This window comes from Paracoccus marinus, assembly GCF_007018965.1.
In the GTDB taxonomy this organism is placed as follows: Bacteria; Pseudomonadota; Alphaproteobacteria; order Rhodobacterales; family Rhodobacteraceae; genus Paracoccus; species Paracoccus marinus.
On sequence record NZ_VJYZ01000033.1, the window covers coordinates 330,962 to 388,632 of the forward strand.

The following is a 57,671-nucleotide window of genomic DNA, read 5'->3' on the forward strand; positions in this document are numbered from 1 at the left end:
CCGAACAGAAGCTGCGACAGCACTTCTTCCTCGGGCAGTTCGGGGTTCGATTCAAAGGTGATCTCGGGGTCGCGGATCTCGCCGTCGATGATGATGCGGGTGGTGATGCTGTCGCGCTGCGTCTCGGCCACCAGGCGGATCACCGGCATCAGGCTGCCCTGCAGCTCGATCAGCCCCTCGGTCATCGTGAAGCGGCGGCCGAGCAGGTCCACCCGGCCACGGATCAGCTCGAGCTGGCCGATCGGGATGATGTTGCGCGCGGTCCCGGTCAGGCGGATCTGGCCGCCCAGCTCGGCGTCGATGCCGCGGCCGCGGACGAACACGCGGGCGGGCGCGTCGATGGTCAGGTCAAGCCGGGCGGCGACTGCGGGCGGCGTGGCCGGGGGGCCGGCAAGCCCCGCGATCCTGCTGTCGGCGCTGGGAAACGGCAGCAGCCCCGCCCGCGCGCGGGTGCCGCGCACCGCCGGCGGCTCGCCCAGGTGGGTGATGCCGGGGATCGCCCCCGCGCCGCCAAGCCCTGAAGTCGGGATGCGGAACTCGGTTTCTTCAAGCCGGATGCGGCCCGCGATCAGCGGCCCTTGCGACGCCAGCCCGGTGATGGTGACGGTGCCGTCGGCGACCGTCTCGTAAAGGTCGGGGTTGCGCAGGGTGACGCTGTTCAGCTCTGCCGTCAGGTTCAGGGACGGCGATCCGCCGCGCAGGTCGACGGGGCCGGTGACGCGCAGCGTGCCGCCCGCGTCCACGGTCCCGCGCACGTCAAGGTTGATGAGCCCGTTCTGCAGGTTCGCGGTCGCCTGCAGCGGGTCGATCGACAGGCCGAGGTTGGGATCGGACAGGCGCGCGCCGTTCAGGTTGACGGTGCCCGTCAGCGCGTCCAGCGACGGCGGACCGGCCAGCCGCAGGTCAAAGGCGACCGGCCCCTGGACCGAGCGGGTGCGCAGGAACGGGTTTGCGATCGCCGCGTCGCTGACGCCGCTGACGCGCACGTCGCTGTCGCCGCCGTCGGTGGCAAGGCGGCCTGCGACCTGCGCCCGCGTCCCGCCCGGCGCGGTCGCCGCGATGTCGAGGATCAGGCCCCCCGGTTCCTGCCGCACCGTGCCCGTGGCGGTGGCGGGGCCCGGGACGCCCGGCACCAGCAGCGCGAGGTTGGAAAGGTTCGCGTCCACGTCGAGCCCGTCGGCCGGGTTGCCGCTGGTCGTCACCTGCACCTGGCCGTTGCGCGCGACCAGCCGCTCGATCGCGATGCCCGCGGGCGACTGGGTGGCGGCAAGGTCGAAGGTGGTCTGACCGGCAAGCAGCGAATCGACCTTGGGGTTGCCGATCGACAGCCCCGATGCGGTGCCCTGCGCCGCCACCCGGCGGCTGCCCTGCCCGTAGTCGGTCAGCTGGGCGGTGGCGTCCAGCGCCCCGCCGATGCCGCGGCCGAGAAAGCGCAGGTCGCCCGCGTCCAGATCCACGGTCACGTCGGTCGCGCCGCCGCCCACGGTGCCGCGCGCGTCCGCCGTCAGGCGCGCGTTGCGGATCGCCGCGTCCTCGATGGTGAAGACGCCCGCGCGTTCCAGCGCGCGCACCGTCAGCCGGGTCTCGCCGGCAAGCGCCGCGTCCACCTCGGTCTGGCCCAAGGACAGGTCGGTGCCGGTCCCGTCCACCGTCAGGCGGCGCGCGCCGGTGCCGTCATCGACGAAGCTCGCATCGGCATTCAGCGCGCCCTTCCAGCCCATGCCGAACGCGCCAAGGTCGGCCACGCCGATCTGCGCCGTCAGGTTCGTATCCTGCGGCGCGTAGCGGCCCTGCGCGCGGACGCTCGCCTGCGGGTTGACCAGTTCGCCCTGTTCGATGGTGAAGGTGCTGCCCTGCTGCGTCCCGCGCAGCGCAAGCGTGGTAGTGCCGGTCAGCGCCCCGTCCACCTGCTGGCCAAGGGCAAGGTCCTGGGCCGTGCCGGTCAGGTCGAAGCGGCGCAGGCCGCTGCCGTCGTCGGTGACCGAGCCGTCAAGCGACAGCGCACCCTTCCAGCCGCGCCCGAACGAGGCCAGCGACTTGATGTCCACGTGCCCGTCGATGTCGGTGGCGGTGCCGCCGATCACGCCTTTTGCGGTCGCGGTCAGCTGGTCGTTGCCAAGGTCGAGCGACTGCACGGTGACGATCCCGTCGCGGCGGGTGGCTTGCAGGTCAAACCGGGTGGTTCCGGTCAGCGCGCCGTCCACGTCCTCGCGGCCCAGCCGCAGCTCGGTCCCGGTGCCGGTCACGTTGAACGCCTGCGTGCCGTCGGCCTCGGTCGCGGTCGCCTGCGCCTCAAGCGCGCCGGACAGGCCGCGCCCCAGCACCGTCAGGTCCGGCACCGTCAGGTCGAACTTTGCGTCGAGCTGGCCGGGGATGAAGTTGCCCTGCCCGTCCACCGTCAGCTGCGGGTTCGCGACCCGAAGCTGCTCGACCTTGAACGATCCGCCTTCCTGCTGGGCAATGACGTTGATGTTGGTGCGGCCCTTCAGCGTCCCGTCCAGTTCGGGAACGCCCACGATCAGGTCCGTCGCCTCGCCGTTCAGGGCAAGCCGGCGCATGCCCTGGGCGCCGCTGATCATCGCCTCGGCCGTCAGGCTGCCGGCGAGTTCCGGGTCGGCGTCGGTCAGGCTCGCCAGTCTCAGGTTCGCGCGAAGGTTGCTGGCGTCGCTGGACAGGGTGCCCTGCGCGGTCGCGGTCAGGCGCTGGGCGTTCACGGCGAGGTTGCGGATCTCGATCCCCTCGGTGCCGCGCCGGGCGCTGAGGTCGATGGTGGACTTGCCGCCCATCAGCCGGTCAAGCTGGTCCTGGTCGATCGAGATGTCGGTGCCTTCGACCCGCGCGTCGATGTCGAAGCCGCGCGTCAGCACGGTGTAAAGCCCCGTCACCTTCGCGTCGGCCCGCCCGGTCAGCGGCCGGCCGGCCAGCCTGGACAGGCGCGAAAGATCCTCGTAGGCCGCGTTCAGGTCGCCGGTCACGGTGATGCCGCTGTCCAAGCCGTTCACGTCCAGCCCGCCCGACAGGCCGTAATCCTGCCCGTCGAGCTTCAGGTCCGTCAGCCTGAGCGCGTCGCCGGGGGTCAGGGTGAACGTCGTCTCGACCTTCGCCTCCGTCCCGATCGCCGCCTGCAGGCCCGCGTCCTTCAGCGCGACGCCGGTCGCGGCAAGCGACAGGCGCCCCAGCACCTGCTGCACCTTGCCGCCGCTTTGCGGGACGCTGCCACCCCCGTCCAGCTGCACGGCGCCCAGCCGGTTGCCGTTCCAGACCAGATCGCCCAGCCGTCCGGCGGCGGTCCACGCCTCGCCGGTCGCGGCGTCGTAGGAAATCTGCAGGTTGCCCGACTGCACGGTCGTCTCGGCGCCCGCGACGGGCAGGCGCACCGGCAGCTGCGTGGCGCCCGCGTCCTCGCCCAGGGACAGCAGCACGACCACGGACTGCGGCGCGCCGGTCTCGTTCGTCGTCAGCGATCCGGTCAGGCTGAGCGCGTCGGTCTTGACCAGCAGCACCGGCAGCGAGATGCGGCCGCTTTCGCCGCGCCAGCCCTCGGCCAGCAGTTGCGACTGGCTGCCGAAGAAGGCGCGGTTCTCGGGCGGCAGAAGGCTGGCCACGTCGCCGGTCAGTTCAAGCCGGAACCCGGTTCCCGGCGCGTTGTCGGGACCGGGCTTCGAGGCGGCAGAAACGCGGCCCGTGACGCGCGGCTGGCCCGCGGTCGCCAGCCTGATATCGGCGGCAAAGTCCGACAGCGGGCCGTTGCCCTTGATCTCGGCCTGGACGGCGGGGCGGTCCTGCAGCTTGACGAGGTTGGCGAACAGCCCGCCCTCGGCCTCGTCCAGCGTCAGGTCCAGCTTGAGATTCCGGGTCTCGTTGGAAAAGGCGGCGTCGAGCGCGAAGCTGCCGCGCTTGCCGTCCACCCGCGCGATCGCGAGCTTCGCCGTTCCTTCGCCGCCGCCCAGCTGCATCGCGCCGTTCAGCGACACGACCGCCGCCTCGCCGATCACCGGCTGGCCGATGTCCACGCGGGCGGCGGCGATGTTGGCGATGTCGACCGAAACCGGCAGGGTGGGCAGCTGAAAGTCCTTGATCTCGGGCGTGGCCTTCTCGCCCTCGCTTCTGGGCAGGCGGGGCAGACTGATTTCCTCGGCCGACAGCTCGGCGATCTCGATCCGGCGCGCGAACAGGGCCGAGCGGTCCCACTGGATGCCGCCGTTGCGGATTTCCAGCCAGACCCCGTCGGCGTCCGAAATCGCGAGGCGGGTAAATGTCGCGCGGGACGACAGCGCGCCCTGGAATCCCTCGATCACGACGCTGCGCCCGGCGCTCGACAGGTTGCGTTCGAGAAAGCGGGTGATGAAGCCCTTGTCGTCCTCGACCTCGGCCGAGATGTCGGCGGCCTCGCTCGCCACGTCGGCATCCGCCTGCGCCGCGGCGTCCCCGGGCGGGCCGGCAGGGGCGCCCGCGTCCTGCGCGAACGCGAATGCGGGCAAGAGGATCAGCCACAGCACGAGGAAGATGCGTTTCATCGGAATGCCCGTTCTCGGATGCCCGTTTCGGGGATCGGCGGGCAAGGGGCGCCCGGTCCCGATCCGCGTGTTCTCAGAATGCCTGACCCAGCCCCAGATAGACCTGCACGCCCTCGCCGGTGTCGCCGCCGACCGGCCCCGCCACGTCGAAGCGCAGCGGCCCGATGGGCGTGTTGTAGCGCACGCCGACGCCCGCGCCGGCGTGCCAGTCGCTGTCGCCGCCGAACGCGCCGTCGGTCCAGACCTTGCCCGCGTCGGCGAAACCGACCAGCCCGATCTTTTCGCGCAGCTGATAGCGGACCTCGGCGGTGGCGTTCGCGACGCTCATCCCGCCGGTTTCGATCGTGGTGCCGTCGGGGCCGGGAATGACCTCGGCGCCGAGCGACTGGTAGGGCTGGCCGCGCACCGATGCGCCGCCGCCGGAATAGAACAGGTATTCGCGCGGCGTCTCGTCGATCTCGGGGCCGAAGATCGACCCGGCGCGGGCGCGGCCCGCCAGCGTAAAGCGGTCGGTCGCGCCGAAGCTGCGATAGGCCCGCGCCTCGCCCGCCGCGCGCACGCCCGAACCCGTGTCCTGAAAGCCCGCGAACGGCGTCAGCTCGCCCTGCAGCCAGAAGCCGCGCTTGGCGTCGGTCATCAGCGGCTCGCGCCGGTCCCAGGTCACCGCGACGGGCAGGGCCAGCACCTCGAAGTCCGAAACGCCGTCCGAATCGTCGTCGACCTTGGAACGCCGGTATTGCAGCGCGATGTCGCCCGTCAGCCGCTCGCTTGGCTGGTAGGTGAAGCCGATGCCCAGGACGCCAAGGTCCTGGCTGTAGTCTTCTTCCTGCATCTGCTCGGCCCGAGCCTCGACATAGGCAGTCGTGTCGGGGTTCAGCGTGGCGGGCCGGTCCAGCCGCACGCCCAGCAGCAGGTCGCGCCCCGACGTGCCCGAGCCGATGTCGCGCACCTCGCCGTCCACCCGCAGCCGCTCGCCCCCGCCAAGAAGGTTGCGGTGCATCCAGTAGCCCGAAATCGCCGCGCCGTCCTGCGAGCTGATCTCGAACCCCGCGCCGATCCGGCGCAGCTTCTGCTCGACGACGGTCAGCGTCACGTCGAGCGTGTCGCCGGGGCCCAGGAACTCGGCCTCTTCCAGCGTGATCGCGGAAAAGACGCCGGTGCGGCGCAGGCGGCGGCGCACGGTTTCAAGATCTTCGGGATCGAACGGCTCGCCCTCGGGGAAACCCGCGATCTTGCGAAGGCGGCGCGGGTCCATCCGTTCCTGGCCTTTGATCGTCAGCTGGCCGAAGCGCACGCGGGGACCGGGGTCCAGCGCGATGCGGCTGTCGATGGTGGCGGTCGGGTGGCTCGCCACGATCTCGGTCGCGGCCACGTCGGCCTTGGCGTGGCTCTGGTCGCGCCATGCCTCGACGCCCGCGCGGGCGGCCTGGCGGATGGTCGATGTGCGCGCGACCTCGCCCTTGAGGTAGCCGGCGGGCAGGTCGGTATCGGGGGCGAGCGGCGCGATCTGCGCCCGGCTGTAGCGGAAAAGGGGGCCGGGCTGCACGTCCACGACCACCTGCCGGACCACGTCCGGCGCATCGAGCGGCGCGATCGACGATGCCTCGACCCCGTCCAGCTGGATCGCGATGACGACGCTGTAATAGCCGTTGTCGTAAAGCGCGGCGATCAGGCGGGCATAGTCGGCGCGCGCGGCCGCCAGCACGTCCTGCCCGGTCAGCCGCCCCTCGGCCAGCGTGTCGGTGAGGACGGAGGCGTTGCGAAGCGTCCGTTCCAGCCCGGCGTCGCCGCCCTGCACCCGGAACACCAGATCGACGGGGGAGTTCGTGCCGGGCTTGCCCCCGAACAGCCGCGCAAACGGTGATGACGCCGACGAGGCGGAGCCCGACCCCGACGATCCCGAAGACCCCGATCCCGACGACCCCGAGCCCGCCGATCCCGAACCCGCCGATTGCGCCAGCGCCATCCTCGGCCCGGACGCGGCCGTGGCGGCGATCCCAGCCACGCACAGGGCGACGACGGACGCCGCGGTCAGGTGCCGTCTGCCGGCCGCGCGCCGGTCGTTGCGATCACTGGTCTGCACGTCGCCTGTCCGCCCGCTTTGGTCTTGTTCTTTGCGGCCAGTCTTGCAGCAGTCGGCGCGCATTGCCAGCCGAACGGCGCATGCCGGGTCAGATTTCGCGCAACTGTGCCACACAGCCCCTGAGCGGCGCGAGGTCGTCGGCGATTTCGACCACCGGCATGTCGCGCAGGTGGTCGATGACGGCGGGCGGCATCCCCTTGGCAGCGAAGGCCGCTTCCAGACCCGACAGGAACGCGGCGCCCTCGCGCGCCATTGCCCGCGCCGCGCTGCCCGCAAGCCACAGCCCCTGGTCCGGCCAGTGGCGCAGGGCGAGATCGCCGCAGGTCATGCCGAACAGTTCGGCGGCGAGCGCCATGGGTTCGGCGTGACCCGCCGCCGTGGCGGCCGCCGTCAGGCGGGGCAGGGCGGGACCTGCCAGCAGCAGCTCGATCGACGGAAAGTCGTCGGCGGTCGTGCCGAGCGCCTGGCGCAGCCGGTCGGCGACCATCGCCGGCAGCAGCGCGTGTCCGGTTTCGGATTCCAGCGTGATCGTGTGGCCGTCCAGGTGGCGGACGGGGCAGACGTTGAAGCCGGTGCCCGCATTCACCACCAGCGCCTGCGCGTTGCCGCCCCAGCCGGCCCGCCCCGGTCGCACGGTCACGACCTGATCGCCGGTCAGATGCGGCAGCGAAAACCCGGTCGCCGCCATGTCGTTGATGATTCGCGCCTCGCAGTTCAGGTCGGACCCCAGCTGACCTGCGGGCAGCGCCCAGTCGCGGTTGGTCAGATACCCCACGCCGTCGATCACCGGGCCCGCCACCGACACCACGATCCGCCCCGGATCGCCCGCGCCCGCACCCAGCAGGCGGCGCACCAGCGGAACGAATTCCGACTGCGGCAGCGGGCCGCGCACCACCTCGGTCCGCAAAATCTGGGCGTTTTCCACCAGTCCGACGCGAAGGTTGGTACCCCCGATATCTGCCACGACGTCAGTCACTTGCCACCTCTTGCCGCCTTTTCTTCACGCCTGGTTGATCGGATGTGGGGTCGGTCTGCCACAATCGCCCGGAACCGCGCAATGAGCCGCGCGTTCCCCCTTGACAAAGCAAGACACGTACATCGCACCGCACGCCGCCGAAGGGTTTGTCCCCATGTTCTCCGTTCGCACCGCCGCCCTGGTCCTTGCCGCCGCAACCGCCGTTGCTCCGATCACCGCCGCCTATTCGGCGGTCGAGGCGCGGGGCGAGCTGCCGTCGGTCAAGGCATGGTCCGCGGTCGCCGGCATGAGCGCGCGTCAAGTGGTGGACCTTGCCGGATCGCTGCCCGCCGGCGTCAGCGACGCGGGCACCCCGTGGTGCGATGCCAATGCCGAGATTCACGGCGCGCTGGATGCCGAATACGGCGAAACGCTGGTCGTTAGCAAGCGCGACGGCCTGCGGCTGTGGGGTTCGGACGAGATGGGAACGTGGACGATGGTGCTGGAACGCGCCGACGGCAGCAGCTGCGTCGTGGCGTCGGGCATCGGCTACCATGATGGGACCGACCCCTCGGCGATCTTCCGCTCCGCCGGGCTGAGCAGCTGATCCTGTAAGCCGTCCGTCTCACTTCTCTGTTCATTGCGTTGGTGCGCCGGCTGTGACATTGCCGGCGCACATCCATTTTGCGTCAGGCCCTTCCCATGCAGACCGAAAACGGTTCGATCATCCGCGACATCTCTCTGGCCGACTATGGCCGCAAGGAACTGGATATCGCGGAAACCGAAATGCCCGGCCTGATGGCGCTGCGGCAGGAATACGGCGGGGCGAAACCGCTGGCCGGGGCGCGGATCGCCGGATCGCTGCACATGACGATCCAGACCGCCGTCCTGATCGAGACGCTCGTCGCCCTGGGCGCGGACGTCCGCTGGGCGTCGTGCAATATCTATTCGACGCAGGACCACGCCGCCGCCGCGATCGCCGCGACCGGCGTTCCGGTGTTCGCGATCAAGGGCGAGACGCTGCCGGAATACTGGTCCTACACCGACAAGATCTTCCAGTTCGCCGACGGCACCGCCAACATGATCCTGGACGACGGCGGCGATGCCACGCTGTATATCCTGATGGGCGCGCGGGTCGAGGCGGGCGAAACCGACCTGATCGCCGCCCCGCAGTCCGAAGAGGAAGAGGCGCTCTTCGCCCAGATCCGCGAGCGTCTTGCCGCAAGCCCCGGCTGGTTCACCGCGCAGCGCGACGCGATCCGCGGCGTGTCCGAGGAAACCACCACCGGCGTCCATCGCCTGTACGACCTGCACAAGAAGGGCCTGCTGCCGTTCCCGGCGATCAACGTCAACGACAGCGTCACCAAGTCCAAGTTCGACAACAAGTACGGCTGCAAGGAGTCGCTCGTGGACGGCATCCGCCGCGCGACCGATACGATGATGGCGGGCAAGGTCGCGGTCGTCTGCGGCTACGGCGATGTGGGCAAGGGCTCGGCCGCCAGCCTTCAGGGCGCGGGCGCGCGGGTGAAGGTGACCGAGGTCGATCCGATCTGCGCGCTGCAGGCCGCGATGGACGGGTTCGAGGTCGTGACGCTGGAAGACGTGGCCGCCACCGCCGACATCTTCGTCACCACCACCGGCAACAAGGACGTGATCCGGCTCGAGCACATGCGCGAGATGAAGGACATGGCGATCGTCGGCAACATCGGCCACTTCGACAACGAGATCCAGGTCGCTGCCCTTCGCAACCACAAGTGGACGAACATCAAGGACCAGGTGGACATGATCGAGATGCCTTCGGGCAGCCGCATCATCCTGCTGAGCCAGGGCCGTCTTCTGAACCTCGGGAACGCAACCGGGCACCCGTCCTTCGTCATGTCGGCCAGCTTCACCAACCAGGTGCTGGCGCAGATCGAGCTGTGGACCAAGGGCGACGACTACCGTCCCGGCGTCTACATCCTGCCCAAGCACCTCGACGAGAAGGTCGCGCGGCTGCATCTGGACCGGATCGGCGTCCGCCTGACCCAGCTGCGCCCCGATCAGGCCGACTACATCGGCGTGAGCGTCGACGGTCCGTTCAAGGCCGAGCATTACCGCTACTGACATGCGCTATTTCTGGGGTGCCGTCGGGTTTCTGGGCGTCGCGCTGGCCGTCATCGGAACCGTGACGCCGGTGGTGCCGACCGTCCCGTTCCTCATCATGGCGGCCTATGGCTTTGCGCGGTCGTCCCCGCGCTTTCACGCGCGGCTGATGAACCATCGCCTGTTCGGGCCGCAGATCAGGCAATGGCAGGACCACCAGGCGATCGACCGCAGGGTCAAGATCTTCTCGATCGCCAGCATGGCGGGCGGGCTGTGCGTCAGCTATTTCCTGCTGGCGCCGAAATACTGGCTGATCCAGGTCGCGGTGCTGACGCTGGTGTCGATCTTCATCGTCACCCGCCCCGCACCGCCCGCGAATATCTAGCGGGTCGCGTCTAGCGGCGCGCCGGCCGCGCGGACCATCCGGGTGATCGCCGCGACATGGTCGGGGGCCGCCGCCCTTGCGCCTGCGCAAAGCGACAGCGCCGCGTCCATCAGCGCCTCGGGCGCCACCACGCGGTCGAACAGCCCCCAGGCCAGCGCCTCGTCCGTGCCGATCCGCTGGCCCGCCGACAGGATCATCGCGGCCCGCGACCGCCCGGCCAGGTCCACCAGACGCACCACGTCCGAGGGCTGGGGCAGGAAGCCCAGCTTCATTACCGGATAGAAGATCTGCGCGCCCGCGGCCGCGATGCGGATGTCGCAGGCCAGCGCCATGCCGCAGCCGCCGCCCGCGACGGTGCCGTTGAGCGCGGCGACCGTCAGGCACGGCAGCGCCGCGACCGCGCCCGAAAGCCGTTCCCACAGCGGCGACACGGCAAGGCCGCCCGCGGCGTGGGCCAGGTCCGCGCCCGCCGAGAACACCTTGCCCGTGCCGGTCAGGATCATCGCCCGCGCACCCGCTTGCGCGACCTCGTCCATGGCGGCGATCAGCGCCTCCAGCATCGTGGCGGACAGCGCGTTGGCCTTTTCCGGCCGATCGAGAACAACTTTCACGACACCGTCAGAATAATGATGGATCCAAACCGGGCCGCGGGTCATTGGCCTGTGATTCCCGTCATGCCATCATGTGGCATCACATTTCCTGCGCCAAACCTGAAAGGATGAGGCATGCATCTTCGTGCAACGAGTTCCATTATCGCCCTTCTGGCCACCGCGACGCCCGTGCTTGCGGATGTGACGCCCGCCGAAGTCTGGCAGAGCTGGAGCGAGTATTACAAGGCGTCCGGCTATACCGTGACGGAGGGTTCGCGCCAGGAAACCGGCGACAACTTGGTCCTGAACGACGTGGTCCTGACCATGGACACGCCCGAACTGGACCTGGACGTGTCGTTCCCTCAGATCACGCTGGCGGCGATGGGCGATGGCCGCGTGCGTACGACCACGGGCGACGAATCCAAGGTCAAGGCGATCGCGCATGACGAAGGCACCGGCGACGTCACCATCGACATGACGATCGCCCATCCGGGGACCGAGGTCATCTCGTCGGGGACCGCCGCTGACCTGACCAGCGCCACCAAGGCGCCGACGCTGAAGATCAACCTCGACAACGTCGTGACCCAGGACGAGACATTCGCCAATCTCGGCGCGCTGACGCTGACCGACATGACGCTGACCGAGCATGTGGTGCAGGGCGATCCGCTCAAGGTCGATGTCGAAGGGGCGACGGCGCGGGCCGAGCTGGTCTTGAACGCCGAAGGCAAGGAAGAAGCCGGCGGCGATTACAAGGTTGCCGGCAACCTGGTGATCGACTCGATCAAGACGAATGGGTCGTTCGCGCTGCCCGCCAACGCGATGGCCGACGAGGACATGGCCAAGGCGCTGCGCGCGGGGATGAAGCTTGCGGGCAACATCCAGATCGGCCCCATGACCGGCGGCTTCGACGGCTCGGGCACCGATGCCGAAGGCGAGGCGTCCACCGGCGCGATGAAGGCCGATGCCAAGGGCATCACCCTCGACTTCGACATGTCGCAGGCGGGGCTCAACTACCAGGTCGACAGCGACGCCTCGAACTTCGAGATCACCAGCTCGGACATGCCGATGCCGATCTCGTACGGCGTGGAAAGCAGCAGCGCGAGCTTGCAGATGCCGGTGTCGGCGCAGGAAGAACCGCAGCCGTTCAAGGTGAACTACTCGATCGCGGGGCTGACGCTGGGCGACGCGATCTGGGACATGTTCGACAAGGAAAAGGTCCTGTCGCGCGATCCCGCGTCGCTCGACATCGACCTGACCGGCAATCTGCGCGTCAAGCAGGACCTGTTCGATCCGGCGCTGATGGAAACGGCCGAGAACGCGGCCGAAGCGCCGGCCGAGACCCCGGCCGACGGCGCTGCGCCCACCGACGGCACTGCTCCCGCCGATGGGACTGCGCCCGCCGACGGCACCGCGCCCACCGACGGGACTACGCCCGCCGACGGGGCCGAGGCCACTGAAACCGCGGCCGAGGAAATGCCCTCGCCGTTCGAGCCGATCGACTTCACCATCAACCAGTTCGCGCTGTCGGGCGCGGGCGCGAACATCACCGCGTCGGGCACCCTTGCCGCGTCGGGTGAGGCCGGGATGGAAACCCCGGTCGGCCAGATCAACGCCCGCGGTGAAGGCGTGAACGGCCTGCTCGACAACCTGGTCAAGATCGGCGTCGTGCCGGCCGAGCAGATCCAGGGTGTCCGGATGATGATGGCGATGTTCACCAAGGCCGGCGACACGCCGGACTCGCTGACCATGGATATCGAGTTCCGTGAAGGCGGCTCGATCTTTGCCAACGGCCAGCAGGTGAAGTAACCATCGCCCTCAGGACGCTTGCGGGGGACCGGGCCGACGCCCGGTCCCCTTTTTCGATCAAGGCGGTCCGTGATTTTTCAGGAAGGCTGCCCGACATGCGCGACGATCCCGACCTTCAGGCCCTGACGGCCGCCCTGCTGGATGCCGCGCGCAGCGCCGGTGCCGAGCAGGCGGACGCGCTGGCGGTCGGCGGCGCGTCCCTGTCGGTCGAGGTGCGGGGCGGCAGGCTGGAACACGCCGAGCGCGCCGACGGCACCGAAATCGGCCTTCGCGTGCTGATCGGCGGGCGGCAGGCCTGCGTCGCGGCCAGCGAACTGTCGCCCCAGACCATGCGCGAGATGGCCGAGCGCGCGGTCGCCATGGCCCGCGAGGCGCCCGTGGACGACGCGCTGGCGCTGGCCGATCCGTCCCAGCTCGCGCCCGCTTATGACGGCGCGCTGGAACTGTGCGAACTGGCCGACGGTCCCAGCCCCGAAACGCTTCTGGACGCGGCGCTGCGGGCCGAGGCGGCGGCGCTGGAGGTGGACGGGGTCCGGGTCATCGACAGCGCGAACGCCGCCTATGCCCGGCGCGACCTGTTCCTTGCGACCTCGAACGGGTTCGGGGCGGGGTTCGCGCGCAGCTCTCATTCCATCTCGGCCGTCGCGATCACCGGCGAGGGGACGGGGATGGACCGGGACTGGGCGGCGGAATCGCGCGTCTGGGCCCAAGACATGCCCGCGCCGGAATCCATCGGCCGCCTGGCCGGCGAACGCACCGCCGCCCGCGCCGGCGCGCGCAGGCCGCCCACCGGCGCGGTTCCCGTCATCTTCGACCAGCGCGTCGCGCCCGGGCTGATCGGGCACCTGCTGTCGGCCGTCAACGGATCGGCGGTCGCCCGCGGCGCGACGTGGTTGCGCGACGCCATGGGCGAACGGGTGCTGCCCCCGGGCTTCGACCTGATCGAGGATCCGCGCCTGCCTCGCTTCGGCGCGAGCCGCCCCTTCGACGCCGAGGGGCTGCCCACCGCCGCCCGCGCCATCGTCCGTGACGGCGTCCTGCAGGGATGGACGCTGGACATCGCCACCGCCAACAAGCTGGGCCTGCAATCGACCGCAAGCGCGATGCGCGGCGCGTCCAGCCCGCCGTCGCCCGGCGTGTCGAACATCCGCCTGTCGCCCGGCGCGGTCACGCCCGAACAGATGGTCCGCGACCTGGGGCGGGGGCTGATCGTGACCTCGTTCCTCGGCTCGTCGATCAACCCCACCACCGGCGACTATTCGCGCGGCGCCGCCGGCTTCTGGGTCGAGGGCGGAGAGATCGCCTATCCCGTCAACGAATGCACGATCGCGGGCAACCTGCGCGACATGCTGATGCGTATGACCGCCGCCTGCGACCTGCCCGATTGGCGCAGCCATGCGGTGCCCACGCTTCTGGTCGAGGGAATGACCCTTGCCGGCGGCTGACCTGCCCTTGCTGGTGCGCGCGGCGCTGGACGCGGGGCCGATCGCCCTGCGCTTCTGGAAGCGCCAGCCCCGGGCCTGGGACAAGGGCGGCACCGCCGGTCCGGTGACCGAGGCCGATCTTGCGGTCAACGACCACCTCGAATCCGTGCTGCGGGCCGCGCGCCCCGGCTATGGCTGGCTCAGCGAGGAAAGCGCCGACGACCCCGTCCGTCGCAAGGCCGCGCGCTGCTTCATCGTCGATCCGATCGACGGCACCCGCGCCTTCATCGACGGGCAGGACGGCTTTTCCCACGCGATCGCGGTTGCGGAACACGGCCGCGTCACGGCGGCGGCGGTCTATCTGCCCGCGCGTGACGTGATCTACGCGGCCAGCGTGGACGCCCCCGCGACCCGGAACGGCGAACCCGTCGCGCCCTCGGACATGGACATCGACGGCGCGCGCGTGCTGACCAGCCGCGCCGCGCTCGACCCCGCGATGTGGCGCGCCGATGCGCCGCCGCCGTTCCGGCGCGAGTTCCGCCCGTCGATCGCATGGCGGCTGTGCCTCGCGGCCGAGGGGCGGTTCGACGCGGCCCTGTCGCTGCGCCCCTGCTGGGAATGGGACGTCGCGGCGGCCAGCCTGATCGCCGCGCGCGCGGGCTGCACCGTGACCGACATGAACGGCGGCGACCTGCGCTTCAATTCGGCCGGCGCGCAGGTGGCGGGGGTGGTCGTCGCGGGCCCGCGCCTTCACCGTGCGATCATGGCCGCGCGCCGCCTTGCCGACCCCGTAGCCCCGCCCGAAGGAGAAGAGGTCGCATGACCCGCCTGCCCGCAGAATCGCTCGACCGGATCGCGGACGCGATCACCTTCCACCCCGAAACGGCGGCCGCGCGCGAATTGCGCCAGGCGCTGGGGCGGTTCGCCACCGGGGTCACGGTGGTGACGGCGCTGGGTCCGTCGGGGCCGATGGGGATGACGGTGAACAGCTTTTCCAGCGTCTCGCTTGATCCGCCGCTGGTGCTGTGGTGCCCGGCGCGCAGCTCGTCCCGGCACGACGCCTTCGTCGCGGCGCAGGCGTTCGCGGTGCATGTGTTGGGGGCCGAGCAGCTGGACCTGTGCCTGCGCTTCACCCGCAATGGCGAGGGGTTCGAGGGGCTGGACGCGCAACGCAACGCCGAAGGGGTGCCGGTCATCGCCGGGGTCGCCGCCCGCTTCGATTGCGTGCGCCACGCGGCCCACGAGGGCGGCGACCATACCGTGGTGATCGGGCAGGTCGCGCGCGTGACGGTCGGCGGGCCCGACGATCACCCGCTGGTCTTTGCCGCGGGCCGGTTCGGCGCGTTCCAGGCCGAGGGACGCTGAGGCGCCGAAACTGGAAGCGCCGACGGGGCGCGCCGGCTCAACTGGTGGCGCTGCCGTCCGCCTCGGTTGTGTCGCCCGGCAGAGGCTCCAGCTCGGGCAGGGGCTCGAGCGGCGGCAAGGGGCCAAGGTCAAAGGTCGAGAAATCCTCTTCGCGCGGGGCCGAGGTGGCGATGGTGTCGCCCTGACCGCCGAGGACCGCGATCTGCGCCGCGAGCCGGGCGATCGCCGCGTTCTGCGCCGCCGCGATTTCGGCGGGCGTGGCCGGGCTGCGCCGCGCGGCCCCGCCACCCAGCGCGCCAAGTCCGCTCGAGGATGATTTCTGCGCCACCGGCAGCGGCACCTGGATGTCGAACATGCGCGCGTGGTTCGCGCCGCCCGCGCTGTCGTTCGCCACGTAGTAGCTGCCCTTTAGGCGGTAGATGCCGTTCAACTGCGCCAGCGCCGTTTCCACCCGCACCTCGACCCGGCGCCTGGGCGGTTCGGCCAGCGGCCAGGGTTCGGCGATGACGGTCGCGCCCGACATCTCGGTGATCGACCGCGCGAGGGTCAGGGTAAAGGCGCGCTCGGGCTCGTCGGCCCAAAGCTGCTTGGTGTTCGACCGCACGGCGCCGTCCGCCGTCTGCCACGCCACCTCGCCCGACGAGGCATAGGACGGCAGCGACACGTCACGCAGCTCCGCCGTGCCGAGGTTGTTGCCGACGCGCGCCTGGCTCGCGGGCGGGTCGATCAGGTAGCGTTCGGTCTTTTCCGGGTTCGAGCAGCCCGCAAGAGCCGCCGCCGCAACCAGGATGAGGGTCAGGCCATGACGCATGTCTATCGTCCCAGGATGAAGGCGCGGGGGTTGCGCTCGATGGTGTCGGACAGGCTGCCGAACGATTCGGCGGCGCGGCGCAGGCTGCGGAGCGTGTTGATGATCTCGGTCTGGAAGGCGCCGCGGTCGCCGAAGGTCGCGATCACCCCTTCGCCGCGCGTCGCCAGCGCCTGATAACGCTGCGACAGCGCGGGCAGGGTGTTGGCCGCCACCGCGACCTGGTCCATGGCGCGCCGGGCCGATGCGAGCGCGGCGTTCAGGCTGCCCGCCGCGTTGCCGTCGCGCAGGTCGTTGAGCAGGCCCGACGCGGCCTTCAGCGTGTCCGACAGGTTGCGCGGCAGCTGCGCCGCGTCCTCGGTTCCCAGCATCGCCCGCAGGTCGCCGATCAGGCCCTTCGCCTCGTCGCCGATGCCGGCAAAGTCGAACTCGTCGATCGATGTCGCGGCGGAATCGAGGCTGTCCACCATCTCGGGGATTTCCAGCGCGGCTTCGTTCACCGCCACAAACGCGGCCGAGGCGTCGTCCAGCGCCTGCGCCAGTTTCGGCCCGGCCTGGCTTGCCTGCAGGTCCTGCGCGACCTCGCCGAACCCCTGCGCGGCGTTGCCGACATTGGCGAGGGCGGTCGAAATCTCGCCCGGCAGGGACAGGGCGGCGTCGCTGCCGACGACCGCGCGCACGTCGCCAAGGGCGGCCTGCATTTCCGTCGAAAGCGCGGCGAAATCGACCTCGCTGATCGACGCGGACGCCTTGTCGAGCTGCTCGACGATGGTGGGCACGCGCTCGGCCGCGGCATTGAGGCGCGTCATCAGCTCGTCCGCCTGCGCGGTCGCGCGGCTCACGTTGCCGACCGCGCCGGACTGGCGCAGTTCCTCGACCGCGGTCCTGAGCTCGGTCATCGTCACCTGCGCCTCGTCGATGGTGCGGCGCAGCGATTCCGGGATCGCGCGGGTGTCTTGCGAGCTTGCGACGGCGGTGACCGAGTTCATCATGTCGGTCGCGGACTTCACCAGCTCTTCCAGCTTCAGCCCGCCGACGCGGTTGAGGAACCCCTGCGCCGAGGTCGAGATATCGGACAGGTCGGCAGGCGCCGTGGGCAGGACCGGATAGGGCGCGGCGCTTGCCTGCAGCACGGCCGCGGGCTGGTCGGGCAGTTCGACCAGTTCGACCATCAGCGAGGTGCCGAAGAACCCGGCGCCCGTGATCCGGGCGCGCAGCCCCTCGGCCACGCGGTCGGTCAGGAACGCCAGCGCCGCGTCGGGGCCCGCGTCGTCGGGCAGGCCGAACCGCTGCGGCGAGACCGCGATCGTGATGTCCTGCGCGGTGGTGGGCGCGGCGCCGTTTTCGCCCGGAACCTGCCGCACGGCAAGGTTCGTGACCCGGCCGACGCTCAGCCCCTGGTACTGGACGTCCGCCCCTTCGGCGAGGCCCCGCACGGCCTCGGGCAGCAGCAGCGTCAGGCGCAGCGCGTCCTGGGGCGAGCCCGCGAAAAGCTGGCTCTGCGCCGTGTCGCGGTCGGGATACAGCTGGAAGACGTGGCCCGGCTTGACCGGCTCGCCGCCCGAATTGAGCGTCGCGAACTCTGCCCCGCCCTGCAGCAGCGACGTGACCGAGGTGACGTTCAGCTGGACGCCCTGCGGCCCCAGGCCGACGCTGAAGCCCGACACGTCCCAGAACACGGTCGCGGTGGTCAGGCGCTCGTCGTGCGGCGCCTCGATGAACATGTCGGCCAGCACCGTTTCGTCGCGGTCGGCCAGGCGCAGGTTCTGCATCCGCCCGACCGGCAGCCCGCGATAATAGATCGGCGCGCCCTCGGTCATGCCGTTGGCGCTGTCGCCCGCGATCACGACCCAGGTTCCGCGTTCGTTGCTGCGGGTCAGGGGCGGCCGTTCCAGGCCCACGTGAATCTCTTCGGACACGGCGCCGGGCTGGTCGTCCCAGAACCCTTCGATGAAGGCGCCGGTCAGCACCGTGTCGAGGCGCGAGATGCCCTGGGTGGACACCTGCGGCCGCACGATCCAGAACTCGGCGTCGTCGTCGATGTACTGCGCGACTTCCTTTGCGACGTTGATGTCCACGATGACCTTCTGCAGGTCCGAGGTGAAGCGCACCGCCTTGACCTGGCCCACCGGGATCTCGCGGAAGCGCAGCTGCGTCTCGCCCGGCGTGATGCCGGTCGCGTCGGTAAAGGCGACCGAGATCGTGGTGCCGCGGCCGTTATAGGCGTTCCACGCCAGCGCCAGCGTCGCCACCAGCGCGACCAGCGGCACCAGCCAGATCAGCGAGATGCCGGCCCGCGCGGCGCGCGCCGCCGTTCGCCGCACCGGGCTTGCGGGGCGAAGGGGCGCGGGGGCCGCCGGGGTGGTCGAGGGCGGGACGTCGGGGGCAGACGGCGTGGCAGCGCGATCCGGCGGTGTGTCGGTCATCCGGTGGTCCTGTCCTTGCGGTCGCGCAACGGCAAGCCGCGCCAGATCAATCGCGGGTCGAAGCTTTGAGCCGAAAGCATGGTGAACGCAACCGACAGGGCAAAGCAGACCGCCGCCGGGCCGGGGTGGATCGAGGCCACGAAGCCCAACTGGACGAGCGCCGACAGAATCGCCACCACGAACACGTCGATCATCGACCAGCGGCCGACGAACTCGATCACCTCGAACACGCGCAGGCGGGTGTGGGCGGCCTGATGCGTCGCCGGCCGGCCCGCGACGATGGCGAGCCAGCCGATGCAGATGAACTTGACGAACGGCACGATGATCGAGGCCACGAACACGATCGCGGCGACCCCGTAGTTGCCGTAATGGATCAGGTCGACGACCCCGCCGAGGATCGTCGCCTCGGCGGACGCGCCCAGTCCCGCCAGCGTCTCGGTCCGCAGCATCGGCAGCAGGTTTGCCGGGATGTAGAAGATCAGCCCGGCCGCAAGCCACGCCCACACGGCCTGCAACCCCTTGCGGTCCGGGGTGTGCAGCGTCGCCCCGCAGCGCGCGCAGATGTCGGTGCCTGCGGGCCATGCGCGGCCGCAGCTGCGGCACCCGACCAGCCCGGCGCGATGCGCGGTCAGCAGCGGCGCAACCTCGTCCGCGGCGGCGGGGGCGGAAGGGGTTGTCACCGCCGCCCTCATCTGGACGCTTGCGCCTTGAGGACGCCTTGCGCGCGAGTGGTCACGGGGGCGCCGGCCGTGACCGGGGCGCCTGCCGGCTGCATCTCGCGCCCGTCCGTCGGCGCGCCCATATCCTCGAGCGCGTCCCAGATCGAGGTCGAGCAGGTATAGGCGCGGCTGGCCGCCCCGACCAGGATCAGCCCGCAGAAGGCCCAGAACGCGGGCCCCATGTGGATCGTGGCGATCCCCCCCACCTTGACGAGCGCGATCGCCGTGCCGATGACGAAGATCTCGGCCATCGACCATGGGCGCATGATCTCGGACGCGCGGAACGCCTGCGCCGCGTGACGCGCGGGCGCGCGCCCCTGCGCCATCGGCAGCAGGGTGTAGATCAGCAGGATCGCCCGCATCATCGGCAGCGCCACGATGAAGATCACGACCGCCGCCGTCAGCGGCATCAGCCAGCCGGTCGAGAACGCCAGCGCCACCCCGAACAGCGAGGTGTCGTTGCCGAAGCCCATCTTGGAAATCTCGAGGAACGGAAAGAACAGTGCCGCGATCATCAGCACGACCTGGGTGAAGGACAGCGCGACGATCTGGACGAACGCCCCCTCGCGCGGGCGGGCCAGCACGGTGTGGCAGCGCACGCAACGCGCCGTTTCGCCCGACGGCAGTTCCAGTTCGACATGCAGCGCGTCGCAGCGCGGGCAGGCCACGAGCCCGGCGCCGGTCGTCAGGTCGTATTGGCCTTCGTTCAACATGGCGCCAAGATAGACCGCGGCCGCGCGCAGACAAGCCCGCTCCCGCAGGTTGAACGGGCGCGGTGCGTGCGACGCCGCGGCATGTGACCGGCGGAACACGCAAGGGCGGGCGCGCGCGCCGTCGGCGGCCTTGTGCGGGCAGCGGCCCCTGCTAGCATCGCCCCCCATCCGGGGAGGGATGGACGGGAATGGATTTCGACGTCGTGATCGCGGGCGCGGGCAGCGCCGGTTGCGTGCTGGCCGCGCGCCTGTCCGAGGATCCGCGCCTGCGCGTCCTTCTAGTCGAGGCGGGCGGGCGCGACAATTATCACTGGATCCAGGTCCCGATCGGCTACCTTTATTGCATCGGCAATCCCCGCACCGACTGGATGTACCGCACCGCGCCCGAACCGAACCTCGGCGGGCGCGAGCTTCTGTATCCGCGCGGGCGGGTGCTGGGCGGGTCTAGCTCGATCAACGGGATGCTGTACGTGCGCGGGCAGGCCGCAGATTATGACGGCTGGCGGCAGGCGGGCTGCACCGGCTGGGGCTGGGACGACGTGAAGCCCCTGTTCCTGAAGTCCGAGGACTATTTCGCCGGCGCGTCCGACGACCACGGCGCGGGCGGTCCCTGGCGGATCGAACGGCAGCGCCTGCGCTGGGACATCCTGGACGACTGGGCCCGCGCGGCCGAGGCGGTGGGCATCCCCTGCGTCGAGGATTTCAACACCGGCGACAACGAGGGCGTGGGCTACTTCAAGGTCAGCCAGAAGGGCGGCTTCCGTGTTTCGGCGTCGCGCGCCTTCCTGCGCCCGGCGATGCGGCGTCCGAACCTTACCGTGATGACCTGCCGCCACGTCCGCCGCGTCGTGTTCGACGGCACCCGCGCCGTCGGGCTGGAACTGTTCGCGGACGGCGCGTCCGAAATCGTTCGCGGCGGGCAGGTCGTGCTATCCGCAGGCGCGATCGGGACGCCGCAGATCCTGCAGCTGTCGGGGATCGGTCCGGGCGCGCTGCTGCAGGACATGGGAATCGCGACCCTGCGCGACGCGCCGGTGGGCGAGAACCTGCAGGACCATCTTCAGATCCGCTGCGCGTGGAAGGTGACGGGCGCGCGCACGCTGAACCAGCTGGCCCGGCGCTGGTGGGGCAAGGGAATGATCGCGGCCGAATACCTCGCCCGCCGCACCGGCCCGATGAGCATGGCGCCGAGCCAGCTTGGCGCGTTTGCCCGCTCGGGCCCCCACGTGGCGACCCCGGACCTGGAATGGCATGTCCAGCCCCTCAGCCTCGAGGCGTTCGGCCAGCCGCTGCACGATTTTCCCGCCATCACGGCGAGCGTCTGCCCGCTGCGCCCCGAAAGCCGCGGCCATGTCCGCATCACCTCTCCCGATCCGATGCAGGCCCCCCGGATCGCGCCGAACTACCTGTCGGCGCCCGCCGATCGCGCGACGGCGGCGCGCGCGATCCGCCTGACCCGCCGGATCATGCGGCAGGAGCCGCTGGCCCGCTATCGCCCCGAGGAGTTCAAGCCGGGCGCCGAGTGGGGCGACGACAGCGACGAGGCGCTGGCCGAGGCCGCGGGCCGGATCGGCTCGACCATCTTCCACCCGGTCGGCACCGCCCGGATGGGCGCCGATCCGCATTCGGTCGTGGACCCGTCCTTGCGGGTGCGGGGGGTGGACGGGCTGCGGGTGGTGGACGCGTCCGTCATGCCGACGATCACCTCGGGCAACACCAACGCGCCCACGATCATGATCGCCGAAAAGGCAGCCATGCTGATCGCGGCCGACCTGCGCGGGTGATCGCGGCCGGAAATGCGCGGGATTTGATCTGTTAACCGCGCGTTGAGGGCGCGGCTGCTATGCCGGTTCCGAAGACGGTTTCGGAAGGCGGGCAGATGGCGGGCAAGGACGGATCGACCGTCATCATCCGGCGCGGCGGCGACGTGGTCGCGGCCGGCCATCATGGCGGCGCGTGGAAGGTGGCCTACGCCGACTTCGTGACCGCGATGATGGCGTTCTTCCTGCTCATGTGGCTTCTGAACGCCACGACCGAAAAGCAGCGCGCGGGACTGGCCGACTATTTCGACCCGACCGTCGTGCAGACGCCGAACGGCGGCACGACCGGCGTCGATCCGGGCACGACCGATCCCCTATCCCCCGGCGACGCGACCTCGAGCGCCGTGTTCGAGGAAATTGCGCGTCACATCCAGGACCAACTGACGGGATCGGGCGCGGAATCGATGCAGCGCACGAACATCCTGCGCCACGTCGTCACCCGCATGACCGACGAGGGTCTGGTGATCGAACTGGGCGATCTCGCCGATGCGCCCTTGTTTCGGGGCGACACGGCCGAGCCTGCGCCGGTGCTGATCGACCTGTCCGGGATTGTCGCCGAAGTCCTGGGGCAGGTGCGCAACGACGTCGCGATCTCGGGACACGTCCGCAGCTTTCCGCAGGTGATGGTGTCGTCCCCCGTGTGGGCGCTGTCCGACGCGCGCGCCCACACCGTAAGGGGGCTGATGCAGTCGGGCGGGCTCGACCCCGTCCGCATCCAGCGGGTGACGGCGCTGGCCGATCGCCGCCACCGCAACTCGAACCCGCTCGACCCGGCCAACAACCGGATCGAGGTCATCCTTCTCAGGTGACCCCCCGCGGACAGCGTCGCCGTTAGCCGGATCTTAAGGGCTTTCGGCCACAACACTGACAACACGCACGACACGCATGACTGCCACAGCGCTACTCAACACGGGTGAACCATGTCGATTTCTTCGTCCCTCAACGCCGGCGTCGCCGGTCTGGCCGCCAACGCCACACGCCTCGCGGGCATTTCCGACAACATCGCGAACTCGGGCACCTACGGCTACAAGCGGGTGAACACCCAGTTCGAAGGGATGGTCATCAACCAGGCCCGTGGCGCCGGCGTCTATTCGGCGGGCGGGGTGCGCGCCATGACCTCGCGGGTGATCGACCAGAAAGGGGCGCTGATCTCGTCGTCGCACCCGCTGGACCTCGCGATTTCTGGCCGCGGCATGCTGCCGGTGATCCCCTCGGCCACGCTGGGCCAGAACCCGGCGGACCGGCCGATCATGATGACGACGACCGGCTCGTTCCGCCCCGATGCGGAAGGCGTGCTGCGGACCGAATCGGGTCTGGTGCTGATGGGCTGGCCCGCGAACTCGGACGGCACGGTGCCCACCCAGACCCGCGATGCGGTGGGCGGGCTGCAGCCGATCGTGCTGAACGCCAACCAGACCTCGGCCGATCCGACCACGATGATGAGCCTTGGCATCAACCTGCCCGCCGTCGCGACCGAGGAAGGGGCCACCGGCGATCCGATGACCACGCGGGTCGAATATTTCGGCAATCTCGGCACGTCGGAATCGCTCAACATCACCTTCACCCCGGTGCCCTCGGCGGTGCCCGGCCAGATGTCGAACCAGTGGCGGATGGAAATCCGCGACAGCGCCTCGCCGCCCGCCACCAACCTGGTCGGCAGCTATACCCTTGAATTCGACGACAGCCCGACGCTGGGCGGCCGCCTCGCCTCGGTCACGACGCTGAGCGGCGGTGCTTATGACGCCACCACGGGCGAGCTTGCGCTGACCGTCGCCGGCGGCCCGATGGCGGTCAGGATCGGGACCGTGGGCGACGCCAACGGGCTGACGCAGCTTGCCGACAGCTTCAAGCCGGTCAACATCAGCAAGGACGGCTCGCCAGTCGGCAACCTGACCGCCGTCGAGGTCGACGAGAACGGCCTGATGCGCGCGACCTACGACACCGGCTTCATCCGCACGATCTACCAGATCCCGCTGGTCGACGTGCCGAACCCGAACGGCCTGATCGCGCTGAACAACCAGACCTACCAGGTCTCGCCCAGCTCGGGCTCGTTCTTCCTGTGGGACGCGGGCGACGGCCCGACCGGCACCGTCGTGGGCTACGCCCGCGAAGGGTCGGCCACCGACGTCGCGGCCGAACTGACCGACCTGATCCAGACCCAGCGCGCCTATTCGTCGAACGCCAAGGTCATCCAGACCGTGGACGAGATGCTGCAGGAAACCACCAACATCAAGCGCTGAGGCGCGGGATAGGAAAGGGGAGACGGCGATGAGCCTGACGAACGCGCTGTCGAACGCCATGTCGGGGCTGGCCTATGCGGGCCGGGGCACCGAGGTCGTGGCCTCGAACATCGCCAACGCTCAGACGCCGGGATACGCCCGGCGCGAGCTGCAGTTGTCGCCCCGGTCCCATATCGCGGGCGGCGGCGGGGTGCAGATCGACTCGGTTGCGCGCGTGGTCCAGCAGTCCGTGCTGGCCCAGCAGCGCCTTGCCGGCAGCGACGCTGCGGGAACGGCGCTCATGACCGGCTTCGCGCGCGACGTCGAGCATGCGATCGGCGTTCCGGGCGAGCCCGGATCGCTGACCGCGACCCTTGCCGAGTTCGAGGCGGCGCTGGCGTCCGCCACCAGCCGGCCGGACAGCGAGACGCGGCTTTCCGCCGTCCTATCGCGCGCCGGCGCGCTTGCCGCCAAGATCAACCGGCTCGGCGTCCAGCTGACCGAGGATCGCACCAACGCCGACGCGGCGATCGCGGCCGACGTGGCGCGGCTGAACGCCGGCCTTGGCCAAGTGGCCGAGCTCACTCGTAGCATCACCGTCCAGATCGCGCAGGGGAACGACGCAAGCTCGCTCATGGACCGGCGGCAGGCGCTGATCTCGTCCCTGGCCGAGATCGTGCCGCTGCAGGAACTGTCCCGCGACAATGGCCGGGTGGCGCTGGTCACGGCGGGCGGGGCGTTGCTGTTGGACGGCTCGCAGCCCATGCGGATCGGCTTTCGCCCGACCGTGCCGGTGACGCCGGGGATGACCGTAGGCAGCCCGCTGGCGCTGTTGACGATCGACGATGCCGACGTGACCGCGGGCCAGATGTCGATGTTCGCGGGCGGCACCCTCGGCGCCCGGTTCACGATCCGCGACCAGACCGCGCCCGAGCTTCAGTCGCGGCTGGACGCGCTCGCGCTCGACCTGGTCGACCGGGCGGCCGATGCGGCTGTCGACCCGACGCTGCCCGCGGGCTCGGCCGGTCTGTTCACCGACGACGGCGATCCTTTGCGCCCCGCCCACCCCACAGGTCTTGCGGGCCGCCTGGTGGTGAACCCGCTGGCCGATCCCGCCACGGGCGGCGCGCTGTGGCGCCTGCGCGACGGGATGGCTGCCGTCGCGCCGTCCGCCCCCGGCGATCCCGGCGCGCTTGGCCGGCTTGCCGATGCGATTGCCCGCCCGCGCCTGCCTGCTGGCGCGCCGGCGGGGGCCGCGGCGCGCAGCGCGCAGGTCATCGCCGCCGACATGACATCGACCGCGTCTGGCCTTCGATTGGGTGCCGAAGCCGACGAGGCGCGCGCCACCGCGCAGCACGACGCGCTTTCGGACATGATGCGGTCCGACGGCGTCGACACCGACCGCGAGCTGGAAAACCTGCTCGGCCTCGAACGCGCCTACGCCGCCAACGCCAAGGTGCTGAAGGCGGTCGACGACATGCTGCTGAACATTCTGGGGCTGACATGAGCATTTCCCTGACCACCTCCGACCTGTCCCGCGCCGTGCAGCTGCGGCGCGCCAACCAGGACATCAAGGCGCAGCTTTCCGCGCTGACGCACGAGGTCACGACCGGCCGCCGCCACGACCTCGCCGCCGCGCAGCGCGGAGACATGGGGCCGGTCGCGTTCATCTCGTCCCGGCTCACGACGCTGGATGCGCTGTCATCGAATGCCGCGCTGATCGGCAACGAGCTGGAGGCGGTGCAGACAGCTCTTGGTGCCGTCCAGTCGCTGGTCGGCGACAAGGGGGCCGCATTCCTGGCGGATGCCGCGGTCGGCAACCCCGCAACGATGGCGATCCATGCGCGCCAGGCCGCCGGCGACATGGAGGCGGTGGTCGCCTCGTTCAACGTGACTGCGGGCGGCCGGCAACTTCTGTCGGGTGCGGCGACCGATACGGCGCCGCTTTCGCCCGCTGCCGACATCCTGTCGATGACGCGCGCGATTGCCGCCGGGCAGCCGACCGCCGGTCAGGCGATCGCCGCGATCGACGCCTGGTTCGATGCACCGGCGGGCGGCGGCGGCTTCCTCGACATGGCCTATCACGGCGCGCCGGTTGCGGACGCAGGCGTCGCCGTCGCTCCGGGAACGAAGGTCGTCAATCCGGCGACCGCCGCAGATGCGTCCGTACGGGCGACGCTGAAGGGGCTGGCGATCGCCGCAATTGCGGCCGATCCCGGCATCGCGCCAGATCCAGGGTCGCGCGCGCTCATGATCCAGGCGGCGGGCGAGCGGCTGGTGGGTGGAAGCCGGGGCCTGACCGCCTTGCAGGCGGCAGTCGGCAGCGTGCAGGCGACGGTCGAGGACGCGGCGACCCGCAACGATGCGGAGGCGATGGGGCTTAAGATCATGCACAACAAGCTGGCCTCGGCCGATCCCTACGAGTCGGCGACGGCGCTGACCGAGGCGGAGGGGCGGCTTGAAAAGCTGTACGCCCTGACCGCGCGGCTGAGCCGCCTGTCGCTGGCGGATTACCTGTGATGGCGCGCGTCCTGCGATGGGTGTTGCTGGGCGTGCTTTTGCCGGCGATGGCCCACGCCGCGCCGGTGCGGATCAAGGACCTGGTCACGATCGACGGTGTGCGGGGCAACGATCTTGTCGGCTACGGTCTGGTCGTCGGGCTGAACGGCACCGGCGACAGCCTGCGGAACACGCCCTATACTGAAGAAATGCTGTCGGGAATGCTGGAACGTCTGGGCGTGAACGTCACCGGCGAAAGCTTCCGGCCCAAGAACGTGGCGGCCGTCATGGTCACGGCGACGCTGCCCCCCTTTGCGCGCGCGGGCAGCCAGTTCGACGTCAACGTGGCGGCGATCGGCGATGCGAAAAGCCTGCTGGGCGGCACGCTGGTGCTGACGCCGCTGAATGCCGCCGACGGGTCGGTCTATGCGGTGGCGCAGGGGTCGGTCATCGCCGGGGGCGTCGCGGTCGAGGGCGAGGCCGCCAAGGTCGTCCAGGGCGTGCCGACGGCCGGCGCGGTGCCGTCGGGCGCGCGGGTCGAGCGCGAGGTGAGCTTCGATTTCTCGAGCATGACGGGATTCAGGCTGGCGCTTCGAACGGCCGATTTCACGACCGCCGCGCGGATCGAGGCGGTGATCAACGACGACCTCGGTCCCGGCGTCGCGGAACTGCTGGATGCGGGCACGGTGAACGTGGACCCGAGCAGCCTGGGAACGGTCAACCCCGCCCGGCTTGCGGGACGGATCGAGAACCTGACGGTCGAGCCGGAATCACGGGCGCGCGTCGTGGTGGACCACAAGTCCGGCACGATCGTGGTGGGCGAGGACGTGCGGATCTCTCGCGTGGCGGTATCGCAGGGCAGCCTGACGCTGCGGGTGCGCGAGGCGCCGGTGGTGTCGCAGCCGAACCCCTTTGCCGACGGGCAGACGGTCGTCGTCCCGCGCACCGACGCGCAGATCACGCAGGAACCCGGCATCGGTTTCGCCGAGGTGAGCGGGGACTCATCGCTCTCCGACGTCGTGGCGGGGTTGAACGCGCTGGGTGTGCGCCCGCGCGAGATGATCGACATTCTCAAGGCCGTTCACGCGGCGGGTGCGCTGCATGCGGAGTTCGTGGTGAATTGAGGGTGGGCTGGGTAGATGCCGGCCGGGGCCTCAGGAGAAGGTCTTTAGGGGCAATGGGGGGAGTGGCTGAAGGCCGCGCAACATCTCGTTGAACAGGCTGGTGAGCCGCATTGAGGGCAGACTTGGTTCCGTCGGCAGCGACCATTGCTATGCGATGCTGTAAGCGGTTGGCCCGTTTCGGCCTTGGCAGATCGGGACCGATGCCCCTAGGTGGCGGTTCGTACTTTGTGCCGGGCTAACTCGCAAACTGCGGAAGTCCTCGGAAAAGGGATTGGGCAAACGACCTGATGGGTGTGCCCCGTCGAGCGGTTTGGTTCGTGACCGCCACCCCAAACTCCGGCGTGAATCCATGCAAGCAAGAGCCAGGTAGTCACAGTCGGTGGATGCCGCTTGCCTGCAAGCGCGGCGCGCGCATGCTCAGTCGAGACTGCTACCCATGACAACAGGGCGCTGCATCACTCCGGCGATGCTGCGCCCCATTCTCGCGTTTCGATCGTCACCAGCAACAGCCAGGCAGTCACAGTCGGTGGATGCCGCTTGCTTGCGAGCGCAGCGCGCATGCTCAGTCGAGAACGCTATCCACCACAACAGGGCGCAGCATCACTCCGGCGATGCTGCGCCCCATTCTCAAGTTTCGATCCTCACCAGCTCTCCCGCGGCATGGCTCTTGCCGTTTACCTGCACGCTCAACTCGCCCGCCGCATCGCGGGTGACCTCGATTCGCGCGTTGCGGCCCTCGACGTTCAGCGTTGCCGTGAAGCCGGGCCAGTTCGGGGGCAGGCTCGGGTCCACGGCAAAGCCGTTCTCGCGGCGCTGGATGCCCAGGATGCCCTCGACGGCCGCGCGGTACATCCAGCCGGCCGAGCCCGTGTACCAGGTCCAGCCGCCGCGGCCCAGCTTGTCGCGGCCGGCATAGATGTCGGCCACCGCCACGTAGGGTTCCACCCGGTAGGTATCGGCCGACCGCTGGTCCGAGGAATGCGAGATCGGGTTGATTGCGTCGAACAGCCGGTGGGCGCGCTGCCCGTCGCCGCTGCGGCCGAGCGCGTAGACCATCCACATGGCCGCGTGGGTGTACTGGCCGCCATTCTCGCGCACGCCCGGCGGATAGGCCTTGATATAGCCCGGCTCGACGTTCGAGCGCGAGAAGGGCGGGGTGAACAGCTTGATCAGCCCGGCCTCGCGGTCGAACAGCTGCTCGAGCGCCGCGTTCACGCCCATGGCCGCACGGTCGGGCCGCCCGGCGCCCGACAAAAGCGCCCAGCTTTGCGCGATGGAATCGATTCGGCATTCCTCGCTTTCCGCCGACCCCAGCGGGGTTCCGTCGTCGAAATAGCCGCGCCGGTACCATGCGCCGTCCCAGCCCGACCGGTCGAGCGCCGCCGCGACCGCGTTGCGGTGCGCGACCCAGGCGTCGGCGCGCGCGTTATCGCCCCGCGCCCGCGCGAGCGGCGCGAAGGCGTCGATCGTCGCGCACAGGAACCAGCCCAGCCACACGCTTTCGCCGCGCCCTTCCTCGCCCACGCGGTTCATCCCGTCGTTCCAGTCGCCGCCGAGGATCAGCGGCAGGCCGCGTTCGCCGGTCCGCGCCATGGCGAGGTCCAGCGCCCGCGCGCAGTGCTCGTAGAACGGCGCCGTCTCGCCCGACGGGCGCGGCGTCATGAACTGGTCGTGCTGGCCCGGCTCAAGCGGCGGGCCGGCGATGAACTCGACCGGCTCGTCCAGCAGCGCGGTGTCGCCGGTGGCGGCGACGTACTGCGCGGTCACGTTCCCCAGCCACACCACGTCGTCCGAAATCATCGTCCTAACGCCCGCCCCCGACCGCGGCAGCCACCAGTGCTGCACGTCGCCTTCGGGGAACTGGCGCGAGGCGGCGTTCAGAAGCTGGCGCCGGCACAGGCTCGGGTCCTGCAACAGCATCGCGGCCGTGTCCTGCAACTGGTCGCGGAAGCCGAATGCGCCCGATGCCTGGTAAAAGCCCGTGCGCGACCTGATCCGGCACCCCAGCGCCTGATAAGGCAGCCACGCGTTCACCATCAGGTCGAGCTTCGGATCGGGCGTCTTGACCTGCAGGCTGCCGAGGATCCGGTCCCATCCGTCGCGCATCGCGCCAAGGCCGCGATCGGCCGCGCCCGCCGCCCGTGTCGCATCGAGCGTTCCGGGCAGGGTCTCGGCCGTTCCCTCGGCCAGGATGATCGTCGTTTCGGCGCTTTCGCCGGGCGCGAGGTTCAGGGTCCAGCGGATGCCGGCGCCGGGATCGCCGTCGGTCGCAAGCTCGGGACCGCTGCGCTGCGCGGGCCAGCGGTCCAGCGCCGCCGGCCGCGACATCGACCCGTGCCGCCCAAGGAAGCCGGTGCGCGAGGCGGTGCAGGCGTCGACTGGACGGTCGCACGACAAGGCGATGCTGCGGTCCGAGAAATCGGCCGAAAAGGGGTTCCGCGCCACGACGGCCGCGTTTTCCGCATCGAAATGCGCGCGGATCATGGGCGCCGAGCGCGAGCGGTCGTTGCCCAGCACCAGTTCGACGAAGGCCGCCCCCTGCAGGCGCAGGCGCCGCGTCGTGCGGTTGCGGACGGTCAGCCGCGTCAGCCGCGCCGGGTGCCCGTCGGCCAGCGTCATCACCGCCTCGACCGCGACCCAGCCGTGATCGGCGCTGAAGCGGGAATAGCCGACGCCGTGCGCGCTTTCGTAGATCGCCCCATCATTGGCGGCGAGCGCGAGGAACGGCGTGGCCACGCGGCCCGTGTCCGGGTCGTGGATCCAGATGCCTTCGCCGGCGGGGTTCAGCAGCGGGTCGTTCGACCACGGCGAGATCTGGAAATCGCGCGAGTTCACGGCCCAGGAATAGGGCGCCCCTTCGGCCGAGACGTGGAAGCCGAAGTCGTCGCGCGCGATCACGTTGATCCATGGGTGCGGCGTCTGCCGGTCGGGCGTCGTCCGCACGACGTATTCGCGCCCGTCCGGCGAAAAGCCGCCGTAGCCGTTCCAGAAGTCCAGCTGCGACTGCGAGGCGGGCGCGGGCTTGGGATCGTCGGGCAGGGGGCGGCGGGCCGGGGTGGACCGCTCGGCCGGGGTGGGCGCGTTCTCGGCGTTGGCGAGGCGCTCGATCTGGTCGGCCAGACGCCCGTTGCGGGTGTGCAGCACGATCCGCGCGCAGGCCAGCAGCGTCTCGAACGACTGCGACGACAGCTGGTCGCGCCTGATCGCGTGCAGATGGCAGTGGACGCCGCGCTGCGGCTCGGCCGCCTCGATCATGGATTGCAGCTGGTGCTGCAGGTCCTGAATGTAGCTCGTCGCCCGCTCGTTCAGCACCACGACGTCGTGGGCCACGCCGCGCGCGCGGAGGAACTGGTGCATCCGCAGCGCCTGGCGGACGATCGGCAGGTCGCCCTCGTCGTCGATGCGGATCAGGATGATCGGGTCGTCGCCCGAAATCCCCATCGGCCACAGCGCCGATTGCGGCCCCATCCGCCCGTCCGCGCCGCCGTCCAGCGCGAGCCGCATGTCGGGCCAGATCAGCAGCGCGGCGAAGCGGCGGAACAGCCGCGCATCCTCAAGCGTGACGCCCAGGTGGCGCAGCTGCACCTGCGAATAGGTCCAGGCAAGGCGCAGCTCGTTGTCGAACACCTCGGGGCGGACATAGTGGGACGCGAGCCGGTCGCGTTCCTCGGCGCTGCCCGCGACAAGCGTCCAGAAGGTCAGCGACACGGTCTTGCCCGCGGGCACCCTGATCCGGCGGCGGATCGCGAAGCAAGGGTCCATCGTGTAGCCCTGACCGCCGCGCAGCGCCGCGCCCGCGTCGAAGGCGGCGGCATCGGCCAGGCTGCGGCCGCGGCCGATAAAGGCGCGGCGGTCGGTTTCCGCCTCGGTCGCGGGCGTGCCCGCGCTGTTGGGGCCGGCGACCAGATGGGCGAAGAAGCGCGGCTTGCCCTTGGGGTCGCGCGGCTTTCGCTGCGCCACGATCAGCGCGCCGCCGTCGCGGATCTCGGTTTCCACGAACATCTTCGAAAAGGCGGGGTGGGTGCGGTCGGCGGCCGGGGCGTCCAGCACGATCTCGCCATAGGACGTGATCTCGATCGTGCGGTCGCTGCCCGAGCGGTTGCGCAGCGTCAGCCGGCGGCCGTCGGCGTCTGCGTCGGTCGCGGCGATCACCTCGAGCCGGCTTTCGATCGCGTTCGCGGTCTTGAAGAACTCGGCCTTGTGGTCCGAGAACATGGTCGAGGACCGCTCGTTCTCGGTCGAGCAGGGGCCCGACGTCGCGGACCACCATTCGTTCGACTTGGCGTCGCGCATCATGACGTAGATGCCGCCGTCGTCGCGGGTCGGATCGGGCGACCAGCGGTTGATCGCCATGTCGCCCAGCATCGACCGCCCGGCCCCGGTCGAGGACACGAGGGTCGAGAACTTGCCGTTCGAGATCAGCCCGACCTCGCGTTCGGCCCGGGCGGGGTCGTTCACGAAGGTCACGGTGTCGCCCGCGGCGACGCCGCTGCCCATGTCCACGTGCGACCGCGACGGCGAACGGGTCACCGGCACGATGTCGCGCGGGGATTTTTCCTGCAGCATCAGTTCGGACGCGCGCACCACCGGATCGTCGTGGAAGCGGTCGCGGTGGATGCCGTCGAGGACGGCGTTGGTGATCGCGAGGATCGACATGCCGTGGTGGTGCGCCATCACGTTGCGGACGACCGAATGGTGGATGCCGTCGCGCAGCCGCGAGCGGGTGAAATCGACCGCGTCGTAAAAGCCGTGCGGCCCCTCGGCCCCGATCGCGCGCAGCGCGGCAAGGTTCTTGAGCGCCGCCTGCGGGCGCAGCTGCGCCGCCATGATCGACGCGTAGGGCGCGACAACCTGATCGTTCCCCGATCGTTTCAGCGCAAGCGCGGGCACGCCGAAGGCGTAGTACTGGTAGTTCATGTCGCGGTCGCGGGCGTTGAACGCGCTTTCCGACACCCCCCACGGGATGTTGCGCGCCCGGCCCCAGTCGATGTGGACATCGACCGCCATCTGGTTCGAGGCGTTCAGGATCCCGCCCTGGCGTTCCTTCAGCAGAAGCGGCGGCATCAGGTATTCGAACATGCAGCCCGACCACGACAGCAGCGCGCCTTCGCCGCCGATATTGGCGAAGGGGCGACCCAGACGGCGCCAGTGTTCCTGCCGCAGGTCGCCCTTGGCGACGGCCAGGAACGAGGTCAGCCGCGCCTCGGACGCGAGCAGGTCGTAGCAGGATTCGTCCAGCTGCTCGTCGTCCGGGCGGTAGCCCACCGACAAAAGCATCTTGTCGGGATCGACCAGCATGGCGAAGTCCATCTCGAACGCGAGCATCCGCGCGCGTTCCGCCATCAGCCCGACCCGCAACGCAAAGGTCTGAAGCGCGTCGCGGCCTTCGGACAGGGGTTGCAGCACGTCGTCGCAGTGGCGCACCAGCGCCCGCGACCAGTGCGCGACCTCGGCCCCCTCGTCGCCCGGCAGGCTGCCGGCAAGGTCGGCCGCAAGGCGGTCGATATCGGCCGCAAGCGTCCGCAGCTGCCCCTGCGCCAGCGTCCCCCGGCCGCGCTGGGCCGAGATCTGTTGCAGCGCCACGGCAAACCCCGCCACCGCCGTGTCGAGCGACTGGCGCAACTCGCGCAGCGCGCGCTGAGGCTCGGGCAGCGCCGCGATCCGGGTCCGCAGGACGCCCAGCGTGTCGGCGATGCCGCGCGTGCGGGGCTGGCGGATCGCCGCCGCCTCGCTGGCCCAGCCGCGCAGGCCCGACGCCAGCGCCACCAGCGCGCCCGCAAGGTTGCCGCTGTCCACCGACGAGATATAGGGCTGCGGCAGCACCGTCAGCGTGCGGGTGTCATACCAGTTGAAGTAGTGGCCGCGGAACCGGGCCATCCGCTCCATCGTGGCAAGGGTCGCGTCGATCCGCTTCAGCGCCGTCTCGACCCCGATCCAGCCGAGGTCGCGGGCCGACATCACCGACAGCAGATACAGGCCGATATTGGTGGGCGAGGTCCGTTCCGCCAGCTTCGGCGCGGGCGTTTCCTGAAAGTTGTCTGGCGGCAGGTGGTTGGTGTCGGGGCCGACGAAATCCTCGAAGAAGCGCCAGGTCAGGCGGCCGATGCGGCGCAGCGCGGCCTCGTCCTCGTCGGTCAGGTTCAGGCGGTCTTGCGTTTCCAGCGGGCGTGAGGCGCTGAACATGATGAACGGCGCGGCGATCCACAGGCCGCACAGGATCAGCGCCACCGGCAGCGCGATGGGGTTCACGATCGCGGTGGCGATCAGCGCGGCCACGCCGATGGCGACCGATCCGGCCATCCCGCGATAGCTGTTCGTCAGGCTTGCCGGGCCGCGCCCGGCCTCGCGCGCGGGCGTCCATTCCAGCAGGTGCTTGCGGCTGACCGCCAGCCGCCACAGCGTGCGCCCGATCGCATCGACCGAACGGACGGCGCGGTGCGCCATCGTGGTGACGATCAGGCCAAGTTCGGTCACGTAGTTGCGCGCGTCGCGCAGCATCAGCCGCAACTGGTGCCGGACCGAGATGCCGTGCTGGCCCGTCATGATCTTCAGGTCCACCTGCAGGATCGCGACGAGCGCCAGCAGCAGGACCAGAAGTCCCTGCCAGATCAGCGGCCACGCGGCGGGCAGCGTCAGCCAGCCCGCGACCGACGACGCGACAAAGGCGGGCGCCAGCAGGCTGCGGCGCAGGTTGTCGAGCATCTTGAACCGGCCGAGCCCATCGAGCCCGTTCCGCGGGTTGAAGATGAACGGCAGCAGTTGCCAGTCGCCGCGGATCCAGCGGTGCTGGCGGCTCGCCTCGGTCGCGTAGCGCAGGGGAAAGTCCTCGACGACCTCGACGTCGGTGACGAGGGCCGCGCGGGCAAGGCTGCCTTCCAGCAGGTCGTGGCTCAGGACCGCGTTCTCGGGCATGCGGCCGGCGCCCGCGCGCTCGAACGCGTCCACGTCGTAGATGCCCTTGCCGGTGAAGCTGCCGACATCGAACAGGTCCTGATACAGGTCCGAGACGGTAAAGACGTAGGGGTCGAGGCCCCGGTTCGCCGAAAACACGCGCTGGAACACGGACGCGTCCGCGCCGGTCGTAAGCGACGGCGTCACGCGCGGCTGCATGATCGCGTGCCCGCGCACGACGACGCCGTCGGCGCGGTGGACCGGACGGTTGACCGGGTGCGCCATCTTGCCCGCAAGGGTGGACACGGCGTCGCGGGGCAGGCGGGTGTCGCTGTCCAGCGTCACGACGTAGCGGATCCCTTCGGGCGGGATCGGCCCGGTGGGGATGAAGCTGGTGGTGGTGGCGTCGCGCAGTAGCGCGTTCAGTTCGGCCAGCTTGCCGCGCTTGCGTTCCCACCCCATCCACACGCCTTCGGCCGGGTTCCACAGCCGGCGCCGGTGCAGCAGGAAGAACCGCCGCACGCCGCCGTGGCTGTAGCGGTCGGCCAGCCCCTCGATCCGCTTGACGGCGTGGTCCAGCAGGCGCTCGTCGTCGGGTAGCTCCTCGGTCGGGGCGTCGCGCCAGTCGGTCAGAAGCGCGAAGCTGACCGCGCCAAGCGGGTTGGCGAGATAGTGGGATTCCAGCATCTCGGCCAGTTCGTCGATCGCGTCGATGCTGGTCAGCATGCCGGGGATCACGACGAGCGTGCGCGCGTCCTCGGGCACGCCCATGCGGAAGTCGAAGGCGGGAAGGCGCTTGGGCGGGACCGACCGAGCGGTCACGAACGACACCAGCCGCATCGCGGTTTCCGACGCGACCAACGCGCCGCTCAGGCCCAGAACGGCCAGCACCCAGGTCGGCAGGCGGTCGGTCGGCAGCGCAGCCATCAACGCCCAGACCAGCAGCGCGGTGACGCCTAGTATCGCGGCGACCAGCCCCCAGATACCGGTGGTCCCGACGGACCGCCCGACCTGTTCGCGCCAGCGCGGGCGATAGCCGCAGTCGGCCGCGAAGCGGTGCCGGTTCGCACCCACCAGCAGGTCGCCCAGCTCGACCGCGCCGCCGCCCTCACGGCCCTCGGCGCGCCCGCGCGCGACCGTCAGCAGCCGTTCGGCCACCGCCATCTCGGACAGGGGCGAGCGTCGGGCAATGCGCTCGATTGCGTTGCGGTAGCTGGTGCGGGTGGCCTGGTCGAGATGCGCGAACTCCCCCTCGCGCGCGAGGGCCGCGTCGATCAGGCTGACGCCCTCGAACCATTCCAGCCAGTCCACGTCGCCCATGCGGCGCAGGCTGCGCATGATGTTGCCCACGGTGACGTTGCCGGTGGACTGGCGGGCGTACTCCGCCTCGACCGCGCGGTCGGTGGACCCGGTGCGGCCCAGCAGGCGGTCGATTTCCTGCAGCGTGATCTGGCCGTTCGTGCCCGCGTCGCGCATCCGGTACAAAAGCTGCGCGGCGACCGTGTCGTCCTTCAGGAACCCGATCCGGCGGTGCAGGGCTGCACGGATCGTCGTCGCCCCGTCCAGCGTCGCCAGCTCGTCGGCAAGCTCGTTCGCGCGCTCGCGGCGTTCCCGGGCCAGGTTCACCCGGTCCGACAGGCGGCGCAGGTTCTCGACCAGCACGTAGCGCAGGAAGGTCGGCACCGCCCACAGCTCGGCCACGCCCAGCGGCACCTCGGTCTGGTAGCCGCGCAGGAACTCGGACAGTGAGTGCGGCGAGATTTCCGAGTTGCTGAGCGCCACGTAATACCACGCGATCACCATGCTGCGCGGGGCCGATCCGCCCTGCGACAGGGCTACGCGGGGCAGGCGGCGCAGGAACTGGCCGTTGAAGCCGTTGCGCAGCTGGCGCAGGTTTTCCTCGACCATGTGGTGGTTGTCGATCAGCCATTCGGCCGCGGGCGTCACGTCCTCGCCGGCCTCGGCGTCGGCCACGGTGGCAAGGTAGTTGCCCCGGATCGCGTCCTGATTGTCGCGCAGGCGGGCGACCAGCCGATCGGTCGCGCCGTTGACCAGCGGGTGGTCGGTGCGCGCAAGCTCGCGCCCCGCTTCGAACAGAGAGCGGCCGGTCCAGATGTCGAACCGGATCGGCGGGGGCAGGGTGCTGGCGGCGATGGTCGTCCGGCTGCCACGGGTGCCGCGGACGAAATCCGCCAGTCGGCCGAAGCCCGCTTGATCAACCATGTTCCGAATCCCGCCTGAAAGTTCGCGCCGAACCTACGGACTGGGTCAAACAGCGGCAAGGCGATCACGGGCCAACGCGTGGGGGTCGCGCCGGGTTCGCGCGCCTCAGGCCGCGATCACGTCCTGCGCGCGGAACGTGGCGTCCAGAAGGACCAGCGGCGTCGCTGCGCCCTCGCGGATCGCCCAGTCGGTCAGGCCGATGCAGCGCGCCGGGTTCCGCGCCGCCATGTCGAGCGCGGCGCGCGCGCCCGCGATCCCGGCCATCCGCGCCACCGCCTCGTCCATCGCCAGATGCGCGCCGGCCAGTTGCCCGTCGGGCCCGACCAGCCGCCCGCCCTCGCGCCGCATCGGGCGGCCGTCGATCTCGAACGCGTCGATGTCGGTGCCCAGCGTCAGCATCGCGTCGGTGACGAGGCACAGCCGGTCCGGCAGGCAGCGCGCGGCAAGCGCGAGGTTGCCTTGGTGGACGTGGATGCCGTCGGCGATGATGCCCGCATACAGCCCTGCCAGCGCCTGCCCGATCACGCCGGGCGCGCGTCCGGCCAGCGGCTCCATCGCGTTGTAGAGATGGGTCACGCCCGACAGCCCTTCGTCGCGGGCGCGGGCCATGTCCTCCCATGTCGCGACGGTGTGGCCGGCAAATACAATCCAGCCCGCCGCCGTCAGCCGCGCGACGGCGCCGGGGGGCGCGTTCTCGGGCGCGATGGTGATCAGCCGGATCCCCTGCCGAAAGCCGCAAAGCACGTCGAGGTCGTCGTCGGTCATCGGCCGGATGTGGCGCGGGTCGTGGACGCCCTTGCGCGCGACGTTCAGGAACGGCCCTTCCAGATGCACGCCGACGATGCCGGGGACGCGCGCGTCCAGCGCGCGGGCCACCGCATCCAGCGCGTGTCGGAACGACTGCCCCGCCGCGGTGATGAAGGTGGGCAGGATCGCCGCGGTGCCGCCCTGGCGGGCCGCCGCGGCCACAGTGGCCAGTGCATCGACCGTCGGCGTCTCGTTGAACTGCACCCCGCCGCCGCCGTTGATCTGGATGTCCACGAAGGCGGGCGCCACGATCGCGGCCGAGCGGTCGGCGTCCGCAGCCGTGCCCGGTCCGATCCCGGTGATCCGGCCGCCCGCGACCGTGACGACGCGGTCGGCGACCAGCCCGTCGGGCAGCAGGGCGTGGGCGGCGTGGATGCGCAGTTCAGACAACGGCCGGGGCTCCGTCGGGGTGGACGGTGAAGTAGTATTCGCGCAGTTCCAGATCGGACGCGGCCGCCTGGTCAAGGATCAGCGTCGCGTGGCGGTGCATCTGAAGGACGCTCGCAGGGGTGAACGCCGACACCGGCCCTTCGATCGCGGCCCGGACGGCGGGCGCCTTTTCCTTGCCGAAGGCCAGCAGCAGCACCTCGCGCGCGTCCAGGATCGAGGCGAGGCCCATGGTGATCGCGTAGGTCGGCGGTTCTTCCCCCGGCCCGAAAAAGCGGGCGTTGGCGGCCCGCGTGCTTTCGGTCAGCGTCTTGACGCGGGTGCGCGAGCACAGCGAGCTAGTCGGTTCGTTGAAGCCGATATGCCCGTTGCGGCCGATCCCCAGCAGCTGCAGGTCGATGCCGCCGGCGGCCACGATCCGCGCCTCGTAGGCGTCGGCTTCGGCGTGGGGGTCGGGGGCGCTGCCGTCGGGCAGGGCCGTCGCACCCGGCGCGAAGTCGACATGCCCGAACAGGTGCTGGTCCATGTAGCTGTGATAGGACTGCGGATGCGACGGGGCGAGGCCGACATATTCGTCGAGGTTGAAGCTTTTCGCCCGCGCGAACGACAGCCGCCCTTCCCGGTGGCGGCTGACCAGTTCCGCATACAGCGGCTCCATCGTGCCGCCTGTCGCAAGGCCGAGGACCCCGTCGGGACGGCGCATCACGCTGTCGCAGATCATCTCGGCGGCGCGGCGGGTGCCGGCGGCCCGGTCTTGCAGGATCAGGATCTTCATGCGGGGACGGCCTCGGCGGTTTCAAGCTCGTGGTTGCGGATGCAGGCGCTGCGGTGGTCGCGGCCGACCGCCTCGAGCGGGGGGACGACCTGCGCGCAGGCGTCGATCGCATGGGGGCAGCGGGTGCGGAACACGCAGCCCGAGGGCGGGTTCGACGGGCTCGGGATGTCGCCCGTCAGGATCTGGCGGCGGCTGGCGCGGCCCGGCACGGGTTCCGGGATCGCCGACAACAGCGCGCGCGTGTAGGGGTGGCGCGGATTTGCGTAAAGCTCGGCCGCCGGCGCGATTTCCATGATCCTGCCCAGGTAAAGCACGATCACCGTGTCGCAGATGTATTCGACGACCGCCAGATCGTGCGAGATGAACAGCATCGTCAGGCCAAGCCGCGTCTGCAGGTCGCGCAGCAGGTTCACGATCTGCGCCTGGATGGACACGTCCAGCGCCGACACCGGTTCGTCCGCGACGATCAGCTGGGGTTCCAGCGCAAGCGCGCGGGCGATCCCGATCCGCTGCCGCTGCCCGCCGGAAAACTCGTGCGCGTAGCGGTCGAAGGCGTCGGCCGGCAGTTCCACGGCCTTGAGCGCGGCGCGCGCCCGGTCCTCGCGGTCCCGGCGGGTGCCGGTGCCCTGGATGCCCAGCCCCTCCATCAGGATCTGGCCGATGGTCATGCGCGGCGACAGGCTCGCGAAGGGATCCTGGAAGATATACTGCATCTTGGCCCGCTGCCTTCGCAGATCGCGCGCCGACATCGCGGTCAGGTCCACCCCGTCCAGCCGGACCGTGCCCGAGGTCGGGTCGATCAGCCGCAGGACCGAGCGGCCGATGGTGGTCTTGCCGCTGCCGGATTCGCCGACCAGGCCCACGACCTTGCCGCGCGGCACGTCGAAAGAGACGTCCTCGACCGCGCGCACCACGGGGGCGCGGGAAAAGCCGCTGCCGCCGAAGTGCTTGGTCAGGTTCGATACGGACAGGAACGGTTGCTCGGTCATCGTCAGATCTCCGGCCAGCGGATGCAGCGGCTGCCGTGACCGCCGCCGGTGTCGGCGAGCGGCGGGACGGCCACGGTGCAGGCGTCGATGGCGTAGGGGCAGCGGGGCGCAAAGGCGCAGCCGCGCGGCAGGTTGGCAAGGCTGGGCACCGCGCCCGCGATGGTCGGCAGCGGCGTGCCCGCGCGCTTGAGCGCCGTCGCCTGCCCCAGCCGCGGGACCGAGCGCAGCAGCCCCTGCGTGTAGGGGTGGCGGGGGTGGTCGAAAACCTCGTCCACGGTCCCGGTCTCGACGATGCGGCCGGCATACATCACGGCCACGCGGTCGGCGATTTCGGCCACCACGCCGAGGTTGTGGGTTACGAACAGCATCGCCATGCCGCGTTCAGCCTGAAGCTTGGCCAGCAGGTCGAGGATCTGCGCCTGGATCGTCACGTCCAGCGCAGTGGTCGGCTCGTCCGCGATCAGCAGCTTCGGGTCGCAGGCCAGCGCCATGGCGATGGTCGCGCGCTGGCGCATGCCGCCCGACAGCTCGTGCGGGAACTGGCGCGCGCGGCGGGCCGGGTCGGGGATGCCGACATCGGCCAGAAGCTGGACCGCCGCCGCGGCCGCTTGCGCGCGCGAGCGGCCAAGGTGGATCCGCATCGGCTCGGCGATCTGCTCGCCCACCGTATAGACCGGGTTGAGCGAGGTCATCGGTTCCTGGAACACCATCGCCATGTCGTTGCCGCGCAGCTGGCGCAACGCCTCGGGCGTCATCCCGACCAGGTCGCGCGCCGCCCCCGACTTGCCGCGAAAGGCGATGGTGCCGTTGTCGATGCGCCCGACCTTGCGCGGCAGCAGGCCCATCACCGACAGGCTCGTGACGGACTTGCCCGACCCGGATTCGCCCACCAGCGCCACGGTCTCGCCCGGCGCGATGGAGAGGTCGAGGTCCGCGACGGCGGTAAGCTCGCGCCCGCCGACGCGGAACACCGTGCGGAGGTCGCGGATGTCGAGGACGGGCGCGTTCATCGGCTCAGCCCATCAGCCCGGCGGCGCGCACCAGCTCGACGATGCGGGCGGTTTCCGCGTCGTTCAGGCGCTGCTGGGGGCGCGCCATCAGGTTGGTGTCGATGATGCCCATCGCCTGCATCGCGGTCTTGAACGACCCCACGCCGGCCGACCCGCCGCTGACGCGGCCGGACGCGACCCACACCATCTCGAACAGGCGGCACAGCCGTTCCTGTTCGGCGCGCGCCGCCGCCCAGTCGCCCGCCTGCGCGTGGTTCCACAGCCGGACGTAGCCGTGCGGATCGACGTTGGCGAGGCCCGGGACGACCCCGTGCGCGCCCATCATCAGGGCGGTGTCCACGACGATCTCGGACCCGGTCATCAGGAACACGTCGGGCGTGTCGGCGAGGTCCAGCAGGCAGAAGCGGAAGTTGCCGTCGTCGCCGCTGCTGTCCTTCAGGCCCGCGATCACCCCCTCGCGGGCAAGGTCCACCACCATCCGGCGGTCCAGCTTGTAGTGGGTGCAGACCGGGATGTCATAGGCGACCAGCGGCACGTCGATCGCGTCGCGGATATAGCGGAAGTGGTCCGCAATCTCGGGCGAGCTGGTGCGCGGATAAAAGGGCGAGGTCGCGACGACCGCGTCCACGCCGATCTCCTGAGCGGCGCGGGCATGCGCGATCACGCGGTCGGTCGTGGGGTCCATGACGCCCGCCAGCACCGGCGCGCGGCCGGCCGCGACCTTGACCACGTGCTCGAGGATCCGGCGCCGGGTGGCGTCGTCGTAGAACACGACCTCGCCCGACGAGCCAAGCACGAACAGCCCGTGTACGCCGCCGTCGATCAGGTTCTCGACCACGCGGGTGAGTGATGCGTAATCGACCTCGAGGTTTTCGGTCAGGGGCGTGACGACGGGGGGAACGACGCCGTGGAAGGTTGTCATGTCGATGTCTCTTTCGGGTCAGTTAGGATCGGCGGGTCAGGTAAGGTCGGCTGTGTCAGTTGAGGTCCGATCGGGGGTCGAACGCGTCGCGCAGGCCGTCGCCAAGGAAGTTGATGGCCAGCACCGTCAGCACCAGCGCGCCGCCGGGGAACATCCATTGCCAGATGTATTGCTCCATCACGACGGTCGAGCGGGCGGCGTTCAGCATGTTGCCCCAGCTCGCCTGCGGCGGCGCGATGCCGAGGCCCAGGAACGACAGCCCCGCCTCCAGCAGGATCGCGTTCGCGATCTGCAGCGTCGCGTAGACGACGATGATGTCGATGCAGTTGGGCAGGCCGTGGCGGAACAGCAGGTGCCACATCGACGCCCCCATCCCGCGTGAGGCGACGACGAAGTCGCGTTCGCGCAGTTCCAGCAGCCGGGCGCGCACCATCCGCGACAGCACCGGCCAGGACAGAAGCGAGATCACGACGATCGTGGGCACGATCCCGGTCCCGGCGATCGACGCCAGCACCAGAAGGAAGATCACCGGCGGCAGCGTCATGGCGAGATCGACCAGCCGCATGATCCCGTTGTCCACGACCTTGCCGCCGAAGCTGGCGATGGCGCCGACGAGAAAGCCGATCACGATCGAGACCACAACCGACACGAACGCGACCGTCAGCGAGATGCGGCCCCCTTGCAGCAGCCGGGCCAGGATGTCGCGCCCCACCCCGTCGGTGCCGAACCAGTGGGAAGGGCCCGGCCCCTGGTTCATCGCCTTCAGGTCGATGTCGTTGGGGCCGAAGGTCCACCACAGCGGATAGGTCGCGACCGCGACGAGGATCGGGATCAGGATCGCAAGTCCGGTCAGCGCGGCGCCGTTGGCGCGGAACCGGCTCCACGCGCGGACCCAGGGGCCGCGGGCCCTGGCCGGGGGCGTGGCGATTTCGGTGGATGTGGATGCAGCGGTCATGGCGTTCAGCTCACGCGGATGCGCGGATCGACCGCGGCGTAGGTGATGTCGGTAAGCAGGTTGACCACGATGACGGCGGCGCCGATGACCAGCGTCGCGCCCATGATGACGGGATAGTCGCGGTCGCTGACGGCGCTGACCAGCAAGAGGCCCATGCCCGGCCAGTTGAACACGCTTTCGATGAAGATCGCGCCGCCGACCGCGACCCCGATGGTCGATCCGATCAGCGTGATCACGGGCAGAAGCGCGTTGCGGACCGCGTGCTTGACGATGACCCAGAACTCCCGCACGCCCTTGGCCCGCGCGGTGCGGACGTAGTCCTGGTTCAGCACCTCGAGCAGCGATGCGCGCATGTAGCGCATGATGAGGGCTGCGTGCCCGATCGACAGGATCACCGCCGGCAGGACCAGGTGGTGCAGCAGGTCGGGGACCGAAAAGGCGGCGCCCGGCGTGGTCATGCTGCCCGACGGCGCCCAGCCCAGCCGGACCGAGAAGAAATAAAGGCCCAGAAGCGCGGTCAGGAAGGCCGGGCTGGAAATCCCGGTGAAGGCCAGCACCGAAAGGCCCACGTCGGCCGCCGAGTTCCGGCGCACCGCGCTGAGGATCCCGGCCGAGATGCCCGCGACGATCGCGATGGCAAGCCCCGCCGCCATCAGAAGGATCGTCGGCCCGATCCGTTCCAGCACCAGCGGCAGCACCGGCACGCCCGCGCGCTGGGTGGAAAAGCCAAGGTCTCCGGTCAGGGCGGCGCGCAGCCAGCCCAGGTATTGCACCGGCAGCGGCGCATCGAGGCCGAGCCGCGCCCGCAGCGCCGCCAGCGCCTCGGCCGACAGCGGCGCCGAGGGGTTGATGTAGGCGTCGATCGGGTCACCGGGGGCGAGCCGCAAAAGCACGAACACCAGCACGCTGAGCGCAAGAAGCATGACAAGGCCGATGGCCAGCCGTCGTGCGATGAAGGTCGTCATGGCGTCACCGTGCCGGTTGGGTGCGGGTAGAGCGGGCGGACAGAGGGGGCGGGCTGGTGGCCCGGATGGCTGCGGGGGCGGCGGACCGCCCCCGGCCGTGTCGTCAGCGGCGACGCCGGATCATTCGGTGCGCGACCATTTTTCCGGGTGCGCCGCAAACGGGCCGCCTGCGGGTGCGGGCGTCCAGACGAAGTCGGCAAGCTTGGTCGAGGCGACGCCGTAGCGGTTGGCGACCCACATCGTGGCCCAGGGCAGCTGCGCGTTCATCACCTTGCAGACCTCTTGCCAGCGGCCTTCGGCGGCGGTCTGGTCGGTCTCGGCCAGCGCGCCGTCAAGTGCGGCCGTCAGTTCGGGCATCTGCACGCGCATGATGTTGGCGCCGTCCGGCGGCAGCTGCGCCTCGTTCAGGCCGACGTTGATGCCGGCCGGGTTCGGACCGTTCTGAAGCCCCGCATAGACCATCGGGAACTCGTTCCAGTCGGGCGTGCCTTCCTTGTAGACGATCGAGTTGTAGGTCGGCGTGTCCACGACCCGCGGCACGACGTTGATGCCGACCTGCGCCAGCATCGCCTGGATCGCGGCCATCACGTTCGCCGCCTGCGGCGTGCCGTAATAGGTCAGCCAGGTGATCGGCTTCTGGCCGTTGATCTGGTCCCAGCCGGCTTCCTTCAGCAGGGCCTGCGCCTTGGCGGGATCGTATTCGTACTGGTCGATCCCCTGCGGCACCAGCCGGTCGCCGACATAGCCGCAGTTCGCGGCGTCGGCCGCGCCGCCATACAGGCTGTCGATGATCGTCTGGCGGTCGATCGCATGCATCACCGCCTGGCGCACGCGCACGTCGTCCCAGATCTTCGCCTGGTGGTTAAAGCCGATGTAGTTGACGACGTAGGACGGCCCCTCGATCACCTTGAAGGCGTCGTTGCCGTCGAAGGTCTTGGCGTCGTCGGGTTCGACATAGGTGAAGTCGATCTCGCCCGCGCGCAGCGCCGAGACGGCGGCGGCCGGGTTCTCGAAATAGCGGTTGATGAGCCGGTCGGTCTTGGGCCGGCCCAGGCGATAGTCCTCGTCGGCCGCCAGTTCGACATACTGGTCGGCCGCGTACTTGACGAACTTGAACGGGCCGGTGCCGACCGGGGTGGTGGACCACCAGGTGCTGGCCGCAAGCTCTGCCGGGGCGATGTCCTTGAGCGCGTGCTGGGGCAGGATCATGACCTGCGACAGCGTGGACAGGATGCCCGAATCCGGCGCCGACAGCTTGACGACGGCGGTGCGTTCGTCCGGCGTCTCGACGCTGTCGATGGCGCCCAGCCGCGCCGCCAGCACGCTGCCCGAGGCCGCGTCCTTCGCCAGCCCGATCGTGAAGGCCACGTCGGCCGAGGTGAAGGGCGTGCCGTCGTGCCAGGTTTCCTCGGCCAGCTTGAAGGTGATCTCGCGCTGGTCCTCGCTGATCGTCCACTCGGTCGCGAGCGCGCCTTCCAGCTTGGTCAGGCCCGCATCGTAGATTACCAGCGGCTCGTAATAGGTGTTCAGCCAGGTGAACCCGCTGGTCGCGGCAAGCGGGTTGAAGTTGCCCGGCAGGCCGCCCGGGCCCACGTCGAAGCCGCCGGTGATGGTCGACCCGGACTGCGCGAGCGCGGGCCCGGCAAGCAGCGTCGCCCCCATGAGCGCGGCGATGGCGGCCGCGCGGACGCGCGCCCTTGCGGATACGTTCGATTTCATTGCTTGTCCTCTCCTCCCGATGGACTGGTGTTCCGGTTGTTGTCGATGACCTGCATGATGCCCTGGTAATGTTCGTCCAGGCGCATGCGGGCCTTGTCTGCGTCGCGGGCGGCGACCGCCTCGACGATTTCATGATGGTCGCGATAGGTCGCCATCGGGTCCGAGTTCGCGAGGTTCGCGAAATCCGACGCCTTGTAGAAGGCAAGCCAGAATATCTCGAGCAGCGAGTTCAGCATCCTGTTGTTCTGGCAGCGGAACAGGAGCTGGTGGAACTTCTGGTCCTCGTCGGGAAAGCTGTTGCCGCGCAGGGCGTGCTGGCGCATCCGCTCGGTCGTGGCGCGCAGCTCGGCCACGTCCTCGTCGGGGATCAGCTGCACGGTCTTGCCGATCAGGCCGATTTCCAGCACCCGGCGGATCTCGCGCAATTCCTCGATGTCACGCAGGCCCGAGCCGAGGCCGTAGGCGAGGTTGTCGAGCAGCGGCTGGAACGAGAACTCCTTGACGAACACCCCGACGCCCCGGCGCGTCTCGACGATCCCGATCGATTCCAGCGCCTTGATCGCCTCGCGCACCGAATTGCGGCCGACGCCCAGCTGCTGAGCGAAGAACGCCTCGGGCGGCAGGGGCTCGCCCGGGCGCAGCCCGTTGTCGGCGATGTATCCACGAAGCCGTTCCTGCACCGAGATGTGCAGCGAGCGCGGTCGGGTCAGGGGCTTGAGCGTCTTCATGCGGTGATCGCCCGGTCCAGCTTCAAGACAACGCGGTGGTCATGTCGAGTTCCGTCCATCTTCTGCTTGTCACATATCGACTTGTAGGATATCCGGCAAGTCGAAACTTCAACGGCGCAGGTGATCGTGAAAGTTGCTCTGCTGGGTGCCGGCCACTGGCACGCCCCGATGCACGCCGACGCGGCCCGTTTCGCAGGCGCGACCCTGTGCGCCGTGTGGGACCCGGATGCCACCGCCGCCCGCGCCCTTGCAGACCGGTTCGACGCGCCCGCAATCCCGTCGCTCGACCAGGTGCTGGCGACGCGGCCCGACATCTGCGTGACGATGGGACACCCGGCCGAGGTGCCGGCGCTTGCCCGCGCGCTGATCGACGCCGGGATGCCGATGATCCTTGAAAAGCCCGCCGCGCCCGAGACCCGCATCCTTCGCGAGATCGAGGCGCGCGCGCAGGCCCAAGGCGTCTTCGTGGCGGTGCCGCTGGCCAACCGCCTCAGCCCGGCGATGCGGGGTCTGGCGCGAACCCCCGAGGACACCGGGGGCGGAGACGACGCGCCGCCGCGGGTCGCCCACGCCTCGTTCAGGATCGTGAACGGCCCGCCCGAACGCTACCGCGACGACGGCGTCCCTTGGGTGCTGGACCCGGCGGCGGCGGGCGGCGGCGCGCTGCGCAACCTGGGCCTTCACGGCATCGACTGCGCGCTGTGCCTTGCCGACGGGCCGGTGCGCGTGACCTCGGCCCAGATCGCCAGGCGCCTGCACCCGGACGAGATGGTCGAGGATCACGCCCTCGTCACGCTCACCGACGCGGCCGGCGCGCTGTTCGTCGTCGAGGCGGGCTACACCACCCCTGCTATGCAGGCGGGCGGCGACCTGGAATGGCGGGTGGCGACGAAGGGCGCGTACCTCGTCGATCGGGGCGACAGCGCGCAGTGGATCGGCCCGCGCGGGCTGAGGTCGCTGCCCGCGCTGCCCCCGGACGAGCGGTACCGCGCCTTCATGACCGACACGCTGGCGCGGCTTGCCGACGGGCGGCCGCCGCTGGTCGGCCTGTCGGACTACGTCGCCGCGATGGCGGTGATCGATCAGGCCTACGCATTGGCGGCGGAGTAAGCCGGGCAAGGGAGGGGGCGACAGTGACGGAGAGCGGGTCGGACCGGCAAGGCGCAAGCGCCGAGGTCGGCATCGGCATCATCGGCGCGGGCCATTTCGGCGCGGTCCACGCCGAGGCGCTGCGCGAGGTCGCGGGCGCGCGGCTGACAGCCGTCTGCCGCAACGACGCCGACGCGGTCGCGGCCTTTGCCGCCCGCCACGGCGGCACGCCCCATACCGACTGGGCCGCGCTGCTGGGCGATCCGTCCGTGGATGTCGTCGTGATCGCCACCCCGCACGATATGCACCGCGAGATCGCGGTCGCGGCGCTGGGCGCGGGCAAGCACGTCCTGCTGGAAAAGCCGGTCGCGGCGACGCTGCCCGACTGCGACGCCATCGTCGCGGCGGCGGACCGGGCCGCCGGCCTGCTGACGATCGGCCACGTCACCCGGTATTTCCTGCCGATGCAGGCCGTCCACGCCTTTCTGCGAAGCGGCCGGATCGGCCGTCCGGTCGCGGGCACCAGCGCCTTTGTCAAGCTGTGGATGGAGGAGAATCGCCGCCCCTGGCACCTGTCGCGCGCCTCGGGCGGGGGGATGCTGATGACGGCCGGGATCCACGCGGTTGACAGGCTTGTCCACCTGATGGGCGGTGAGGTCGCGTCGGTCGGCGCGATGCTCGGCGCGGCATTCCACGACCAGGACGCCGACGATACGGCCTTCCTCAACCTGCGCTTCGCCGACGGGCGGATGGGGCAGGTGACGAGCATCGGTTACCGCGACGGTGCCGTGACCTCGGCCCTGCAGATCATGTGCGAGGGCGGGACGCTGGCGCTGGGCCGCGACGGCAGGCTGCGCGTGGGGCAGGCGGGCACCTGGTCCGATCTGCCCTGCGGCGACGAGCCCGACCCGATGCTGGGCGCCCTGAGGCGGCAATGGCGCGCGTTCCTCGACGCGGTCGCCGCAGGCGGGCCGCCGCCGGTCAGCGCCCGTTACGGCCGCCACATGGTCGCAATCATCGACGCCGCCGCCCGCGCCGACGCGGCGCGCCGCGAGATCGCAATTCAGCCACCCGAAGGAACAGCACCATGACCACCGCCGCAGAAAACCTGCAAGCCGCGCTCGACGGCGGGCTGATCGTCTCGTGCCAGCCGGTCACGGGCGGACCGATGGACAACGTGGCCACGATCGTGGCGCTGGCGCTGGCCGCCCGCGACGGCGGCGCGCGTGCGCTGCGGATCGAAGGGGCGGCCAACGTGTCGGCGGTGGCCAGGGCGTGCGACCTGCCCATCGTGGGGCTGGTCAAGCGCGACCTCGACACCTCGCCCGTCCGCATCACGCCGTTCATCGAGGACGTGGCGGCGCTGGCCGAAGCCGGGGCGCAGGTCATCGCCGTGGACGCGACCGACCGCGCCCGCCCGGTGCCGGTCGAGGATCTTCTTGCCGCGATCCGCCGGCACGGCCGCATCGCGATGGCCGACCTGTCGAACGAGGCCGAGGCGGCGCGCGCCAAGGCGATGGGCTTCGACATCCTGGGGACGACCATGTCGGGCTACACCGGCGGCCCGATCCCGGCGGCACCCGACCTTGCCTTCGTCGCAGCCTGCCGCCGCCTTGGCGGGATCGTCGTGGCCGAAGGGCGCTTCAACACGCCCGAGGCCGCGGCGGATGCCCGGCGCGCGGGCGCGACGGCCGTCTGCGTCGGCTCGGCGATCACCCGGACCGAACATGTTACGGGCTGGTTCAAGGCCGCGATCGACGCGGCGGGGCAGGCCCGCGACGGCGGTAGCGTGGGCACCGGCGACGCCGTCCTCGCCTTCGACATCGGCGGCACCAAGGCGCTGGCGGCGCTGGTGCGGGGCGCCGAGGTCCTGGACCGCCGGGTTGCGCCGACGCCCGGCGCGGTCGGAAGCCCCGCCTGGTTCGACGGCGTGGCGGCGCTGGCCGATGGCTGGACCGGGCGGTTCGCCCGGATCGGCGTTGCCGCCACCGGCTTGATCGAGGACGGCCACTGGTCGGCCCTCAACCCCGCCACGCTGGACATCCCCGAACGCACCGCGCTTGCCCGCGAACTCGGCGCGCGGCTGGGTGCGCCGGTCGAGGCGGTGAACGACGCGCAGGCGGCGGCCTGGGGCGAATACCGCTTCGGCGCGGGGCGCGGGCGCGACATGGTGTTCGTGACCGTGTCGTCGGGGATCGGCGGCGGGATCGTGGCGGGCGGCCGGCTGCTGCGCGGCGCGCGGGGTCTGGCCGGAAGCCTGGGACAGGTGCAGGGCAGCGCGGCCGAACCCCGGCTGGAAAGCCGCGCGTCGGGCTTTGCGATCGCGGGCGCGGCGCAAGGGGCGGGCCGTGACGCGGATACCCGCGCCGTCTTTGCCGCCGCCGCGGCGGGCGAGGGCTGGGCCGATCAGATCGTCACCGACGCGGCCCGCCGCCTGGCGGCGGCGCTGGTGGACCTGCAGCGCGTCGTCGACCCCGAATGCGTCGTCCTGGGCGGCGGCGTTGGGCTGCTGCCCGCATTCCGCGCGGCGCTCGACCGCGAACTCGGACCCCAACCCGAGCGCCTTCGCCCCCGCGTGGTCGCGGCCGAACTGGGCGGCGACGCGGGCGTCATAGGCGTCGCCGATCTCGCCAGATGAACCGCGCCCATGTCCCCGCCTTGCGTCGTCACGACGCGCTCGGGCAGGGCGCACACCGACTTCACCGAGGCCCGTCCTCACATTCCCGGAGAGCTGCAATGTCAAAGAACGACCATCGCACGACCCTGAAGTCCACACTCGCCGGCGGTCTCGTCGGCCTGACCGCGCTTGCGGGCCTTGGCGCGGGCGCCGCCGCGGCCGAGACCTGGCCCGACCTGCCCAAGGGCATCAAGAACGGGATCGGCGTCCAGGTCGAGGATCGGCTGATCGTCGGCCTGGGCAGCGCCGGGACGGAGCTTTACGCCCTCGACCTTGATGACCGCGCGGCGGGCTGGCAGGCGCTGAGCCCCTTTACCGGGCCGGCCCCCTCGCAACCCGCGGCCGCCGCGTCGGGCGGCAAGCTTTACGTCTTCAGCGGCTCGGGCCTGCCCGCCGCCGACGCCAAGGCGCCGATCGTGTTCGACACCGTCTACAGCTACGACCCCAAGGCCGACGCCTGGGCGCAGGTCGACACGACCACACCCGTGGGCCTGCTGGGCGCCAGCGCCTTTGCCCTGCCCGACGGGCGGATCGCCATCGTCGGCGGCTACAACAAGGATCTGTTCGACCGCTACCTGGCCGAGGTGACGCCCATCGACAAGACCGCCGAGCCCGACCGCTATGCCCAGGTCGTAGGGGCCTACATGGGGATGGAGCCGAAGGATTATCGCTGGAACGACAAGGTCCGGGTCTATGATCCCGCCAGCAACAGTTGGGGCGAGCTGGGCCCGAACCCCTACCTTCCGAACACCGGCGCGGGCCTGGTGCCGATGGCCGACGGCGAGGTGCTGGTCGTCAACGGCGAGGTCAAGCCGGGCCTGCGGACCGACGAGGTGAAGTCGCTCAAGGTCGCGGCAGACGCGGCCGAATGGGCCGAACTGCCGCCCGTGCCCGCGCCCGAAGGGACCGACGTGCAGGAAGGGCTTGCGGGCGCCTTCGCCGGCCGCGCGGGCGACGTCGTGCTGGTCGCGGGCGGCGCGAACTTTCCGGGCGCGCGGGCCAAGGCCGACGCGGGCACCTGGTACGCCCACGAAGGGCTGACCAAGACCTGGTCGCCCGAGGTGTTCGCGCTTGAGGACGGGCAGTGGTCTCAGGCCGGCGCGCTGCCCGAGGGGCTGGCATACGGCGCGTCGTTCACCGTGGGCGACGAGCTGGTCGTCGCGGGCGGCGAGGATGCGACCGGCACCGCGCGGGCCGAGGTGTTCTCGCTGGCGTGGGACGGGCAGAAGCTCGTGCGCGTGGACTGACCCGCGGCGACCCGGGTGCGGGGGGCGGGGCGTGCGCGCGCGGCCCCCTCGCGTCCGGGACCTGACAGGCGGGCGCAGCGAAGCGTTGCCGACCGGCCGTCCGCCCTGCGCGGGCGGCCTGTTGCGGGCGCGGAAGCTCGGCTAAGGAAGCGCCAGCCGAATCCGGGGTGCCGGATCGCGGGTCCTTGCAGGAGCAGCCGATGTCCGACCGTATCCACAGCGTCACCACCGCGCCGATCGAGGGGCAGAAGCCCGGCACCTCGGGCCTTCGCAAGAAAACGCGGGTTTTCATGCAGCCCCATTTCGTCGAAAACTTCACCCAGTCGATCTTCGACGCGATCGGCGGGCTTCAGGGCAAGACGCTGGTCCTGGGTGGCGACGGCCGGTTCTTCAACGACCGCGCGAGCCAGGTGATCCTGCGAATGGCGGCCGCGAACGGGGCCGCGCGGGTGATCGTGGGGCAGGGCGCGATCCTGTCCACCCCCGCCGCGTCGAACCTGATCCGCGAACGGGGCGCCGACGGCGGGATCATCTTGTCGGCAAGCCACAATCCGGGCGGCGAGGACGAGGACTTCGGGATGAAGTTCAACGGCGCGAACGGCGGGCCCGCGTCGGAAAAGGTCACCGACCTGATCTTTGCCCGCACGAAGGAAATCGAAAGCTACCGGATGCTGGACGCGCAGGACCTGGACCTGTCGGCCGTGGGCGAAGCCCGGCTGGGCGACATGGTGGTCGAGATCGTGGACCCGGTCGCCGCCTATGCCGCGCTGATGGAGCGGCTGTTCGACTTCGACGCGATCCGGGCGCTGTTCGCGGGCAGCTTCACCATGCGCTTCGATGCGATGCACGCGGTGACCGGCCCCTATGCGCGCGAGATCCTTGAACGCCGCCTGGGCGCGGCGCCGGGGACGGTCCTGAACGCCACCCCGCTGCCCGATTTCGGCGGCGGCCACCCGGACCCGAACCCGGTCTGGGCCAAGCCGCTGTTCGACCTGATGATGGGCGCGGACGCCCCCGACTTCGCCGCAGCCTCGGACGGGGACGGGGACCGCAACATGGTCCTGGGCCGCGGCGTCTATGTTACGCCATCAGACAGCCTGGCGGTCCTGGCCGCGAACGCGACGCTCGCCCCGGCCTATGCGGCCGGGCTGTCCGGCGTCGCGCGGTCGATGCCCACCAGCCGCGCCGCGGACCGCGTGGCCGCGGCGCTGGGGATCGAGGCGTTCGAGACGCCCACCGGCTGGAAGTTCTTCGGCAACCTGCTGGACGCGGGCCGCGTCACCATCTGCGGCGAGGAAAGCGCGGGCACCGGGTCCGACCACGTCCGCGAAAAGGACGGGCTGTGGGCGGTGCTGCTGTGGCTGAACATCCTTGCCGCCCGGAAAGAGCCGGTGGCGGGGATCATGGCGGCGCACTGGGCGCGCTTCGGGCGTGATTACTACAGCCGCCACGACTACGAGGCGGTCGCCTCGGACCGGGCCAACGCGCTAATGGACCGGCTGCGTTCGATGCTGGACGTCCTGCCGGGGCAGGACTTCGCCGGGCTGACCGTCGCGCAGGCGGACGATTTCGCCTATGTCGATCCGGTTGACGAATCCGTTTCGCAGCACCAGGGCATCCGGGTCCTGTTCACCGATGACAGCCGCGTCGTGTTCCGCCTGTCGGGCACGGGCACCGAAGGGGCCACGCTGCGGGTCTATCTGGAACGCTTCGCCGGGCCGGACGAGGTCCATGACCGGGCCCCGGACGAGGTGCTGGCGCCGGTCGTCGCAAGCGCCGAGGCGCTGGCGCAGATCCGCGAACACACCGGCCGCGACCGCCCCGACGTCACCACCTGACGGATTGTTGCCATCTAGGCGGGCCGACCCGGTCGTGAAGATCGGGTCGCCCCCGTCCAATCTAAGGAGTCGGGTGGGCGGCGTCACATCGGCAGGGCGGCGTCACATCGGCAGGGCAGCGCGCCGACCGGATGAGCCCGCCGCGATTAGGCAGATCAGTAGATATACCTGATCTGTTCGGTCCAGAACCGTTCGATCCGGCGCCACTGGCGGTTCACCTGTTCAAGCGGCGGATCGTCGAGGATGCCAGATGCGTCCAGCCCGTCGGCGTGGCGCGCGAAAAGCGTGCCCACGATGTCGCGCACCACGATCCCTTCGTCGGTCAGCCTGACCCGCACCGAGCGGCGATCCTGTTCGCAGCGCTGGTGATGGACATAGCCCATCTGGACTAGCTTCTTGAGGTTGTAGCTGACGTTCGAACCCTGATACATGCCGCGCGACCGCAGCTCGCCCGCCGACACCTCGGCCCCGCCGAGGTTATAGACCAGCAGCGCCTGCACCGGCGTCAGGTCGACCCGCCCGAGCCGTTCGAATTCGTCCTTGATGAGGTCCAGCATCAGCCGGTGCAGCCGGTCGAGGATCTGCAGCGTGTCGAGATAGCAGTCGGACTGCGCCGCGACCGCAGGCAGGGCCGCGGGGGGCGTTTCCCGCTGGATCAGGGCAAATCGGTTCATCGCGTCATCCAAGCTGTTGCCCGGAAACCATCGCCCAAAACATCCAAGATTCGGTTAAGCGGCGACGGAAATCTTCACCGCTCGTTCCGTGTGCGTTCCAGCGCGAAGCCGGCCACGTCTGCCAGCGCGGGATTGAACTCCGCGGGCCCTGCATCGGCATCGCCCCGCGTGCGCGCGCTGATCCACGCGTAAAGATCGTGGTCGTCCTGATCCAGCAGCCGCTCGTGCAGGTCCAGCGCCGCGTCGTCCAGATCGGCCATCCGCGCGTCGGCGTAAGGTCCCAGGATCAGGTCCATCTCCTTGATGCCCCGCCGCCAGCTGCGGATCGCCATCCGCTTGAGACGGGTCTGCCGGTCTTCCATGACGTTCCTTTCACAGTGGCGCCCAAGCGCCGCCGTCCTCTCTGCCCGTCGCCCGCCCGTGCGTCAAACCGGAACCCCCCTTGGCACGGGGCGTTGGCAGGGCGGACCAACTGAAAGGACAGAACATGCTTTCCAACAACGCGCTCGTCGTGGTTGCCGACGGCCATCAGGCCGTCCTGTTTCGCAACACGGCAAAGCACGGGATCGAGCTTCAGGAAAGCGAGCGGCTGAGCCCCAAGCACCTGCAGGACGAAAGCCAGGGCCGCCAGCCCGAGGAAACGACGCCCAAGGACGAGGACGAGGCGACCTTTGCCAAGCAACTCGTTGAAAAGCTGAACACGATGGTGCTCCAGCACAAGGTGGATGAGCTGGCGATCGTCGCCGACCCCTCGACCCTGGGGAACATGCGCAAGCACTATCACAAGGAATTGGAAGCGCGCCTGGTCAAGGAAGTGGCGAAGAACCTGGCCAACGCGGACGGCCAGCAGATCGCGGACACGCTCAAGGGCTGAGTTGATCGGCGCCTGACGTGATCGGCGCGATCGGGTCGTATGGGAAAGGGGGCCGCGCGGCCCCCTTTTTTCAGCCCTCGAGCGGGCAGCAGTCGCGCAGATGGAACCGGCCCTGCGCGTCCTCGGCCAGGATGCAAAGCTCGTCGATGCGCCACGGCGCGGGCACCTTGGCCGCAAAGAAATCCTCGGCTATGCCGCGCACGACGCGACGCTCGTCGTCGGCCAGCTGCTCGGTCAGGGTGACGTGCAGGTTGAACTCCTCGAGCGCGTAGGGATAGCCGAACTGGACCAGCAATTCCTGCTGGCGCGGGGTCAGCGCGCCGGGGTTGCGGCGCGTGATCTCGCGCTCGGTCAGTTCGGCGCGCAGCGGATCGAGGTCGCGGACCACGGTCGCGGCAAGGTCCTGCAGGTCGCCCGTGCCGCCCGCCGGGCGGAAGGCGAGGAAATTGAGGTCGTCGCGCAGTTCCAGCGTCACCTCGACCGGGCGCAGCTTGCCGCACAGATCGCGCAGCTGGTCCCGCAGGTCGTCGTAGCCGCAATCCCCGGCCAGAGCCATCGGCGCCTTGATCGTCGCGTGAAAGCCGTAGCGCCCGGCCCGCAGCGCCAGTTGCGACAGCGGTCGCGGCAGTCCGGGTAGGTGCGGCTGCGCGACCTGCCTGCCTGCCCGCGCGTCCCACCCCAGCCACGCGGCGCCGGCATCGGCGAACGCGCCGGCAGGCATCGCATAGACCGCATAACGGGGCCTGTGCGGGTCAACGGTCGTGGTCTGGCAGTCGGCGGTGGCGTTCATCGGATGTCAGGGTCTTTCCGTTTCCTTGAATCGAGGCGAAGCACTTACGCTGCGTCGGCTGACGTTGCAAATGATCATTGCGCAACCTCAGGATGCAGAGCGTCGAAGATCGGTCTCGTCCGGCTCTGCGTAGAAATTAACTTAGATCATCGCCGGAAGTTCACGCCAGAGGCGGGAAAAACCTCCACGCTGCCAGCCCAAGCCGTCGAGACGGTCGCAGGTCATGACCGACAGGGCGGCCGCATCGGCGCGTGCGGGCGGGGGGTTCGGGCTTTTCGACAGGCGCGCGACCTCGGCCAGAAGGTCATGGCGATCCAGCACAATGTCCGAGGCGTTGAACGCGCCGCGCGCGCGCGTTTGCAGGATCAGCAGCACCGCCTGCGCCAGATCGTCGCCGTGAAGCTCGGTCGCGACGCGGGGTTCGATCGGGCGGCCTGCCAGGTAATCTGCGATGAGGCCGGCCCATTTGTTGGCCGGGCCGGGACCGTAGATGCCGGTCGGGCGCAGGCTGGCGGTGGCGCGCGCAGGCGCGTCCAGCGCCGCAAGCGCGGCTTCGGCCTGCGCCTTGACGCGGCCGTAAAGCGAGGCGGGCGCGGGCGGGGTGCCGTCGGGCAAGGGGGTGCCGGGCGGCAGCGCGTCGAAGACCGCGCGGGACGACAGAAACAGGATCTGCGCGACGCCCGCGCGGACCGCGTCGTCGAAGAGCCGGACCGAGCCGTCGAGATTTGCCGCGATGAAGGCGGCCGGGTCGTCGCCCTCGCCCCCACGATACCGGCCGGGGACGTGGGAGAAAGCCGCATGGACCAGCGCGTCGTATCCGTCGAGTTGCGCGGGGCTGCCCAGCCGCCAGCCGGGCAGGGGGTCGATCTCATGCCCGGCGGCGATGGCGGCGCGGGCGATGAAGCCGCCGACGATCCCGGACGATCCGGTCAGCGCGATCTTCATGCGGCCCTCACGCCGGGTCGGGAAGGGTCCGGGTGTCGGGCACCGGCGCGCCCTCGGCATAGGCCCGCCACAGGTCGATCAGCGGCCGCAGGCGGTCGGCCTTGGCATGGTCCTGCCACGGCTTTTCGTACTGGAAATGCAGGATCTTCACGTCCTGCCAGCGCCACAGCCCGGGCATCGCGAACCAGACGTATTGCAGCATGTTGCAGAACACCGGCAGCCCGTGCCAGTCCGGGAAGTAGTGTTCCAGGAATGTCTGGTCGGTCCGCCGCCAGAACGCGTCGGGCACGTCGAGCCTGGACAGCATGTCCGCGAACGTCGCGGGATCAGGGCGCGCGGTGAACACGCCCGAGTTCATGCGGTGAAAGTCCGCGACGTTTTCATAGACGTTCGGGGCGGCGCAGAACTGGGGATAGTCGAACAGTTTGTCCACGTTCTGCAGGACCAGCGCGTCCGCGTCGATGAACACCACGCGCGCATAGTCCAGTTGCCACAGCCGCAGCTTGGCAAAGTTGTCCAGCGGGGTGTGGAAGGGCGGCTTCTCGCCCTTGGTGAACGCCGCCCGGCCGTGCAGTGCATCGCGGGCATGGGCGGCGTTGAAGGCGTCGGACGTGGGCAGCAGGTCGCAGCGGACCAGCCGCGCGCCCAGGGCCGAAAGCGGCGCGAGGTCCGCGTCCGCCACGTCGGTGTGAAGGACGCAGATGTCGGCGTCGGTGCCGGATAGCGTGATCGACCGCGCCAGCGCCCTGGCGCCAAGCGCGTAATCCGCGTTCGTCACCAGCGTCACGAAGGCGCGGTCGGACCGCGCGGGCCGGTTCGGGGTCAGCCCCTGCACGATCGGACCGCCCCCGTTCAGACGGCCTTGAGCCGCTTGCCTTCCGGGTCGTGGTCCACGCGCCGGGCGATGTCCTTGGTCCATGCGCTGACCGCCGGGACGCGGCTGCGGTCGATGCGGTGGGCGTATTTGCGGGCCACGTCCACGACCTCGGACAAAAGCCCTTCCTCAAGCGTGATCGGGTTCAGGCCGAGGGCGAGGAACTGGTCGTTCTTCACGATCAGGTCGTTCTCGTCGGCTTCCTTGCGCGGGTTCGGCAGCAGCTTCACCTCGGCCCCCGAAAGCTTTGCGATCAGCTGGGCGAGGTCGCGGACGCGGTGCGTTTCGGTCATCTGGTTGAAGATGCGGACCCGCTCGCCCGCCTGCGGCGCGTCGCCAAGGGCAAGCTCGACGCAGCGCACCGAATCCTGGATGTGGATGAAGGCGCGGGTCTGGCCGCCGGTGCCATGGACGGTCAGCGGATAGCCGATCGCCGCCTGGATCAGGAAGCGGTTCAGCACCGTGCCGTAATCGCCGTCATAGTCGAAGCGGTTGATGAGTTGTTCGTGCCGGCGCGTCTGGTCGGTGTGGGTGCCCCAGACGATCCCCTGGTGCAGGTCGGTGATCCGCAGCCCGTCGTTCTGGGCGTAGAACTGGAACAGGATCTGATCGAGCGACTTGGTCATGTGATAGACCGAGCCGGGGCGCGTCGGATACAGGATCTGCTGGTCGCGCTTGCCCGACGGCGTGTCGATCTGGATGTCCAGATATCCTTCGGGGATCGGCGCGCCGACCGAGGAGTAGCCATAGACGCCCA

General features: G+C 70.2%; 43 protein-coding genes (2 of these 43 running past the window's edge). 19 read left to right on the forward strand and 24 right to left on the reverse strand.

Translation table 11 applies throughout. The features are described from left to right. The 3 genes from FNF32_RS13845 to FNF32_RS13855 form a co-directional block, all read right to left on the reverse strand. Positions 1–4,517, reverse strand: partial view of a translocation/assembly module TamB domain-containing protein gene (locus tag FNF32_RS13845; RefSeq protein WP_131672903.1) — the 5' portion only. The gene continues 334 nt to the left of window position 1, outside the view; the window shows 4,517 of its 4,851 coding nt (coding positions 1–4,517); the start codon lies at positions 4,515–4,517; its stop codon lies off the left edge, out of view. A 73-nt stretch (positions 4,518–4,590) separates the two neighbouring features. Then, positions 4,591–6,600 carry an autotransporter assembly complex protein TamA gene (locus tag FNF32_RS13850; protein ID WP_246087842.1) on the reverse strand — a complete coding sequence of 670 codons (2,010 nt, stop codon included), beginning with the start codon at positions 6,598–6,600 and terminating at the stop codon, positions 4,591–4,593. Between the two features lie 88 nt (positions 6,601–6,688). Further along, the gene (locus FNF32_RS13855; RefSeq protein ID WP_131672902.1) at positions 6,689–7,576 is read right to left on the reverse strand and encodes a glucokinase; all 888 of its coding nucleotides are present in this window, start codon (positions 7,574–7,576) and stop codon (positions 6,689–6,691) included. A gap of 154 nt (positions 7,577–7,730) precedes the next feature. On the opposite strand from FNF32_RS13855, the gene FNF32_RS13860 reads away from it, so the two are divergent. The 3 genes from FNF32_RS13860 (at position 7,731) to FNF32_RS13870 (ending at position 10,022) form a co-directional block, all read left to right on the forward strand. Then, positions 7,731–8,162 carry a hypothetical protein gene (locus FNF32_RS13860; RefSeq protein WP_131672901.1) on the forward strand — a complete coding sequence of 144 codons (432 nt, stop codon included), beginning with the start codon at positions 7,731–7,733 and terminating at the stop codon, positions 8,160–8,162. Positions 8,163–8,257: 95 nt separating this feature from the next. Further along, on the forward strand, positions 8,258–9,658 hold the full coding sequence (ahcY, locus tag FNF32_RS13865) for an adenosylhomocysteinase (protein ID WP_131672900.1): 1,401 nt from the start codon (positions 8,258–8,260) through the stop codon (positions 9,656–9,658). A gap of 1 nt (position 9,659) precedes the next feature. Continuing rightward, positions 9,660–10,022 (forward strand): YbaN family protein, encoded by a 363-nt coding sequence (locus tag FNF32_RS13870; RefSeq protein WP_131672899.1) that lies wholly within the window; start codon positions 9,660–9,662, stop codon positions 10,020–10,022. Here FNF32_RS13870 and FNF32_RS13875 read toward each other — a convergent pair. Next, positions 10,019–10,678, reverse strand: coding sequence for an enoyl-CoA hydratase/isomerase family protein (locus tag FNF32_RS13875; protein WP_131672898.1), 660 nt, complete (start codon positions 10,676–10,678; stop codon positions 10,019–10,021). The genes FNF32_RS13870 and FNF32_RS13875 overlap by 4 nt on opposite strands. 69 nt (positions 10,679–10,747) lie before the next feature. Here FNF32_RS13875 and FNF32_RS13880 point away from each other — a divergent pair, with 69 nt between their 5' ends. From FNF32_RS13880 to ferA, 4 genes are all read left to right on the forward strand, one after another. Further along, entirely contained in the window at positions 10,748–12,418 is a 1,671-nt protein-coding gene (locus FNF32_RS13880) for a DUF2125 domain-containing protein (protein WP_131672897.1), read from the forward strand. Positions 12,419–12,513: 95 nt separating this feature from the next. Next, positions 12,514–13,863, forward strand: a complete 1,350-nt coding sequence (locus FNF32_RS13885) for a TldD/PmbA family protein (RefSeq protein WP_131672896.1) — start codon at positions 12,514–12,516, stop codon at positions 13,861–13,863. Next, the gene (locus tag FNF32_RS13890; protein WP_131672895.1) at positions 13,850–14,665 is read left to right on the forward strand and encodes a 3'(2'),5'-bisphosphate nucleotidase CysQ; all 816 of its coding nucleotides are present in this window, start codon (positions 13,850–13,852) and stop codon (positions 14,663–14,665) included. Before FNF32_RS13885 ends, FNF32_RS13890 begins: the two co-directional genes overlap by 14 nt. Then, positions 14,662–15,207, forward strand: coding sequence for a flavin reductase FerA (gene ferA, locus FNF32_RS13895; RefSeq protein ID WP_131672894.1), 546 nt, complete (start codon positions 14,662–14,664; stop codon positions 15,205–15,207). Before FNF32_RS13890 ends, ferA begins: the two co-directional genes overlap by 4 nt. A gap of 37 nt (positions 15,208–15,244) precedes the next feature. Here the strand turns inward: ferA and FNF32_RS13900 are convergent, their stop codons facing one another. Genes FNF32_RS13900 through FNF32_RS13915 form a run of 4 tightly spaced genes read right to left on the reverse strand, consistent with a single transcriptional unit; the run spans position 15,245 to position 19,873 of the window. Beyond that, the gene (locus FNF32_RS13900; RefSeq protein WP_246087843.1) at positions 15,245–16,018 is read right to left on the reverse strand and encodes a PqiC family protein; all 774 of its coding nucleotides are present in this window, start codon (positions 16,016–16,018) and stop codon (positions 15,245–15,247) included. Between the two features lie 2 nt (positions 16,019–16,020). After that, positions 16,021–18,441 (reverse strand): PqiB family protein, encoded by a 2,421-nt coding sequence (locus FNF32_RS13905; RefSeq protein WP_131672893.1) that lies wholly within the window; start codon positions 18,439–18,441, stop codon positions 16,021–16,023. Further along, positions 18,438–19,121, reverse strand: a complete 684-nt coding sequence (locus tag FNF32_RS13910) for a paraquat-inducible protein A (protein WP_246087844.1) — start codon at positions 19,119–19,121, stop codon at positions 18,438–18,440. Before FNF32_RS13910 ends, FNF32_RS13905 begins: the two co-directional genes overlap by 4 nt. 8 nt (positions 19,122–19,129) lie before the next feature. Beyond that, positions 19,130–19,873, reverse strand: a complete 744-nt coding sequence (locus FNF32_RS13915) for a paraquat-inducible protein A (RefSeq protein ID WP_131672891.1) — start codon at positions 19,871–19,873, stop codon at positions 19,130–19,132. Between the two features lie 188 nt (positions 19,874–20,061). Between FNF32_RS13915 and FNF32_RS13920 the strand changes: the two genes are divergently transcribed. From FNF32_RS13920 to FNF32_RS13945, 6 genes are all read left to right on the forward strand, one after another. Further along, positions 20,062–21,657: a GMC family oxidoreductase gene (locus FNF32_RS13920; RefSeq protein ID WP_143796697.1), complete on the forward strand. Its 1,596-nt coding sequence runs from the start codon at positions 20,062–20,064 to the stop codon at positions 21,655–21,657. Positions 21,658–21,752: 95 nt separating this feature from the next. Continuing rightward, on the forward strand, positions 21,753–22,502 hold the full coding sequence (locus tag FNF32_RS13925; RefSeq protein ID WP_131672945.1) for a flagellar motor protein MotB: 750 nt from the start codon (positions 21,753–21,755) through the stop codon (positions 22,500–22,502). A gap of 111 nt (positions 22,503–22,613) precedes the next feature. Continuing rightward, the gene (locus tag FNF32_RS13930) at positions 22,614–23,933 is read left to right on the forward strand and encodes a flagellar hook protein FlgE (protein WP_131672890.1); all 1,320 of its coding nucleotides are present in this window, start codon (positions 22,614–22,616) and stop codon (positions 23,931–23,933) included. Between the two features lie 28 nt (positions 23,934–23,961). Continuing rightward, positions 23,962–25,419 carry a FlgK family flagellar hook-associated protein gene (locus FNF32_RS13935; protein WP_131672889.1) on the forward strand — a complete coding sequence of 486 codons (1,458 nt, stop codon included), beginning with the start codon at positions 23,962–23,964 and terminating at the stop codon, positions 25,417–25,419. Continuing rightward, positions 25,416–26,432 (forward strand): flagellin, encoded by a 1,017-nt coding sequence (locus FNF32_RS13940; RefSeq protein ID WP_131672888.1) that lies wholly within the window; start codon positions 25,416–25,418, stop codon positions 26,430–26,432. Before FNF32_RS13935 ends, FNF32_RS13940 begins: the two co-directional genes overlap by 4 nt. Then, positions 26,432–27,535 carry a flagellar basal body P-ring protein FlgI gene (locus FNF32_RS13945; RefSeq protein ID WP_131672887.1) on the forward strand — a complete coding sequence of 368 codons (1,104 nt, stop codon included), beginning with the start codon at positions 26,432–26,434 and terminating at the stop codon, positions 27,533–27,535. The genes FNF32_RS13940 and FNF32_RS13945 overlap by 1 nt, the downstream gene beginning before the upstream one ends. A 627-nt stretch (positions 27,536–28,162) precedes the next feature. Here FNF32_RS13945 and FNF32_RS13950 read toward each other — a convergent pair. From FNF32_RS13950 to FNF32_RS13995, 10 genes are all read right to left on the reverse strand, one after another. Then, entirely contained in the window at positions 28,163–36,649 is an 8,487-nt protein-coding gene (locus tag FNF32_RS13950; RefSeq protein ID WP_131672886.1) for a GH36-type glycosyl hydrolase domain-containing protein, read from the reverse strand. A 105-nt stretch (positions 36,650–36,754) separates the two neighbouring features. After that, a complete protein-coding gene (gene nagA / locus FNF32_RS13955; RefSeq protein ID WP_185961971.1) occupies positions 36,755–37,846 on the reverse strand; it encodes an N-acetylglucosamine-6-phosphate deacetylase in 1,092 nt (363 codons plus the stop codon). Then, positions 37,839–38,618, reverse strand: coding sequence for a glucosamine-6-phosphate deaminase (nagB, locus tag FNF32_RS13960; protein WP_131672884.1), 780 nt, complete (start codon positions 38,616–38,618; stop codon positions 37,839–37,841). The genes nagA and nagB overlap by 8 nt, the downstream gene beginning before the upstream one ends. Then, positions 38,615–39,607 (reverse strand): ABC transporter ATP-binding protein, encoded by a 993-nt coding sequence (locus tag FNF32_RS13965; protein ID WP_131672883.1) that lies wholly within the window; start codon positions 39,605–39,607, stop codon positions 38,615–38,617. Before FNF32_RS13965 ends, nagB begins: the two co-directional genes overlap by 4 nt. Positions 39,608–39,609: 2 nt before the next feature. After that, complete coding sequence (locus FNF32_RS13970) at positions 39,610–40,617, reverse strand: ABC transporter ATP-binding protein (RefSeq protein ID WP_131672882.1); 1,008 nt, start codon at positions 40,615–40,617, stop codon at positions 39,610–39,612. Positions 40,618–40,621: 4 nt separating this feature from the next. Beyond that, positions 40,622–41,539, reverse strand: coding sequence for a dihydrodipicolinate synthase family protein (locus FNF32_RS13975; protein ID WP_131672881.1), 918 nt, complete (start codon positions 41,537–41,539; stop codon positions 40,622–40,624). Between the two features lie 55 nt (positions 41,540–41,594). Beyond that, the gene (locus tag FNF32_RS13980; RefSeq protein ID WP_131672880.1) at positions 41,595–42,494 is read right to left on the reverse strand and encodes an ABC transporter permease; all 900 of its coding nucleotides are present in this window, start codon (positions 42,492–42,494) and stop codon (positions 41,595–41,597) included. A 5-nt stretch (positions 42,495–42,499) separates the two neighbouring features. Then, the gene (locus FNF32_RS13985; protein WP_131672879.1) at positions 42,500–43,459 is read right to left on the reverse strand and encodes an ABC transporter permease; all 960 of its coding nucleotides are present in this window, start codon (positions 43,457–43,459) and stop codon (positions 42,500–42,502) included. 120 nt (positions 43,460–43,579) lie between these two features. Further along, entirely contained in the window at positions 43,580–45,178 is a 1,599-nt protein-coding gene (locus FNF32_RS13990; RefSeq protein WP_131672878.1) for an ABC transporter substrate-binding protein, read from the reverse strand. Next, positions 45,175–45,906 (reverse strand): FadR/GntR family transcriptional regulator, encoded by a 732-nt coding sequence (locus FNF32_RS13995; RefSeq protein ID WP_131672877.1) that lies wholly within the window; start codon positions 45,904–45,906, stop codon positions 45,175–45,177. Before FNF32_RS13995 ends, FNF32_RS13990 begins: the two co-directional genes overlap by 4 nt. Positions 45,907–46,032: 126 nt before the next feature. On the opposite strand from FNF32_RS13995, the gene FNF32_RS14000 reads away from it, so the two are divergent. The 5 genes from FNF32_RS14000 (at position 46,033) to FNF32_RS14020 (ending at position 52,757) form a co-directional block, all read left to right on the forward strand. Continuing rightward, entirely contained in the window at positions 46,033–47,016 is a 984-nt protein-coding gene (locus FNF32_RS14000; RefSeq protein WP_131672876.1) for a Gfo/Idh/MocA family protein, read from the forward strand. Between the two features lie 23 nt (positions 47,017–47,039). Further along, positions 47,040–48,086, forward strand: a complete 1,047-nt coding sequence (locus FNF32_RS14005) for a Gfo/Idh/MocA family protein (RefSeq protein ID WP_131672875.1) — start codon at positions 47,040–47,042, stop codon at positions 48,084–48,086. Continuing rightward, positions 48,083–49,633, forward strand: a complete 1,551-nt coding sequence (locus FNF32_RS14010) for a putative N-acetylmannosamine-6-phosphate 2-epimerase (protein ID WP_131672874.1) — start codon at positions 48,083–48,085, stop codon at positions 49,631–49,633. The genes FNF32_RS14005 and FNF32_RS14010 overlap by 4 nt, the downstream gene beginning before the upstream one ends. A gap of 98 nt (positions 49,634–49,731) precedes the next feature. Then, on the forward strand, positions 49,732–50,919 hold the full coding sequence (locus FNF32_RS14015; RefSeq protein WP_131672873.1) for an N-acetylneuraminate epimerase: 1,188 nt from the start codon (positions 49,732–49,734) through the stop codon (positions 50,917–50,919). A 200-nt stretch (positions 50,920–51,119) separates the two neighbouring features. After that, a complete protein-coding gene (locus FNF32_RS14020) occupies positions 51,120–52,757 on the forward strand; it encodes an alpha-D-glucose phosphate-specific phosphoglucomutase (RefSeq protein WP_131672872.1) in 1,638 nt (545 codons plus the stop codon). Between the two features lie 155 nt (positions 52,758–52,912). Here the strand turns inward: FNF32_RS14020 and FNF32_RS14025 are convergent, their stop codons facing one another. Beyond that, the gene (locus FNF32_RS14025) at positions 52,913–53,431 is read right to left on the reverse strand and encodes a MarR family winged helix-turn-helix transcriptional regulator (protein WP_131672871.1); all 519 of its coding nucleotides are present in this window, start codon (positions 53,429–53,431) and stop codon (positions 52,913–52,915) included. 74 nt (positions 53,432–53,505) lie between these two features. After that, on the reverse strand, positions 53,506–53,793 hold the full coding sequence (locus tag FNF32_RS14030; protein ID WP_185961972.1) for an FAD assembly factor SdhE: 288 nt from the start codon (positions 53,791–53,793) through the stop codon (positions 53,506–53,508). A 125-nt stretch (positions 53,794–53,918) separates the two neighbouring features. Here FNF32_RS14030 and FNF32_RS14035 point away from each other — a divergent pair, with 125 nt between their 5' ends. After that, positions 53,919–54,305 carry a host attachment family protein gene (locus FNF32_RS14035; protein WP_131672870.1) on the forward strand — a complete coding sequence of 129 codons (387 nt, stop codon included), beginning with the start codon at positions 53,919–53,921 and terminating at the stop codon, positions 54,303–54,305. A gap of 70 nt (positions 54,306–54,375) precedes the next feature. Here the strand turns inward: FNF32_RS14035 and FNF32_RS14040 are convergent, their stop codons facing one another. The 4 genes from FNF32_RS14040 to FNF32_RS14055 form a co-directional block, all read right to left on the reverse strand. Next, on the reverse strand, positions 54,376–55,095 hold the full coding sequence (locus FNF32_RS14040; protein ID WP_131672869.1) for a DUF1045 domain-containing protein: 720 nt from the start codon (positions 55,093–55,095) through the stop codon (positions 54,376–54,378). A gap of 141 nt (positions 55,096–55,236) precedes the next feature. Further along, positions 55,237–56,040 (reverse strand): NAD-dependent epimerase/dehydratase family protein, encoded by an 804-nt coding sequence (locus tag FNF32_RS14045; RefSeq protein WP_131672868.1) that lies wholly within the window; start codon positions 56,038–56,040, stop codon positions 55,237–55,239. A 7-nt stretch (positions 56,041–56,047) separates the two neighbouring features. Next, positions 56,048–56,878, reverse strand: a complete 831-nt coding sequence (locus FNF32_RS14050; RefSeq protein WP_246087874.1) for a glycosyltransferase — start codon at positions 56,876–56,878, stop codon at positions 56,048–56,050. A 14-nt stretch (positions 56,879–56,892) separates the two neighbouring features. Beyond that, positions 56,893–57,671 carry the 3' portion of an NAD-dependent epimerase/dehydratase family protein gene (locus FNF32_RS14055; RefSeq protein WP_131672866.1) on the reverse strand. It continues 436 nt past the right edge of the window, so 779 of the gene's 1,215 nt are visible here — the last part of the coding sequence; the start codon falls outside the window, past its right edge — the gene reads right to left on this strand; its stop codon occupies positions 56,893–56,895.

Coding starts and splice junctions, on each gene's coding strand:
- FNF32_RS13860 (WP_131672901.1), top strand. CDS start 7,731: ATGTTCTCCGTTCGCACCGCCGCCCTGGTCCTTGCCGCCGCAACCGCC.
- ahcY (WP_131672900.1), top strand. CDS start 8,258: ATGCAGACCGAAAACGGTTCGATCATCCGCGACATCTCTCTGGCCGAC.
- FNF32_RS13870 (WP_131672899.1), top strand. CDS start 9,660: ATGCGCTATTTCTGGGGTGCCGTCGGGTTTCTGGGCGTCGCGCTGGCC.
- FNF32_RS13875 (WP_131672898.1), bottom strand. CDS start 10,678: ATGACCCGCGGCCCGGTTTGGATCCATCATTATTCTGACGGTGTCGTG.
- FNF32_RS13880 (WP_131672897.1), top strand. CDS start 10,748: ATGCATCTTCGTGCAACGAGTTCCATTATCGCCCTTCTGGCCACCGCG.
- FNF32_RS13885 (WP_131672896.1), top strand. CDS start 12,514: ATGCGCGACGATCCCGACCTTCAGGCCCTGACGGCCGCCCTGCTGGAT.
- ferA (WP_131672894.1), top strand. CDS start 14,662: ATGACCCGCCTGCCCGCAGAATCGCTCGACCGGATCGCGGACGCGATC.
- FNF32_RS13900 (WP_246087843.1), bottom strand. CDS start 16,018: ATGCGTCATGGCCTGACCCTCATCCTGGTTGCGGCGGCGGCTCTTGCG.
- FNF32_RS13905 (WP_131672893.1), bottom strand. CDS start 18,441: ATGACCGACACACCGCCGGATCGCGCTGCCACGCCGTCTGCCCCCGAC.
- FNF32_RS13915 (WP_131672891.1), bottom strand. CDS start 19,873: ATGTTGAACGAAGGCCAATACGACCTGACGACCGGCGCCGGGCTCGTG.
- FNF32_RS13920 (WP_143796697.1), top strand. CDS start 20,062: ATGGATTTCGACGTCGTGATCGCGGGCGCGGGCAGCGCCGGTTGCGTG.
- FNF32_RS13925 (WP_131672945.1), top strand. CDS start 21,753: ATGGCGGGCAAGGACGGATCGACCGTCATCATCCGGCGCGGCGGCGAC.
- FNF32_RS13930 (WP_131672890.1), top strand. CDS start 22,614: ATGTCGATTTCTTCGTCCCTCAACGCCGGCGTCGCCGGTCTGGCCGCC.
- FNF32_RS13935 (WP_131672889.1), top strand. CDS start 23,962: ATGAGCCTGACGAACGCGCTGTCGAACGCCATGTCGGGGCTGGCCTAT.
- FNF32_RS13940 (WP_131672888.1), top strand. CDS start 25,416: ATGAGCATTTCCCTGACCACCTCCGACCTGTCCCGCGCCGTGCAGCTG.
- FNF32_RS13945 (WP_131672887.1), top strand. CDS start 26,432: ATGGCGCGCGTCCTGCGATGGGTGTTGCTGGGCGTGCTTTTGCCGGCG.
- FNF32_RS13950 (WP_131672886.1), bottom strand. CDS start 36,649: ATGGTTGATCAAGCGGGCTTCGGCCGACTGGCGGATTTCGTCCGCGGC.
- nagB (WP_131672884.1), bottom strand. CDS start 38,618: ATGAAGATCCTGATCCTGCAAGACCGGGCCGCCGGCACCCGCCGCGCC.
- FNF32_RS13965 (WP_131672883.1), bottom strand. CDS start 39,607: ATGACCGAGCAACCGTTCCTGTCCGTATCGAACCTGACCAAGCACTTC.
- FNF32_RS13970 (WP_131672882.1), bottom strand. CDS start 40,617: ATGAACGCGCCCGTCCTCGACATCCGCGACCTCCGCACGGTGTTCCGC.
- FNF32_RS13975 (WP_131672881.1), bottom strand. CDS start 41,539: ATGACAACCTTCCACGGCGTCGTTCCCCCCGTCGTCACGCCCCTGACC.
- FNF32_RS13980 (WP_131672880.1), bottom strand. CDS start 42,494: ATGACCGCTGCATCCACATCCACCGAAATCGCCACGCCCCCGGCCAGG.
- FNF32_RS13985 (WP_131672879.1), bottom strand. CDS start 43,459: ATGACGACCTTCATCGCACGACGGCTGGCCATCGGCCTTGTCATGCTT.
- FNF32_RS13990 (WP_131672878.1), bottom strand. CDS start 45,178: ATGAAATCGAACGTATCCGCAAGGGCGCGCGTCCGCGCGGCCGCCATC.
- FNF32_RS13995 (WP_131672877.1), bottom strand. CDS start 45,906: ATGAAGACGCTCAAGCCCCTGACCCGACCGCGCTCGCTGCACATCTCG.
- FNF32_RS14010 (WP_131672874.1), top strand. CDS start 48,083: ATGACCACCGCCGCAGAAAACCTGCAAGCCGCGCTCGACGGCGGGCTG.
- FNF32_RS14015 (WP_131672873.1), top strand. CDS start 49,732: ATGTCAAAGAACGACCATCGCACGACCCTGAAGTCCACACTCGCCGGC.
- FNF32_RS14020 (WP_131672872.1), top strand. CDS start 51,120: ATGTCCGACCGTATCCACAGCGTCACCACCGCGCCGATCGAGGGGCAG.
- FNF32_RS14025 (WP_131672871.1), bottom strand. CDS start 53,431: ATGAACCGATTTGCCCTGATCCAGCGGGAAACGCCCCCCGCGGCCCTG.
- FNF32_RS14030 (WP_185961972.1), bottom strand. CDS start 53,793: ATGGAAGACCGGCAGACCCGTCTCAAGCGGATGGCGATCCGCAGCTGG.
- FNF32_RS14035 (WP_131672870.1), top strand. CDS start 53,919: ATGCTTTCCAACAACGCGCTCGTCGTGGTTGCCGACGGCCATCAGGCC.
- FNF32_RS14040 (WP_131672869.1), bottom strand. CDS start 55,095: ATGAACGCCACCGCCGACTGCCAGACCACGACCGTTGACCCGCACAGG.
- FNF32_RS14045 (WP_131672868.1), bottom strand. CDS start 56,040: ATGAAGATCGCGCTGACCGGATCGTCCGGGATCGTCGGCGGCTTCATC.